General features: G+C 68.2%; 56 protein-coding genes and 3 tRNA genes (1 of these 59 only partly in view). 20 read left to right on the top strand and 39 right to left on the bottom strand.

What is annotated here, in order from left to right; all coding sequences use genetic code 11:
- The 3 genes in view from mmsB to ACIQCM_RS12980 are tightly spaced (at most 8 nt apart) and all read right to left on the bottom strand, a layout consistent with a single transcriptional unit that may run on beyond the window.
- On the bottom strand, window positions 1-671 hold the 5' portion of the coding sequence (gene mmsB, locus ACIQCM_RS12990) for a 3-hydroxyisobutyrate dehydrogenase (RefSeq protein WP_400606555.1). 331 nt of this gene lie to the left of the window's left edge; only the first 671 of its 1002 coding nucleotides appear in the window; it begins with the start codon at window positions 669-671; the stop codon falls past the left edge of the window.
- Entirely contained in the window at window positions 664-1728 is a 1065-nt protein-coding gene (locus tag ACIQCM_RS12985) for an enoyl-CoA hydratase/isomerase family protein (RefSeq protein ID WP_400606983.1), read from the bottom strand. The genes mmsB and ACIQCM_RS12985 overlap by 8 nt, the downstream gene beginning before the upstream one ends.
- Before the next feature lie 8 nt (window positions 1729-1736).
- Window positions 1737-3236 (bottom strand): CoA-acylating methylmalonate-semialdehyde dehydrogenase, encoded by a 1500-nt coding sequence (locus ACIQCM_RS12980; protein ID WP_400606553.1) that lies wholly within the window; start codon window positions 3234-3236, stop codon window positions 1737-1739.
- Window positions 3237-3399: 163 nt separating this feature from the next.
- Between ACIQCM_RS12980 and ACIQCM_RS12975 the strand changes: the two genes are divergently transcribed.
- Both ACIQCM_RS12975 and ACIQCM_RS12970 read left to right on the top strand, forming a co-directional pair.
- The gene (locus ACIQCM_RS12975) at window positions 3400-4206 is read left to right on the top strand and encodes an exodeoxyribonuclease III (protein ID WP_400606551.1); all 807 of its coding nucleotides are present in this window, start codon (window positions 3400-3402) and stop codon (window positions 4204-4206) included.
- 37 nt (window positions 4207-4243) lie between these two features.
- Window positions 4244-5128 carry a hypothetical protein gene (locus ACIQCM_RS12970; protein ID WP_400606549.1) on the top strand — a complete coding sequence of 295 codons (885 nt, stop codon included), beginning with the start codon at window positions 4244-4246 and terminating at the stop codon, window positions 5126-5128.
- A gap of 29 nt (window positions 5129-5157) precedes the next feature.
- Here the strand turns inward: ACIQCM_RS12970 and ACIQCM_RS12965 are convergent, their stop codons facing one another.
- The 5 genes from ACIQCM_RS12965 to ACIQCM_RS12945 form a co-directional block, all read right to left on the bottom strand.
- The gene (locus tag ACIQCM_RS12965) at window positions 5158-6210 is read right to left on the bottom strand and encodes a LacI family DNA-binding transcriptional regulator (protein WP_400606547.1); all 1053 of its coding nucleotides are present in this window, start codon (window positions 6208-6210) and stop codon (window positions 5158-5160) included.
- Between the two features lie 105 nt (window positions 6211-6315).
- Entirely contained in the window at window positions 6316-6567 is a 252-nt protein-coding gene (locus tag ACIQCM_RS12960) for a hypothetical protein (RefSeq protein WP_400606544.1), read from the bottom strand.
- The gene (locus tag ACIQCM_RS12955) at window positions 6564-7460 is read right to left on the bottom strand and encodes a carbohydrate ABC transporter permease (protein ID WP_400606542.1); all 897 of its coding nucleotides are present in this window, start codon (window positions 7458-7460) and stop codon (window positions 6564-6566) included. Before ACIQCM_RS12955 ends, ACIQCM_RS12960 begins: the two co-directional genes overlap by 4 nt.
- A complete protein-coding gene (locus ACIQCM_RS12950; RefSeq protein ID WP_400606540.1) occupies window positions 7457-8494 on the bottom strand; it encodes a carbohydrate ABC transporter permease in 1038 nt (345 codons plus the stop codon). The genes ACIQCM_RS12955 and ACIQCM_RS12950 overlap by 4 nt, the downstream gene beginning before the upstream one ends.
- Window positions 8495-8501: 7 nt before the next feature.
- Window positions 8502-9791, bottom strand: coding sequence for an ABC transporter substrate-binding protein (locus ACIQCM_RS12945; protein ID WP_400606538.1), 1290 nt, complete (start codon window positions 9789-9791; stop codon window positions 8502-8504).
- Window positions 9792-9930: 139 nt separating this feature from the next.
- Here ACIQCM_RS12945 and ACIQCM_RS12940 point away from each other — a divergent pair, with 139 nt between their 5' ends.
- Window positions 9931-11733 (top strand): glycoside hydrolase family 13 protein, encoded by a 1803-nt coding sequence (locus ACIQCM_RS12940; protein ID WP_400606535.1) that lies wholly within the window; start codon window positions 9931-9933, stop codon window positions 11731-11733.
- A gap of 34 nt (window positions 11734-11767) precedes the next feature.
- Here the strand turns inward: ACIQCM_RS12940 and ACIQCM_RS12935 are convergent, their stop codons facing one another.
- The 8 genes from ACIQCM_RS12935 to ACIQCM_RS12900 all read right to left on the bottom strand — a co-directional run bounded on the left by ACIQCM_RS12935 (window position 11768) and on the right by ACIQCM_RS12900 (window position 14501).
- Complete coding sequence (locus tag ACIQCM_RS12935; protein WP_400606532.1) at window positions 11768-12379, bottom strand: hypothetical protein; 612 nt, start codon at window positions 12377-12379, stop codon at window positions 11768-11770.
- Window positions 12376-12945, bottom strand: coding sequence for a DUF6286 domain-containing protein (locus ACIQCM_RS12930; RefSeq protein ID WP_400606980.1), 570 nt, complete (start codon window positions 12943-12945; stop codon window positions 12376-12378). Before ACIQCM_RS12930 ends, ACIQCM_RS12935 begins: the two co-directional genes overlap by 4 nt.
- 38 nt (window positions 12946-12983) lie before the next feature.
- The gene (locus tag ACIQCM_RS12925; protein WP_400606530.1) at window positions 12984-13364 is read right to left on the bottom strand and encodes a hypothetical protein; all 381 of its coding nucleotides are present in this window, start codon (window positions 13362-13364) and stop codon (window positions 12984-12986) included.
- Entirely contained in the window at window positions 13361-13552 is a 192-nt protein-coding gene (locus ACIQCM_RS12920; protein ID WP_400606528.1) for a hypothetical protein, read from the bottom strand. Before ACIQCM_RS12920 ends, ACIQCM_RS12925 begins: the two co-directional genes overlap by 4 nt.
- Complete coding sequence (locus ACIQCM_RS12915; protein WP_400606526.1) at window positions 13549-14013, bottom strand: Asp23/Gls24 family envelope stress response protein; 465 nt, start codon at window positions 14011-14013, stop codon at window positions 13549-13551. The genes ACIQCM_RS12920 and ACIQCM_RS12915 overlap by 4 nt, the downstream gene beginning before the upstream one ends.
- Before the next feature lie 127 nt (window positions 14014-14140).
- A tRNA-Phe gene (locus ACIQCM_RS12910) sits at window positions 14141-14216 on the bottom strand.
- A gap of 48 nt (window positions 14217-14264) precedes the next feature.
- Window positions 14265-14338, bottom strand: a tRNA-Asp gene (locus ACIQCM_RS12905).
- 90 nt (window positions 14339-14428) lie between these two features.
- Window positions 14429-14501: transfer RNA gene (locus tag ACIQCM_RS12900), tRNA-Glu, on the bottom strand.
- A 166-nt stretch (window positions 14502-14667) separates the two neighbouring features.
- On the opposite strand from ACIQCM_RS12900, the gene ACIQCM_RS12895 reads away from it, so the two are divergent.
- The 4 genes from ACIQCM_RS12895 to ACIQCM_RS12880 all read left to right on the top strand — a co-directional run bounded on the left by ACIQCM_RS12895 (window position 14668) and on the right by ACIQCM_RS12880 (window position 18145).
- Window positions 14668-15690 carry a PHP domain-containing protein gene (locus tag ACIQCM_RS12895; RefSeq protein ID WP_400606523.1) on the top strand — a complete coding sequence of 341 codons (1023 nt, stop codon included), beginning with the start codon at window positions 14668-14670 and terminating at the stop codon, window positions 15688-15690.
- Between the two features lie 109 nt (window positions 15691-15799).
- Complete coding sequence (locus tag ACIQCM_RS12890; protein ID WP_400606521.1) at window positions 15800-16759, top strand: DMT family transporter; 960 nt, start codon at window positions 15800-15802, stop codon at window positions 16757-16759.
- A 9-nt stretch (window positions 16760-16768) separates the two neighbouring features.
- Window positions 16769-17215 (top strand): metallopeptidase family protein, encoded by a 447-nt coding sequence (locus tag ACIQCM_RS12885; RefSeq protein ID WP_400606520.1) that lies wholly within the window; start codon window positions 16769-16771, stop codon window positions 17213-17215.
- A 9-nt stretch (window positions 17216-17224) separates the two neighbouring features.
- A complete protein-coding gene (locus tag ACIQCM_RS12880; protein WP_400606518.1) occupies window positions 17225-18145 on the top strand; it encodes a cation diffusion facilitator family transporter in 921 nt (306 codons plus the stop codon).
- Between the two features lie 2 nt (window positions 18146-18147).
- Here the strand turns inward: ACIQCM_RS12880 and ACIQCM_RS12875 are convergent, their stop codons facing one another.
- Entirely contained in the window at window positions 18148-19185 is a 1038-nt protein-coding gene (locus tag ACIQCM_RS12875) for a universal stress protein (protein ID WP_400606516.1), read from the bottom strand.
- A gap of 406 nt (window positions 19186-19591) precedes the next feature.
- Between ACIQCM_RS12875 and ACIQCM_RS12870 the strand changes: the two genes are divergently transcribed.
- Entirely contained in the window at window positions 19592-20221 is a 630-nt protein-coding gene (locus tag ACIQCM_RS12870) for an FAD-dependent monooxygenase (protein WP_400606513.1), read from the top strand.
- Between the two features lie 8 nt (window positions 20222-20229).
- Here the strand turns inward: ACIQCM_RS12870 and ACIQCM_RS12865 are convergent, their stop codons facing one another.
- Window positions 20230-20838: a copper resistance protein CopC gene (locus tag ACIQCM_RS12865; protein ID WP_400606511.1), complete on the bottom strand. Its 609-nt coding sequence runs from the start codon at window positions 20836-20838 to the stop codon at window positions 20230-20232.
- A 134-nt stretch (window positions 20839-20972) separates the two neighbouring features.
- Here ACIQCM_RS12865 and ACIQCM_RS12860 point away from each other — a divergent pair, with 134 nt between their 5' ends.
- Window positions 20973-22412, top strand: a complete 1440-nt coding sequence (locus tag ACIQCM_RS12860; protein ID WP_400606510.1) for an NCS2 family permease — start codon at window positions 20973-20975, stop codon at window positions 22410-22412.
- Window positions 22413-22424: 12 nt separating this feature from the next.
- On the opposite strand, the gene ACIQCM_RS12855 is transcribed toward ACIQCM_RS12860, so the two are convergent.
- Window positions 22425-23729, bottom strand: a complete 1305-nt coding sequence (locus ACIQCM_RS12855) for a cation:proton antiporter (protein WP_400606508.1) — start codon at window positions 23727-23729, stop codon at window positions 22425-22427.
- Between the two features lie 130 nt (window positions 23730-23859).
- Here ACIQCM_RS12855 and hutG point away from each other — a divergent pair, with 130 nt between their 5' ends.
- Window positions 23860-24819 carry a formimidoylglutamase gene (gene hutG, locus ACIQCM_RS12850; RefSeq protein ID WP_400606506.1) on the top strand — a complete coding sequence of 320 codons (960 nt, stop codon included), beginning with the start codon at window positions 23860-23862 and terminating at the stop codon, window positions 24817-24819.
- A gap of 49 nt (window positions 24820-24868) precedes the next feature.
- Here hutG and ACIQCM_RS12845 read toward each other — a convergent pair whose 3' ends face one another.
- A complete protein-coding gene (locus ACIQCM_RS12845; RefSeq protein WP_400606504.1) occupies window positions 24869-25555 on the bottom strand; it encodes a response regulator in 687 nt (228 codons plus the stop codon).
- Window positions 25552-27126: an ATP-binding protein gene (locus ACIQCM_RS12840; RefSeq protein WP_400606979.1), complete on the bottom strand. Its 1575-nt coding sequence runs from the start codon at window positions 27124-27126 to the stop codon at window positions 25552-25554. Before ACIQCM_RS12840 ends, ACIQCM_RS12845 begins: the two co-directional genes overlap by 4 nt.
- A gap of 243 nt (window positions 27127-27369) precedes the next feature.
- Between ACIQCM_RS12840 and ACIQCM_RS12835 the strand changes: the two genes are divergently transcribed.
- The 4 genes from ACIQCM_RS12835 to ACIQCM_RS12820 are packed head-to-tail and all read left to right on the top strand — an operon-like array spanning window position 27370 to window position 30832.
- A complete protein-coding gene (locus ACIQCM_RS12835) occupies window positions 27370-28374 on the top strand; it encodes a Bug family tripartite tricarboxylate transporter substrate binding protein (protein ID WP_400606502.1) in 1005 nt (334 codons plus the stop codon).
- Entirely contained in the window at window positions 28371-28874 is a 504-nt protein-coding gene (locus tag ACIQCM_RS12830) for a tripartite tricarboxylate transporter TctB family protein (RefSeq protein ID WP_400606500.1), read from the top strand. Before ACIQCM_RS12835 ends, ACIQCM_RS12830 begins: the two co-directional genes overlap by 4 nt.
- Window positions 28874-30412: a tripartite tricarboxylate transporter permease gene (locus ACIQCM_RS12825; RefSeq protein WP_400606498.1), complete on the top strand. Its 1539-nt coding sequence runs from the start codon at window positions 28874-28876 to the stop codon at window positions 30410-30412. Before ACIQCM_RS12830 ends, ACIQCM_RS12825 begins: the two co-directional genes overlap by 1 nt.
- 30 nt (window positions 30413-30442) lie before the next feature.
- Window positions 30443-30832 carry a universal stress protein gene (locus tag ACIQCM_RS12820; RefSeq protein ID WP_400606497.1) on the top strand — a complete coding sequence of 130 codons (390 nt, stop codon included), beginning with the start codon at window positions 30443-30445 and terminating at the stop codon, window positions 30830-30832.
- 90 nt (window positions 30833-30922) lie between these two features.
- On the opposite strand, the gene ACIQCM_RS12815 is transcribed toward ACIQCM_RS12820, so the two are convergent.
- The 5 genes from ACIQCM_RS12815 to ACIQCM_RS12795 all read right to left on the bottom strand — a co-directional run bounded on the left by ACIQCM_RS12815 (window position 30923) and on the right by ACIQCM_RS12795 (window position 36738).
- Window positions 30923-31159, bottom strand: coding sequence for a hypothetical protein (locus tag ACIQCM_RS12815; protein ID WP_377216796.1), 237 nt, complete (start codon window positions 31157-31159; stop codon window positions 30923-30925).
- 160 nt (window positions 31160-31319) lie between these two features.
- Entirely contained in the window at window positions 31320-32912 is a 1593-nt protein-coding gene (hutH, locus tag ACIQCM_RS12810; protein ID WP_400606495.1) for a histidine ammonia-lyase, read from the bottom strand.
- Between the two features lie 98 nt (window positions 32913-33010).
- Window positions 33011-34708: a urocanate hydratase gene (locus ACIQCM_RS12805; RefSeq protein ID WP_400606492.1), complete on the bottom strand. Its 1698-nt coding sequence runs from the start codon at window positions 34706-34708 to the stop codon at window positions 33011-33013.
- Window positions 34709-34866: 158 nt separating this feature from the next.
- A complete protein-coding gene (locus ACIQCM_RS12800) occupies window positions 34867-35700 on the bottom strand; it encodes an IclR family transcriptional regulator (protein ID WP_400606489.1) in 834 nt (277 codons plus the stop codon).
- A 174-nt stretch (window positions 35701-35874) separates the two neighbouring features.
- Window positions 35875-36738, bottom strand: coding sequence for an SDR family oxidoreductase (locus ACIQCM_RS12795; protein ID WP_400606487.1), 864 nt, complete (start codon window positions 36736-36738; stop codon window positions 35875-35877).
- Between the two features lie 122 nt (window positions 36739-36860).
- On the opposite strand from ACIQCM_RS12795, the gene ACIQCM_RS12790 reads away from it, so the two are divergent.
- The gene (locus ACIQCM_RS12790; protein ID WP_400606485.1) at window positions 36861-37238 is read left to right on the top strand and encodes a winged helix-turn-helix transcriptional regulator; all 378 of its coding nucleotides are present in this window, start codon (window positions 36861-36863) and stop codon (window positions 37236-37238) included.
- A 187-nt stretch (window positions 37239-37425) separates the two neighbouring features.
- Window positions 37426-37689 (top strand): hypothetical protein, encoded by a 264-nt coding sequence (locus ACIQCM_RS12785; protein WP_400606484.1) that lies wholly within the window; start codon window positions 37426-37428, stop codon window positions 37687-37689.
- Window positions 37690-37701: 12 nt separating this feature from the next.
- On the opposite strand, the gene ACIQCM_RS12780 is transcribed toward ACIQCM_RS12785, so the two are convergent.
- The gene (locus ACIQCM_RS12780) at window positions 37702-38451 is read right to left on the bottom strand and encodes a 3-hydroxybutyrate dehydrogenase (protein WP_400606482.1); all 750 of its coding nucleotides are present in this window, start codon (window positions 38449-38451) and stop codon (window positions 37702-37704) included.
- A 127-nt stretch (window positions 38452-38578) separates the two neighbouring features.
- Between ACIQCM_RS12780 and ACIQCM_RS12775 the strand changes: the two genes are divergently transcribed.
- Window positions 38579-39472, top strand: coding sequence for a LysR family transcriptional regulator (locus tag ACIQCM_RS12775; RefSeq protein ID WP_400606480.1), 894 nt, complete (start codon window positions 38579-38581; stop codon window positions 39470-39472).
- Between the two features lie 55 nt (window positions 39473-39527).
- On the opposite strand, the gene ACIQCM_RS12770 is transcribed toward ACIQCM_RS12775, so the two are convergent.
- From ACIQCM_RS12770 to ACIQCM_RS12720, 11 genes are all read right to left on the bottom strand, one after another.
- Window positions 39528-40511, bottom strand: coding sequence for a spermidine synthase (locus ACIQCM_RS12770; RefSeq protein WP_400606478.1), 984 nt, complete (start codon window positions 40509-40511; stop codon window positions 39528-39530).
- Window positions 40512-40543: 32 nt separating this feature from the next.
- On the bottom strand, window positions 40544-42064 hold the full coding sequence (gene rfaE2 / locus ACIQCM_RS12765; RefSeq protein WP_400606476.1) for a D-glycero-beta-D-manno-heptose 1-phosphate adenylyltransferase: 1521 nt from the start codon (window positions 42062-42064) through the stop codon (window positions 40544-40546).
- Window positions 42064-43476 carry an aldehyde dehydrogenase family protein gene (locus ACIQCM_RS12760; protein WP_400606473.1) on the bottom strand — a complete coding sequence of 471 codons (1413 nt, stop codon included), beginning with the start codon at window positions 43474-43476 and terminating at the stop codon, window positions 42064-42066. Before ACIQCM_RS12760 ends, rfaE2 begins: the two co-directional genes overlap by 1 nt.
- A gap of 40 nt (window positions 43477-43516) precedes the next feature.
- A complete protein-coding gene (locus tag ACIQCM_RS12755; protein ID WP_400606470.1) occupies window positions 43517-44230 on the bottom strand; it encodes an SDR family oxidoreductase in 714 nt (237 codons plus the stop codon).
- A gap of 59 nt (window positions 44231-44289) precedes the next feature.
- Entirely contained in the window at window positions 44290-45717 is a 1428-nt protein-coding gene (locus ACIQCM_RS12750) for a PfkB family carbohydrate kinase (RefSeq protein ID WP_400606467.1), read from the bottom strand.
- Window positions 45714-46433 (bottom strand): SIS domain-containing protein, encoded by a 720-nt coding sequence (locus ACIQCM_RS12745; protein ID WP_400606465.1) that lies wholly within the window; start codon window positions 46431-46433, stop codon window positions 45714-45716. The genes ACIQCM_RS12750 and ACIQCM_RS12745 overlap by 4 nt, the downstream gene beginning before the upstream one ends.
- A complete protein-coding gene (locus ACIQCM_RS12740) occupies window positions 46430-47683 on the bottom strand; it encodes a glycosyltransferase (RefSeq protein WP_400606463.1) in 1254 nt (417 codons plus the stop codon). The genes ACIQCM_RS12745 and ACIQCM_RS12740 overlap by 4 nt, the downstream gene beginning before the upstream one ends.
- Complete coding sequence (locus ACIQCM_RS12735; protein WP_400606460.1) at window positions 47680-48756, bottom strand: glycosyltransferase; 1077 nt, start codon at window positions 48754-48756, stop codon at window positions 47680-47682. The genes ACIQCM_RS12740 and ACIQCM_RS12735 overlap by 4 nt, the downstream gene beginning before the upstream one ends.
- Window positions 48753-49841: a glycosyltransferase family 9 protein gene (locus ACIQCM_RS12730; RefSeq protein ID WP_400606457.1), complete on the bottom strand. Its 1089-nt coding sequence runs from the start codon at window positions 49839-49841 to the stop codon at window positions 48753-48755. Before ACIQCM_RS12730 ends, ACIQCM_RS12735 begins: the two co-directional genes overlap by 4 nt.
- Window positions 49841-50413 (bottom strand): D-glycero-alpha-D-manno-heptose-1,7-bisphosphate 7-phosphatase, encoded by a 573-nt coding sequence (locus ACIQCM_RS12725; protein ID WP_400606454.1) that lies wholly within the window; start codon window positions 50411-50413, stop codon window positions 49841-49843. The genes ACIQCM_RS12730 and ACIQCM_RS12725 overlap by 1 nt, the downstream gene beginning before the upstream one ends.
- Window positions 50414-50525: 112 nt before the next feature.
- Complete coding sequence (locus tag ACIQCM_RS12720) at window positions 50526-51356, bottom strand: sigma-70 family RNA polymerase sigma factor (RefSeq protein ID WP_400606451.1); 831 nt, start codon at window positions 51354-51356, stop codon at window positions 50526-50528.
- A 181-nt stretch (window positions 51357-51537) separates the two neighbouring features.
- Here ACIQCM_RS12720 and ACIQCM_RS12715 point away from each other — a divergent pair, with 181 nt between their 5' ends.
- A complete protein-coding gene (locus ACIQCM_RS12715) occupies window positions 51538-52584 on the top strand; it encodes an NAD-dependent epimerase/dehydratase family protein (RefSeq protein WP_400606449.1) in 1047 nt (348 codons plus the stop codon).
- Here ACIQCM_RS12715 and ACIQCM_RS12710 read toward each other — a convergent pair.
- A complete protein-coding gene (locus ACIQCM_RS12710) occupies window positions 52581-53015 on the bottom strand; it encodes a hypothetical protein (protein WP_400606447.1) in 435 nt (144 codons plus the stop codon). The two genes, ACIQCM_RS12715 and ACIQCM_RS12710, sit on opposite strands and share 4 nt — an antisense overlap.
- Before the next feature lie 189 nt (window positions 53016-53204).
- Here ACIQCM_RS12710 and ACIQCM_RS12705 point away from each other — a divergent pair, with 189 nt between their 5' ends.
- A complete protein-coding gene (locus tag ACIQCM_RS12705; RefSeq protein ID WP_400606445.1) occupies window positions 53205-54143 on the top strand; it encodes a hypothetical protein in 939 nt (312 codons plus the stop codon).
- Window positions 54143-54333: phage holin family protein (locus tag ACIQCM_RS12700; protein ID WP_400633682.1), on the top strand; the 191-nt coding region annotated here is incomplete at its 3' end. The genes ACIQCM_RS12705 and ACIQCM_RS12700, both read left to right, overlap by 1 nt.

Here is a 54333-nt window from a genome sequence, read left to right as displayed (position 1 = left end):
GCGGACGCGACGTCGAACAGCGCCTGATGCGTCAGCCCCAGTTTCTCGCCCAGCACGAAGGCCTCGCTGACGGCGATCATGGAAACACCAAGGATCAGGTTGTTGCAGATTTTGGCAGCCTGTCCGGCACCGTGCCCGCCGCAGTGCACCACGCGCTTGCCCATCACTTCCAACAGTGGCCGCACGTACTCGAAGTCATCGGCCAGCGCACCCACCATGAAGGTCAGGGTGCCTGCCTCCGCACCCACCACGCCTCCGGATACGGGCGCGTCCACGGAACGGTGGCCAGCCGCAACGGCCAGCTCCGCCGCTTCCCGCGCCTCGTCCACGTTGATGGTGGAACAGTCCAGGAACAAGGTGCCGGCCGGGGCCGCTTCCAGCAGTCCGGGCCCGCCCCCGGTGCCGCGGTAGGCGTCCAGCACATGCCTGCCACTGGGCAGCATGGTCAACACGACGCCGGCATCCGCCACCGCTTCAGCAGCCGTTTCCGCCGTGGCAACGCCGTGCGCCCGGGCCGTTTCGAGGGCTTGCGGCACCACGTCGAACCCGGCCACGGTATGCCCGGCCCTAACCAGGTTGATGGCCATCGGCCCACCCATGTGGCCCAGGCCCAGGAATGCAATCGTCCCGACGGTCGCTGTTCCGCCGGCCTGCGCACGTGCCTCAGACATGGTCCTGCTCCTTTGCCAGTTTCAGTTCCCGCTCGCCCAGCGGGGCAAAGAATGCCGCAACATCCCCAGGGCCCACCTCCGCCAGGCTGGCGGGACGCCAGTGCGGGTTGCGGTCCTTGTCCACCACCTGGGCACGGATCCCCTCGCGGAAATCGTGTCCGGCCAGGAACCGCAGCCCTACGCGGTATTCCTGTTCCAGGGTTTCCTCCAGGCTGAGGTCCCGTGCGCGCCGCAGCGAAGCGAGCGTGACCTTCACCGCGGTGGGCGACTTGGTTTCGATGGTGCGTGCGGCGTCCCCGGCTTCACCGCCGGCCAGGTGCAGGCGGCCCACGATTTCCTCCGCATCGTCGCTGGAGTAGCAGGCGTCAATCCATTCCCTCCGGGCGGCCAGCACCGAGGGCGGCGCGGCGTCCGCAAAGCGTTCGACGGCGGTTCCCGGCTCCTCGGTTTCCAGCGCCGCGGCGAGGGCCGCCAGCCGGCCCGAGGGCACGAAGTGGTCAGCGAGCCCCAGGTACACCGCGTCCGCTCCGCTGAGGTGTTCGCCGGTGAGGGCGGCGTGGGTGCCCGTCTCCCCCGGCGACCGGGACAGCAGAAGGGTTCCGCCGACGTCGGGCGCGAATCCAATGGTGGTTTCCGGCATGCCGGTCCGTGTGCGCTCGGTGACCACACGGACGGATCCGTGCGCCGAGATTCCCACCCCGCCGCCCAGCACCAGCCCGTCCATGAACGCCACGTAGGGCTTGGGGTAGGACGCGATAAGGGCGTTAAGCCGGTATTCCACCGCCCAGAAATCCGCAGTGGCTCCGCCGCCGTCGGGAATATCGCGGAAGATGGCCACAATGTCTCCGCCTGCGCACAGGCCGCGGCCGCCGGCACCCTGCACCAGGACGGCGGCAACGCCGTCGTCATCCGCCCATGCGGCGAGCTGGTCCAGCATCGCCGCCGCCATGTTGGCCGTGAGCGCATTCACGGCGCGGGGCCGGTTGAGGGTGATGACACCCAGCCGCCCGCGCCGCTCGAAGAGTACTTCCGCAGGCTCCGGCTCCAAGGCCTCCATGCCCGCCATCAGCTGCCTTCCGGCATGGTGAAACTGGCCCCGGTGCGGATGCCGGAGGGCCACCGGGTGGTGACCGTCTTGGTCTTGGTGTAGAAGCGGAAGGCGTCAGCGCCGTGCTGGTTCAGGTCGCCAAAGCCGGATGCCTTCCACCCGCCGAAGGTGTAGTAGGCGATCGGAACCGGGATGGGGACGTTGATGCCCACCATTCCCACCTGGACGCGGCTGGCGAAGTCGCGGGCGGAGTCGCCGTCGCGCGTGAAGATGGCCACGCCGTTGCCGAACTCGTGCTCGCTGCACAGGCGCAGGGCTTCGTCGTAGTCTTCGGCGCGGAGCACGCTGAGCACCGGGCCGAAGATCTCTTCCTTATAGATATCCATGTCCTTGGTGACGTTGTCGAAGAGCGTGGGGCCCACCCAGAACCCGCCTTCGCAGCCGTCCACCGTGAGGCCCCGGCCGTCCGCCACCAAGGTGGCGCCGGCGTCCACGCCGGACTGGATATAGCCTTCGATCCGCTCCTTGGCGGATGCCGCCACCACCGGACCGAAATCCGAGTCCTTGTCCAGGCTGTGGCCCACCTTCAGCCCGGCGATGCGCTCCCGGAGCCTGGCAACCAGGGCGTCCCCGGTGGCTTTGCCCACCGGCACCGCTACGGAGATGGCCATGCAGCGCTCGCCGGCGGAACCGTAACCGGCACCGATGAGCGCGTCGGCCGCCATGTCCAGGTCTGCGTCCGGCATGATCACCATGTGGTTCTTGGCGCCGCCGAAGCACTGGGCCCGCTTGCCGTGGGCCGCCGCGGTGGCGTAGATGTACTGGGCGATGGGCGTGGAACCGACAAAGCCCACGGCCTGGACCCGCGGATCTTCCAGCAGGGCGTCCACAGCTTCCTTGTCGCCGTTGACCACATTGAACACGCCGTCCGGCAGTCCCGCCTCGGTGAAGAGCTCCGCAAGGCGCAGCGGCACGGAGGGGTCGCGCTCCGAGGGCTTGAGGATGAAGGAGTTTCCGGCGGCCAGCGCGGGGCCGGCCTTCCACAGCGGAATCATGGCCGGGAAGTTGAACGGCGTGATGCCGGCAACCACGCCCAGCGGTTGGCGCATTGAATGCACGTCGATCCCGGCGCCGGCGCTGTCCGAGAACTCACCCTTAAGAAGGTGCGGAGCTCCCGCGGCGAACTCCACCACTTCGATGCCCCGCTGGATGTCACCGCGGGCGTCCGGGAGGGTCTTGCCGTGCTCCGAGGACAACAGGGCCGCGAGTTCGTCCAGGTCCCGGTTGACCAGGTCGACGAACTTCAGCAGGATGCGGCCGCGGCGCTGTGGATTCATGGCCGCCCACTCCTCCTGGGCCTTTTCCGCGGTGGCCACCACGTTCCGGACCTCATCGGCCGAGGCCAGGGGGACGCGCGCCTGGACCTGGCCGGCGCACGGATCGTAGACGTCGGCGAACCGGCCGGACGTGCCCTCAACATGCTGCCCGCCAACGTAATGGGAAAGCTCCCGAACCATGATGGATTGCTCCTTTGCACCGGTGGGGTTGCGCGGCCGGATGGGCGGCATGTGACCCACATCATCTCTCCTTCCTGAATATACTCGGACTTCCTACTAAATTCCAGAGCGGCATTTTGGGCAGCCGGGCCCGGCCCCAAGGCAAGTTCGGTAAGTTAGGACTGTGAAGATAGCTACCTGGAATGTGAACTCGCTCCGTGCCCGTGCCGACCGCGTCGAGGCCTGGCTGCAGCGCAGCGACTGCGATGTCCTGGCCATCCAGGAAACCAAGTGCAAGGACGAGAACTTTCCGTGGGAACTGTTCGAACGGATGGGCTATGAGGTCGCGCACTTCGGCGTGAACCAGTGGAACGGCGTCGCGATCGCATCCCGGGTGGGCCTGGAAGACGTGGAGCGGACCTTCCTGGACCAGCCGTCCTTTGGTAAAGCCGGCAAGGATCCCGTGCAGGAAGCACGCGCCATGGCCGCGACCTGCGGCGGCGTCCGGGTGTGGAGCCTGTACATCCCCAACGGCCGCTCGCTCGATGACGAGCACATGCCCTATAAGCTCAAGTGGCTGGAGAGCCTCAAGACCCACGCCCAGGGCCTGGTCGAAGCGGACCCGCAGGCCCAGGTCGCGCTCATGGGCGACTGGAACATCGCCCCGTTCGACGAGGACGTGTGGGACATCGACCTCTTTGTTCGGAACCGCTACACGCACGTCAGCCCGCCGGAGCGCGCAGCCTTACACGCATTCGAATCGGCCGGCTTCACCGACGTAGTCCGTCCTTATACTCCCGGACCCGGCGTCTACACCTACTGGGACTACACGCAGCTCCGGTTCCCCAAGCGCCAGGGCATGCGCATTGACTTCGTCCTGGCCTCGCCCGCCCTCGCGGCACGGGTCACCGGCGCGTCGATCGACCGCGAGGAGCGCAAGGGCAAGGGCGCCTCGGACCACGCGCCGGTCCTGGTGGAACTGGCAGACTGATGGCAGCGCCCCGGACCCAACGAAGGAGGACGCCGCGATGACCGGAAACCTCTACCGGGGCCAGGCAGGCCTGCCGTTCTCCTCCGCCCTCCGGGTCTACGAGCCCTTGGAGGCCTTCCCCGAGGAGCAGCGGGAAGCCATCCGGGCGGCAGGCGAACGCGCCGCCTCGCGGGCCGCCGTCGAAAATGCCGAGCTGCTCGCCTCCCTGGGGCGCATCACCCGCTCCGGCGGGGATCCCTTCCCCACGGGGCGCACGGACCTGGTGCGCGTCACCTCGGTCCCGGCTCCGGGCAAGGACGCGGACGACGGCGGTGCTGCCGCCGGCGAAGTGCTGCTGTACTGTCCCAGCCAGCTGGTGCTGCGCGCCGGCCTGGCGGCCAACGCCCTGATGGAGGGCATCCACGGTCCCCTCGCCGAGCTCCTCATTCCGGAAGCGCAGCGCGACCGGCACCAGGAGCGGATCGATGCGGTCAAGGCCAGGGATGGATCCATCCGAGTCCACACCCGCGCCTCAACCTGGGGCATCCCCTTCAGCTGGTTTTCGCTTTTCATGGAATCGGACCACAAGGACGTGGTGGAAGCCGCCGGGCGGATCGTCACCGTCCGGGTGTGGGCACCCATTACCGATGCCCTGGAGCGCGCACGCTATGCGGTGGCCAACCTGGCACTGGCCGCACCGGACCTGGACATGCTGGATGACCTGGCGCAGTTGACCGAATGGCTGGAGCAGTTCCACGTCGAATCGATGGTGGAACTGGATTACGGCGCGGTGGCGGACAAGGTCTATCCGGACGAGTCGCCCATGGATATCCGGCTGGGGATCGAGTGCCTGGCCGAGGGCGACATGACCGGCGCCGCGGCGGCTTACCGCCGGCTGGCCTCCCGCTGGATTCCCATCAGGCAGCTTGCCCGCGCGTCCTGACGGCCGCAGCCGTGGACCATCGCTCCGCGTCAGGCCTGTGGCGGGGCCGTGGTGGTCCGGACTATGAGCTGGTGCGGAGCGACGGCGGAGCGGACGGAGCCTGCGGCCCCGTCCAGCTCATCCAGGAGCATCTTGGTGGCGAGCTCGGCCTGCTCGTCCGGCCGCTGGCCCACGGTGGTCAGGCCCATCGGTTCGGCGAAGTCGTGGTTGTCGATGCCCACCACGGAGAGCTGTTCCGGCACCTTGACGCCCATCCGCGCCGCCTCGAAGATCACGCCCATCGCCATTTCATCGGACGCGCAGAAGACGGCGGTGGGCTTGGCGCCGGGGAGTGCCCAGAGCCGGCGGAACGCTTCCTGGCCGCTCTTGACCGTGAAGTCGCCCCACTCATCCCATTCCGGCCGGGTGGGCAGGTTCGCCGCCGTCATGACGTCCTTGAACGCCAGGATTCGGACCCGGGGAACGTCGAAGTTCAGGTCCGTCTCATCGTCGCCGTGCAGCAGGGCGATGTCCCGATGGCCCAGGTCGATGAGGTGGCGGACCGCAGTGGATGCCGCGGCGTAGTCATCGATGCCGATGTACGCGCATTCCTCCACGTGGCCGCCCACCACCACCAGGGGGATGTCGATTTTCTGCAGGTGGTCCAGCTCTTCCGGAGTCAGCGCCATACACAGCACCAGCAGGGCATCGATCTGCTTGTAAACCATGGTCTTACTGAAGAGGCGTTCCCTGTTGCTGCCGTGGCCGCCCAGGTTGAACAGCGAGAGGTTGTATTGCCGGGCATGCAGCTCGCGGTCTGCGCCTTCGATGGCCTTGGAGAAGAACCAGCGGCTCACGAACGGTGCCAGCACGCCGATGGTGCGGGTCCGCCCCGTGGCGAGGCCGGATGCGGAGGAAGAAGCCACATAGCCGAGGTTTGCGGCGATTTCGAGGATCTTCTCGCGCGTCGCGGGCGAAACCCTGGGGAGCCCGCGGACTGCCCGGGACACCGTAGCGGTGGAAACCCCCGCGGCGGCGGCCACGTCCTCGATGCTGATCCCCGCGTGGCCACCTCGCTGCGACCGCTCTGACATTCGTGCCACGATTCCCCTCGATAACTCCCTGCAGGCGCGGGCAACCGCCCGACTGACCCCCCAACGCCAAAGATCCTGTCCCGCGAAGGCATCGCTGCCCCGCTGGAAACGCTGCTACCGGCGGGCAGGGAGCTTCCGCCGGAGCCGGAGCATTCCATACATGGCCAGGAGAATTGCCAGCAGGCCCAGGGCCCACCACAGCGCGGGCTGGCCGGTGATCTCCATCCACACGGTGACCACCAGCAGAATCAAAGCCCAGAAGCCCAGGAACCCGATAATTATGTCAAAATCTTCGCCCGACCGGACCAACCGGCTGCGGCCTCCCGCCCCGCCGGAAGGCCGGGAGCGGGAGGCGCCGTCCGTCACTTGACCGCACCGGCCGTCAGGCCGGCCACAATCTTGCGCTGGAACACCAGGACCAGGATCACCAAGGGAATGGTGACGATGGTGCCTGCGGCCATGATCGCCGTATAAGGAATCTGCTGGGGCTGGGCTCCGGCAAAGTTCGCAATAGCGACCGTCACGGGCTGGGTGGCCTCATTGGACAGCTGGCTGGCGATCAGGAATTCATTCCAGGAGGAGATGAACGCGAGGATCGCCGTGGTGAAGATCGCCGGAGCCGCCAACGGCATGATGACCCTCCGGAACGCCTGCCCCTGCGTGCAGCCGTCCACGCGGGCCGACTCCTCCAGCTCCCAGGGCATTTCCCGGAAGAAGGAGGTCAGGGTGTAGACGGTCAGCGGCAGCACGAACGAGATGTTCGGAATGATCAGCGCCTGGTAGGTGCCCATCCAGCCAATGTTGGTGAACAGCTGGAACAACGGGGTGATCAGGGCAACGCCGGGGAACATGGACGCTCCCAGGATGAAGCCCAGCACCAGGTACTTGAACCGGAAATTCAAGCGGGCCAGGGCGTAGGCAGCGAAGACACCGATCACCAGCGAGATCACGGTGACGGTGACACCGATGATGATGCTGTTGAGCAGCGCCTGGCCAAACCTGTTGCCGAACGAGGTGTCGAAGGCGGTGAGGAAGTTGTCCAGGGTGACGTGCGTGGGCCAGGGCGTGGTGTCGTAGGTGAATCCGACTTCCCGGAACGCGGTGACCACCATCCAGTAGGCCGGTGCCAGGCACCAGATAAGGATGACGGCGGCACTGATATAGGTCCGCGCCTGTGCCCACTTTTCGCGGTTCTGGGCGACCTTGCGGCCCTTGTCCTGCTCGGCCCGCAGCTCGGCGGAGGCAGTTGAGGTTGTCATTTCTTCCCCTTACCGGTGGCACCGCTTTGTTCCACGACGTTCGCACCCAGGAAGCGGACGAAAATGAACGCGACCAGGAAGATGATGAGGAACGTGATGGTGGACAGTGCAGCGGCCGAGTTGAACCCTTGCCTGATCTGGTTGATCACCAGGATGGACAGCGTTGTGGTGTTGTTCGCGCCGCCGGTGAGGATGTATGGAAGGTCGAACATGCGCAGGGCGTCCAGCGTCCTGAACAGGACGGCCACCATGAGTGCCGGCTTCACCAGGGGGAGCGTGATCAGCTTGAAGCGCTGCCAGGAGCTGGCGCCGTCAACCTTGGCGGCCTCGTAGACCTCTGCCGGAATCATCTGCAGTCCTGCCAGGATCAGCAGCGCCATGAAGGGCGTGGTCTTCCAGGTGTCTGCGATGATCACGGCCCACTTCGCGGGCCACTCGCTGCCTGTCCACAGGATGGAGGCGTTGAACAGTTTGTTGATGATGCCGTTGAAGTCGAACATGAACAGCCAGAGCTGGGCGGTCACGGCCGTGGGAATGGCCCACGGAACCAGGACGGCGGCCCGGACCAGGCTGCGGCCCTTGAACGTACGGGCCATGATCATGGCCATCCAAAAACCGAGCACCGTTTCCAGGGCTACCGTGACCACCGTGAAGAAGAACGTGGTGCCGGTGGCGGTCCAGAACTGCCCGCCCAGCGTACCGGGGGGGCAGGCGATGGTGCCGCCGCCGGGTGCGGCACACTGCTGGCCAAGCCAGTTCACATAGTTCTGTATGCCGGCGGGGCCGCCGGCGGTGAACAGGCCTGTGGCCGGATCCAGGCCCGCATCCTTCTGGAAGGACATGACGATGGCACTGATGATCGGGTAAACGATGACGATGGCCAGCGCGATGATGGTGGGGGCGAGGAGCCAGGAGGCCCACTTGCCCTGGCTGAGGATCTTATTATCCTCGCCTACACCCTTGGGGCCGTGATGGACGGGGGGCGCGCCCGACGCCGGCTTGGTCGCCGGCGTCGGGCCCAATTCGGTTGCCATCTTCAGGCTACGATCCTGCGGTGGCGGATTCGATGGACTTCTGCATGTCGGCCAGGGCCTGCTCAGCAGACTTCTCACCCTTCAGCGCGGCGTAGGAGTTCTCTTGGATCGCCTTGGTAACTGCAGGGTAGAACGGGGTCACGGGACGCGGAACTGCGTTCTCGATCGAGGTCTTCAGGACCGGCAGGAACGGGAGCTTGGAAACAAGTTCCTCATCCTCGTACAGCGAGCCCAGAACAGGAGCGAGCGAACCCTGGGTAGCGAAGAACTTCTGCTGCTCTTCTTCAACCAGGAACTTCACGAAGTCGAGGGCAGTTGCCTTGTGCTTGGAGTACACGCTGATGGCTGCGCTGTGGCCGCCCAGGCTGGAAGCGCCCGGACCGTCCTTGCCCGGAAGGGCCGTCATACCCAGCACATCCTTCACCTTCGAGGAACCCTCAGTGGTGGCCAGGTTGTAGACGTAGGGCCAGTTGCGCAGGAACAGCAGCTTGCCCTCCTGGAACGCACGGCGGCTTTCCTCTTCCTGGTACGTAATGGCCTCGGCCGGAATGTTGCCGTTCTTGAAGGCCTCAACCAGGTTCTCCATGCCTTCCTTGGCCTCAGGGGTGTTCAGGTTCGGCTTGCCTTCGTCATTCAGGACGGAACCGCCGGCGGAGTTGATCGCTTCGGAGGCGTTCACCGTCAGGCCTTCATACTGCTTGAACTGACCGGAGTAGCAGGCCATCTTGTTCTTCTCGGCGATGGAGCACATCTCCATCATTTCGTCCCAGGTCTTTGGAGCGTTGGGGACCAAGTCCTTGCGGTAATACAGGATGGCGCCATCGGAAGAGACCGGCGCCGCGTAGAGGGTGCCGTTGTAGGAACCCGCTTCAATCGTGGGCTCAAGCATGCCGTTGGTGTCGACGGCCATCTTATCCTTCAGCGGCTGCAACCAGCCCTTGGCCGCAAACTCCGCGGTCCATACAACGTCGACGCTGGCAACGTCGTAGTTGGGGTTCTTGGCCTGGTAGTTCTGCACGAGGTCGTCGTGCTGCTGGTCCGCCTCGTCAGTCTGTTCCTTGAAGGTGACCTTCTCGTCCGGGTGCGCCTTGTTCCACTTTTCGATCAGCGGGCGGACCACGTTGCTGTTGTCCTTGCCCTGCACGTACGTGATGGGACCGCGGCCGTCGAGGTTGGCTTCGGCGTCACCGCCTCCACCGCCCGTGGTTCCGCCGCCTCCACCGCCGCCACAGGCTGAAAGCGTGAGGGCCAGGATTCCGGCTGTAGCCGCCGGCAGTAGGAATTTAGGGGTTTTCATTGGCTTGAAGCTCCTCGCTGAGTGACAAGTAAGTCGACAGTGCGCTTGCTAGGCAGGTTGATGTGGTGACAGTCACACTAGTAAGGTTGCCGCAGGTTATGCAAGCGTTTACATCAAAAAGTTATCCGAGAGGAACGAAATGTCCAACCCTCCCGTCCACAGCTCCGGACCCACCCCCACGGAATGGTGGGCGGATGCGGTGGTCTATCAGATCTACCCCCGTTCCTTTGCCGACGGAAACGGTGACGGCATGGGGGACCTGCGTGGCGTCGTCGAACGTCTTCCGTATCTGGCGAAGCTCGGCGTGGACGCCATCTGGCTCTCGCCCTTCTACAAGTCGCCGCAGGCAGACGCCGGGTACGACGTGGCGGACTATCGGCAGGTGGACCCACTGTTCGGCACCCTTGAGGACTTCGATGCGATGCTGGCGGACGCCCACCAGCGTGGTCTGAAGGTCATCGTGGACCTGGTTCCCAACCACACCTCGGACGAGCACGTCTGGTTCCAGGAAGCGCTGGCGTCCCCGCCCGGATCCCGGCAAAGGAACCGCTACATGTTCCGGCCGGGCAAGGACGAGGTCGCGGGCTCCGGTGACGGAAACCGCGCACCGAACAACTGGAAATCGATTTTCGGCGGCCCCGCGTGGACGCGGATTACCGAGGCGGACGGATCGCCCGGAGAGTGGTACCTCCACCTCTTCGATACCAAGCAGCCCGACCTGAACTGGGAGAACCCCGAGGTCCAGGAGGAAATGCGGTCAGTGCTCCGCTTCTGGCTGGACCGCGGCGTGGACGGCTTCCGGGTGGATGTGGCCCACGGGATGGTCAAGGAGGCCGGCCTGCCGGACTGGGAGGGTGCTGCCGCGATGGTCGAGGGCACCGAGGTGCACCGCGAACCCATGCAGCCGGGGGATGCGCCCGGCGCGCACACCGACCAAGAAGAGCCCCACCGTGCCGTCTCCCCCACGTATCCGCCGTCACCGTTCTTCGACCAGGACGGCGTCCATGACATCTACCGGGACTGGCACCGCGTGCTGGAAGAGTACGGCAGCGACCGCATGATGGTGGCCGAGGCCTGGGTGGAACCCGCCGAACGGCTGGCCCGCTACGTCCGCCAGGACGAGATGCAGCAGGCATTCAATTTCGATTTCCTGCTGGCCGGCTGGGACGCAGAGCGGATGTCGGAATCCATCGATGCCTCCCTGGCGGCGGCCGCCTCCGTAGGTGCCCCCTGCACCTGGGTGCTCAGCAACCACGACACCGTCCGGCACTCCACCCGTTTCGGCCTCAAGGACCCCACCACGTTCCCCAAGGGCATCGCGGCCACCGACGAACAGCCTGACGCCGCGCTGGGCCTGGCCCGGGCGCGGGCGGCCACACTGATCTCGCTTGCACTTCCGGGTTCGGCCTACCTGTACCAGGGCGAAGAGCTTGGCCTGCCCGAACACACCACGCTCCCGGCCGAAGCACGGCAGGACCCGACCTTCTTCCGGACACGGGGCGCCGAAACCGGCCGGGACGGCTGCCGTGTTCCGCTGCCCTGGGCAGCGGAACAGCCCGGCTACGGATTCTCCGGGAGCCACTCCCTGACCGCGGCGGCGCCATGGCTTCCGCAGCCCGAGAGTTTCGGCCCGCACGCCGCGGACCAGCAGGACGGCGATCCCGGTTCCACGCTGGAGCTGTACCGAGCTGCCCTGGCGTTCCGCGCTGAACGGCGGCTCGGACGGGGGAGCTTCGCCTGGGCAGACAGCCACGCCCCCGAAAGCGGTGTCCTGGCCTTCCACAATGGGGACGTCATGGTCATCGGCAATACGGGATTCGCCTCCGCGCCCGTCCCGGAGGGCTACACGGTGGCGCTGTCCAGCGGACTCGAACCTGATTCCGAGTGGACCGGCATGCAGGAGGTCCCCGTGGACTGCACCGTATACCTCGTCAAGAGCTGAGGTACCTCGTTAAGAACTGAACCATCGTGCCGCGTCAGCGGACGCGTTCGGCCCGGCCGAACCGCGTCCGCGCGCCGGCGCCGATGTGGATGAGCACCGGCGTGCTGGTTCCCGCAACATCGTCCAGGGCGGCCACGAGTTCGGTCACCTCAGCAGCGAGCAGGTGCGGGGCCACCCCCTGACGCGGCAGGAGCCGGACCTTCAGCGCCGGAGAACCCTTGACGTCATACGCTGTCACCGCGGCACCGGCCAGGTCCGGCCGGCCTGCCAATGCGTGTTTGAGCGCCTGCTCCGCTACCCCGGCGCCGATCCGTACGTCGCCGGGAACCTCACCGGGATCGTATTCTTCCGCCAGCAGGTTGGCACGGCCCTTACCTTGCTGGGCGATCCATGCCACCATGAGCCCGATGGCCACCAGCAGGCCGGCCACCACGAGGATCCACAGCCAGCTTTCGCCCCCGCCCGGGAACCTGGTTGAGTCGAAGGCACTTTCCACTGCCGTCCGGACCCCGGCGGACCAGCCGTGCCACCAGGCGGCCACGCCGGGGACGTAGGCCAGCAGGATCAGCAGGACGCCGATCGCCAGCAGCTTCAGGCCAATGACGGACACCAGGATCCGGTTGAGGATGCTTGGCGTGCTGTTCATGCCCCGATCACCCCCGAGGCTGCCACATTGATGCGGGCTGCCGGCGCAGGTTCAAGCCCCATCTGGTCCAGCTCGTCCTGCACCGCGGCAAGCACCGCCTCCTGGTCGACCGGAACCCCTGAGGTGGGACGGACATTGACCAGCACCTGCCGCTGCGACACCACCACCATTACCTGGTCCGGGGTTACGTTGGCAGCCAACCGGGCCCGCCGCGCAAGGGCCGAGGCGATCACTTCGTCGTCAACCACGACGGCGGGCCCCGACCCGGCTCCGCGCAGGACATGCCGGGCCCGCCGGCCCGGGAGGATTCCGGTCAGGAAGAAAAGCAGTCCCAGCATGGCAAGGACAGCGCCAAGGGCAGCCAATAGCCCCACGGGAACGCCGGCCGGGAGCCGCACCAACCGGTCCCCCGCGACGCGTGGATCTACCAGCCATGCCGGCTGCCCGATGGCATGCACCCCGGCTTCCAGCAGCCCGTATCCGGCAACGACCAGCACCAGGAGGGCAGCGGCCGTTGCCGCCACTGCACGTGAAGAGCGGGTTTCCCGGTGGATTATCCTTCCCATGTCCGGGCCGGACGCCTTGCCGCGGGCTGCTTCGCCGTTCACTGCACCCGACCTCCTTCGCTGATCCTTGCCCCGCTGATCCTGATGTCCACCCTGCTCAGCTGCGCCCCGCTGAGCTCGGTGACGGTGGACATGATCTGCGCTTTTGCCGCCACGGCACGGTCCCGGATGGAGCCGCCGAAAGCCGCGACCCGCCCCGGGTCCCGGGCGACGGACCGCAAAGGCGGGACCCCGATAGGCGAGACGAGGGACAGCGCCAGCAGGCCGTCGTCGTCCGTCCATTGGACCCGGACGTCATGCGCGTCCACCCCCAGCGCCAGGGCGGCGGCCGTACGGGCAAGGCTTGTCAGCGCCTGCGTGCTGATCCGGTTGTGGCCGCTCAGCCGCTGCGCCGGCGCGAGGGGCGCAGGTGCCGTCATGACGATGAGCGGCGGCCGATGATTGCGTCCACGACGCCGCGGAGGTCCAGCTTCCCCTCGGCGGCGCGACCCAGCAGCGCACCGATGGCCATGAAGAGGAGCGACACCAGGAAGCCCCACAGCCCGAATTCCAACGACATGAACGCGACGAAGGCCCCGATGGCCGCGCCCGCAATGGTGAGGTTCACAGCAGCGCCTCCCGCTCTCCTGATGCCGCAGTGACCGGTTTGACCGGCGGCGGCACATAGACATCCGTAATTTCCACGTTCACCTCGATGACCTGAAGGCCCACCAGTTCCTCCACCGCCCGGTAGACGGCGGCCCGCACATGGTCCGCAAGCGAATGCAGTGGCGTGCCGTAACTGGCCACCAGCTCAATGTCCACGGCCACCTGTGTTTCGCCGACCTCGGCGTTGACGCCGGCCGCGTGGTCGGAACTGCCCACCGCATCCCGGATGGCGCCCAGCGCGCGGGAGGGGCCCGAGCCCAGTGAATGGACGCCCGGCACCGAGCGTGCGGCGATGCCCGCGACTTTTGCTACAGCGGCTTCAGAAATAACGGTCCGGCCCAGGCCGGGTATCTGCTGCGGCAGCGGCGCGGCAGCTTCACGGATGTCCCCGGTCGCGGGTTGTGGGTTCTGGTATTCCATCAGGCACTCCCCTTCTGTTGGTTCCACCCTATCCCTCCGCCACCGCCGGGGTCAGGCGAACCACGGGATTCGACATCCCGGCTTAAACGAAGAAAAGCACCAGTTCCGAAGAACTGGTGCTTCCCAGTGGTGGCTCCGACCGGCGTCGATCCGGTGACCTTTCGATTTTCAGTCGAACGCTCTACCAACTGAGCTACAGAGCCTAGGTGACTAGTCACCGTGATGGCCGGAATTGCTTCCAACAATCAGAGCGACCCTGACGGGACTTGAACCCGCGACCTCCGCCGTGACAGGGCGGCGCGCTAACCAACTGCGCTACAGGGCCTTGCGTTTCTTGCTTTGCGGTATCTCTACCGCGTTTTTCAAGGCTTCCAGCCTACCAGACTTTTTTAGCCTGCCTGACCAGTTCCTTGCGTACCCCCAACGGGATTCGAACCCGTGCCGCCGCCGTGAAAGGGCGGTGTCCTAGGCCGCTAGACGATGGGGGCCAGAACCTGTCCGGAACAAAGAAAAAGGCTTCCAGCCGGGGCTTTCCGTCTTTGTCCTTCGCGTTTCTCCGAACTGGACTCTAAAACTATAGGGCCTTGGCGCGCATTAACCAAAATCGGGAGCAAATGCCGTCCGCACGCGCCATTTGCGGGTGAAGATGGACTCATGGATGCCGTTGCTGCGCTCAACGAGATTGCTTTCTGGCTGGAGCGCGGACGCGCCGCCACCTTCAAGGTCCAGGCTTTCCGAAAGGCGGCCGCGGTGATCGGTACGCTGCCACAGGAAGAAGTCCGCGCGCGGGCGGTGTCCGGCCGGCTGAAATCCATGAAGGGGATCGGGGACCGGACTTTCCAGGTGATCCGGCAGGCCGTGGAGGGCGAAGTCCCGGAATACCTGGCGGACCTGCGGGAAAAGGGCGCAAAGCCCCTGGCCGGCGGGGGCACGGAGCTGGCCCGTCAGCTCCGGGGCGACCTGCACAGCCACAGTGAATGGTCCGACGGCGGCTCCCCGATCGAGCTCATGCTCGCCGCCGCCGGGGTGCTGGGACGGGAATACGTGGCGCTGACGGACCACTCGCCCAACCTGACCATCGCCAACGGACTGTCCGCCGAACGGCTCAAGGAACAGCTGGACGTGGTGGCGGAACTCAACCGTGGCGGCGGCGCCGGGCCAAGGCTGCTGAGCGGCATCGAGGTGGACATCCTGGAATCCGGTGAACTGGACCAGGACCCTGCGCTGCTGGACCGGCTGGACGTCGTGGTGGCCAGCGTCCATTCCAAGCTCCGGGCGGACAGCAGGACCATGACCCGGCGGATGCTGGGCGGCATTCGCGCCCCGCATACCAACGTGCTGGGCCACTGCACGGGCCGCCTCGTGGAAGGTTCCCGGGGCACCCGCCCGCCGTCGGACTTTGACGCCCGGGAGGTGTTCGCCGCCTGCGCCGAACACAACGTGGCGGTGGAGATCAATTCCCGGCCGGAACGCCAGGATCCGCCGGATCCGCTGATCCAGCTGGCCCTCGAGGCCGGTTGCCTGTTCTCGATCGACAGCGACGCCCACGCGCCCGGCCAGCTGGACTTCCTCCAGTACGGGGCGGAACGGGCCGAACGGAACGGTGTGCCGGCCGAACGGATCGTGACCGCGTGGCCGGTTGACCGCCTCCTGGAGTGGACCGCCACCAAGCGCTGAGGCCGCCCTGCGGCAGCAAACCGTCCGCAACGGCACTTTGGCAGGAACTTGCCGTGACATGGCCGATTTTCGCCAGACCGATGTCCCCGGCCATAGCTAGATTGGCTTCATGCCCCCGATCACGCATGCTGCCCGCCCCGCCGCTGCCTTTTCCCCGCCCGCCCGCGCCAAAGCCCTCGGCGTCGCCGCGATGGTGGTGACCGTGGTGCTTTGGGCCTCCGCTTTCGTGGGTATCCGTGCTGTGGGCCCGCACTTTTCCCCCGGCTCCCTCACGCTGGGCAGGCTCGCGATTGCCGCCGTCGTACTCGCTGTACTGGTGGTGCCCCAACTGCTCAAGAGCCGCCTGCTGCCGCAAGGGCGGGAGTGGCTGCCCATCCTGGCGTACGGCGTAATGTGGTTCGGCGGGTACAACGTGGCGCTGAACGCTGCCGAACACGTCCTGGACGCCGGCACCAGCGCCCTCCTGATCAACGTCAATCCCATCCTGGTAGCCATCATGGCGGGCATCTTCCTCAAGGAAGGCTTCCCCCGCTGGCTGCTGATCGGCAGCACCGTGGCGTTCGCGGGGGTCGCGCTGATCGCGCTGGGCTCAACGCGGCCGGCCGCTGACGGGGAAAGCGCGACGGCGGACGTGGCGGGTGTAGCGCTCTGCCTCCTTGCCGCCGTGCTCGCCGCCGTCAGCGTGATCGTCCAGAAACCGGTGCTGCGGAAGTTCCCGGCGGCGCAGGCCACGTGGTTTGGCATCCTGGTGGGCGCGCTGTGCTGCCTGCCGTTCGCCGGACAACTGGTGGCGGAGGTGGCGGCCGCTCCGCCGGCGGCCACCGGAGGGCTGGTGTACCTGGGCATCTTCCCCACCGCCATCGCGTTCACGACCTGGGCGTACGCCCTCTCCCTGGTGGACGCCGGCAAACTGGCCGCAACCACCTATCTGGTACCCGGAACCACCATTCTGATTTCGTGGCTCCTGCTGGCCGAAGTTCCAGGTGTGTGGGCGCTGGTGGGCGGCGCCGTGTGCCTGGTGGGGGTGGCCCTGACCCGCCGTCGGAGCGGAATTGCCGTACGGCGCTAGAGTCGGGGTATGCCAACAAGCCTGCCTCCCGGTCTGCCCAGCGTTCCCGGCGGTCCGCACGAACCGTGGGAGCCCGGCCGCAACGCCGGGTTCAGCATGTCGGCGGATGATTTCGAAGCGGCCGTCAGCGATGCCCTGGACTCCATTCCGCCCCGGCTTGCCCGCACGATGGACAACGTGGCCGTCTTTATCGAGGACCGCTACGTGCCGCACGCGGACGAGGACCCGGAGACCGTGCTGCTGGGGCTCTACGAGGGGGTTCCGCTGACCGAACGTGACTCCTGGTGGGGTGCAGGGTCGTTGCCGGACCGGATCACCATTTACCGGGAGGCCATCCTGGACATCTGCGACTCCCGGGAAGAAGTCATCCACGAGGTGGCCGTGACCGTGGTCCACGAAGTTGCCCACCACTTTGGCATCGACGACGAACGGCTGCACGAGCTGGGCTGGGGCTAGCCTGTAGGCATGGGACGCGACCACGGCCACACACCCGGATTGACCGCCACCGGCCGGCACCGGAAGCGGCTGTTGGCCGTCCTGGCGATCACGCTCGCGGTGGTCCTGGTCCAGGCAGTCGGCGCCGCCCTGTCCGGTTCCCTGTCCCTGCTGGCCGATGCAGGCCACATGCTCTCCGACGCCGCAGGTGTGACCATCGCGCTGTTCGCTGCGTGGATCGCGGGTCGGCCGGCCAGCGACCAGCGCACGTACGGCTACCAGCGCGCCGAAGTCCTGGCAGCGCTGGCCAACGCCCTGGTTCTGATCACGATTTCCGTGGTGATCTTCACCGAAGCCATCCGCCGCGTCGGTTCCGCGCCGGAAGTCCAGACGGACATCATGCTTTTCGCAGGCATCCTGGGCGCAGCCGCCAACATCGCCTCGCTGCTGATCCTGCGCGGGCCCCACCGGGAAAGCCTGAACGTCCGCGGAGCGTACCTGGAGGTGTTGGGCGACCTCCTGGGCTCGCTGGCGGTCGTCGCTGCTGCAGTGGTCATCATGCTCACCGGGTTCCATGCGGCAGACACGATCGCCTCCGTGCTGATCGCGGGGATGATCCTGCCCCGCGCCTGGCACCTGTTGCGCGACGTGGTGGATGTGCTGCTCGAAGCCAGCCCCAAGGGCGTGGAAGTGCAGATGATCCGCGAGCATATCCTCTCCGTGGACGGTGTCACGGACGTGCACGACATCCACATCTGGACCATCACCTCAGGCGTCCCGGTCTTCTCCGCGCACGTGGTGGTGGAGGACGGGGTGCTCAACGCCCGTGGCGCAGACCAATTGCTGGACAAGCTGGCCGTGTGCCTGGGCACCCACTTCGATACGGACCACTGCACGTTCCAGCTGGAGCCGGCCAGCCATTCCGAGCACGAATCAGACCAGCACGCCTGACGTCAGTCGTTGCCCAGCACGGGACCGAACCGCGTGCGGTCCGCCAGGCGCGGATCCTCCCGGTCCGGAACCACCATTACTGGGCCTTTTGCGTGGTGCAGGACGCCGTCCGACGTCGAACCCAGGAGCATCCCGGTGAAGCCGCCGCGCCCGCGGGTACCCAGCACCACCAGCTCGACATGCCTGCTGGCTTCGACCAGCACCTCCACGGGTGATCCGTCCCTCAGCTGCCCCTCAATGCGGAGGTTGGGGAAGTGGCTGCGCAGCCACGCCATCCCGGCGTCCAGTGTGACCTGAATGTCATCGAACAGGGCCTTGCGGTCCATGGGGGCAGGCACCCAGGCCAGCGACCCGCTGTACTGCGGAACGGCACAGACCACCCGCAGCGATGCGCCGAGCCGTTCAGCCTGCTCCGCGGCCTCAAGCAGGGCAACGCGCGCCTGCTCCGAACCGTCCACGCCCGCCACTACGACGTTCTCCACCAGCTGGTGGCCTGCCTTGGCCTGCTCGGCTCGGATGCGGCGGTCCTCGGTGGTTTCACCCAGCCGGTCCGAACAGATCAGCGGCACCGTGACCGTGGGGCACTTCGCGTGCGCCGGCAGGGCGCTGCTTACGGAGCCAAGAAGCCGACCCACGAACCCGCCACGGCCCCGTGTGCCGAAAACCAGCAGCTCCGCGGTTTCGGACATCTCCAGCAGGACCCCTGACGCGTCGCCGTTTTCCACGGACGACGTGACGTCGATGTCATAACCGGAGACTTTCTCCGCGGCCTGCCGGACGATGGCCTCGGCGCCTTCGCGGATCACCGAGTCGTCGACGGTGGCGTAGCCGCCGTCCAGGCCGGACGCGGCGAAGATGGGAACGGAATAGGCAGTGACGATGTGCAGCGGACGACGGCGGCGCCGGGCTTCGCGGGCGGCCCATACCAAGGCGCACTGGCCATGTTCGGAGCCGTCCACACCGACCACGACACCCCGCGGAGCTACGGGAACGGCGACGTCCTCCCACCGGGGGTCCGGCTGCATTTCTCCTGCGCCCATGGCCGCCTCCTTGCTGTGCCTGATGTTGCGGCTATTCTGCCAGAAACCGGCCCCTCTCCCGCGCACCGGACAACGCTCCCCGGCTGCTTGGGGCGGAACTGCTTCCACGTCCCACTATTCTCCGTCCCCGGGGGCATAGCAAGCCGCGGCGGAACGGGGCTGCCGCGGCCGTCAGCAGCACCGCGGCCACCCGCCGCCGAGGCATTCACCTGCGGAAAGATCTTTTCTGAGAGGGGACTATCCAGCATGCAAAATGTTCTGTAGTCTTCTGGACATTGTTGATCCGGGCGCCCGTCCACACCGTGTTTCCGGGCTTCCGGACAACGTGCTGCGGCCGGACTTTGGGGTGACGGAACGCGCGCCGGCAAGCCGGCACCTGCCGAATCGTCGAAGGAGCGAACCTGTAGTGTCAAGCACGCCTGCGGATGCCGGTACCGAACAGACCACCACCGTGATTGTTGGCGCGGGCCTCCCCGGCCTTGCCGTGGCGGCAGAACTCCGCCGCCGGGGCGTGGCCACCATCGTGGTGGACGGACTGGACCCGCACAGCGCGGCCCGGCACCCTGTCTCGGGCTCCCAGCAGCGTTGCGATGCGCCGGATTCGGGGAACCTTCGCGAGCGCAACGAGATCCTGCGGCACCTGCGCAACTACGCGTCCAGCCACCACGTGGATATCCGCAGCATCCGGGCCGTACAGCTTGCCCGGGCAGCGGCCGCGCCGGGCGCCGGAACTGCCGGATGGGAGGTGCACACCTCTGCGGGCATCCTGTTGACGCCGCATGTGGTGCTGACCCGCTGCGCTCAAAGCCAGCTCCGGCGGATGGTGAGCGAACTGGACATCAGCGCGGGGCCCAACCCGGCTGCCGCCATGAGGGCCCTGGGCATCCACCTGGTGGGAGTGGGCGAGCTCATCACTCCGTCACCGAAGGAGGTCCTCCGCCAGGCCAAGACGGTGGGGCAGGCCATCTCCGCCCTGGTCAACCCGGGCAGCGACGCTTATCCGGCAACGGCCAGCCTGGCCATGCTGCCCTGCTAGGGAAACGGCTATCCGTCCTCGCCGCCGGCTCCAAGGCGGCGCCTGGCCAGGAACGCGAGGGTGGCCAGGAGCCCTACGGCCACTGCGGCGAAGATGACGATGCTCCACTGGAACGGCTGCCCGTCGCCGGCAGGTTCAGGCTCTGAAGTGACCCCCGGCTGCGGTGTGCTGATGGCGGGGACCGAAGCGGCCGCCGTCGTACTTCCGGACGGTGCGGTACTTCCGGACGGTGCCGCGGCGGCAGCGGTGAAGCTGAACGTTCCCTCGATGGGATGCGAATCCGAACTGACCACCCGCCACGCCACGGTGTATTCACCGGCCGGCCCGCCATCCCTCAGCTTCTGCGTGGCCACGTTGTCCACGATCTCCACCGGACCGTCAGCCCATTCGGCGCCTGAGGCGTCCCTGACGGAGAAGGAGGCGCCGATGCCCAGCGGTTTTTGGCTGAACGTCACCGACACCCCGGCCGGCGGAGCTGCCACTGCGGCGCCCTGCGCGGGGCTGGTGGACTCGGCGGCGTCGTGCGCGGCCGCAGGCCCTGCCAGGCCCAGCGTTGCGGCGGCGAAGACGGCCAGGCCGAGCAGGAAGCCCGGCAGGCGGCGGCGGAAAGAACCCATAGGTGGCGTGTACCTTCTGTATCGGCGTTCCAACAGACTGTGTTGGCTTCCTAACAGACTAGGCGCATTTGCGGGGCGCCCGGCCGCTGCGCCCTTAGGATTCTGGTATCCCCACACAATTCCCCGGAGGACTAATGCTTAAGCAAGGCTCTGCCCTGGACCGGTATTTCATGATCACGGAACGCGGCTCCAACCTCTCCCGCGAGATCCGCGGCGGTTTCGCCACCTTCTTCGCCATGAGCTACATAGTGGTACTGAACCCGCTAATCCTGTCCGGCCCGGACTCTGCCGGAAACACGCTGGGCTTCACCGCCGTTGCCGCCGTCACCGCCTTCGTGGCGGGCATCCTGACCATCCTGATGGGGGCGTGGGCCAAACACCCGTTCGCGCTGGCCACAGGGCTGGGCGTCAACGCCTTTGTAGCCGTCACCGTGGCCACCAATCCCGGACTGACCTGGCCTGACATGATGGGCCTGGTGGTGCTCTCCGGCGTGACCATGCTGATCCTGGTCCTCACCGGGTTCCGGACCGCCGTATTCAAGGCCGTGCCGGACGGGCTCAAGACGGCGATCGTGGTGGGCATCGGCCTGTTCATCGCGCTGATCGGCCTGGTGAACGCCGGGTTCGTCCGCCGCATCCCCGACGTTGCCGGCACCACCGTCCCTGTCGGGCTGGGCTTTGACGGAAAGCTGCTGGGCTGGCCCACCGCTGTGTTCGTGTTCGGCCTGGTCCTCACCATCGCCCTGGTGGTGCGCAAGGTCAAGGGCGCCATCCTGATCGGCATCATCACCTCCACCGTGATCTCCGTGATCCTGGAACTAACGCTGAAGATCGGTCCCAGCTTCGACGGCAAGACCTACAACCCCGAGGGCTGGTCCCTGGTGGCCCCCGCGTTCAGCGGATGGGCCGCTCCGGACCTGTCGCTAATTGGCAAGGCCAACCCGTTCGGCGCGTTTGAGCACCTGGGCTTCGTGGCCGCCACCCTGCTGGCGTTCGTGATCCTGCTCAGCATCTTCTTCGACGCCATGGGCACCATGGTGGGCCTGGCCAACGAGGCCGGGACCGTGGACGAGCACGGCAACATCCCCAACGTGGACCGGGTGCTCCAGGTGGACGCCCTGGGTGCGATCGCCGGCGGCGGGGCCTCCATTTCCTCCAACCAGATTTACGTGGAAGCCGGCGCCGGCATTGGCGAAGGTGCCCGCACCGGCGTGGCCTCGATCGTCACCGGCGTGCTGTTCCTCGTGGCCATGTTCTTCACCCCGCTGATCAACCTGGTGCCGTTCGAGGCCGTAGCCCCGGCCTTGGTGGTGGTGGGCTTCATGATGGTGTCCCAGGTGGGCAAGATCGACTGGCAGGACTGGGGCATCGCCATCCCGGCGTTCCTGACGTTCACGCTGATGCCGTTCACCTACTCCATCGCCAATGGACTCGGCGCAGGCTTCATCGCCTACGTGCTGATCCGCACGGTGCAGGGCCGCGCCAAGGACATCCACCCGCTGATGTGGGCCGTTGCCGGCGCCTTCCTGCTGTTCTTTGCCGTGGGTCCCATCGAGGCCGCCCTGGGCATGTAGCCCGGCGGCCGGTTAGACCGGGGTGTTGGGCGCGAGACCCTCATCCCCGGCGACCGCGCGGGCCTTCTTGGCCCGCAGCCGGTCCAGCCGGTTCATCAGGGGCGAGGTGGTGGCGCCGTGGATCACGATCGACAGTGCCACCACCAGCCCCACGAATGACCACAGCCACTCCTCCTGGCCGCCGAACTCCCCTTTGCCCAACGCATAGGAGAGGTAGTAAAGCGAGCCGATGCCGCGGATGCCGAAGAAGGACAGCGCAATCCGTTCCCGCGGCCCTGTCTTGCCGCCGAGCAGTCCCAGCCAGCCGGCCAGCGGGCGCACCAGCAGCAGGAACGCCAAGGCCACCAGCAGTTCAGTCCAGCCAATCCCGGCCAGCATCCCGCGTGCGATAGCTCCGCCCAGCAGGACCAGGATCACTACCGTCATCAGCCGCTCCAGCTGCTCCACGTAGGAGTGCAGCACCCGGTGGTAGCCGTGCGTGTGCTCGGCGGCCCTGACGGTGACTGCACAGACGAACACCGCAATGAAGCCGTACCCCTCCACCATTTCAGCCAGCCCGTAGGCCAGGAACGTGGCCGCCAGCGCAACGAACCCTTCCGAATGGTTGGACAGCCGGAGGCTCTCCTTCCTGGCGGAGAAGAACATCCTTGCCAGCAGCCTTCCGGTGAGGAATCCCAGCAGCAGCCCGATGGCCAGCCGCCAAAGCACGTCCACACCAAACCACTGCGGGAACCATGCCGCCGGTGACGACCCCACGATGCTGATCGCAATGGCCAGGTAGACGAACGGGAAAGCCAGGCCGTCGTTCAGGCCGGCCTCGGAGGTCAGCCCGAACCGGACCTCGTCCTCCTTGTCCGAGCCTTCCTCCTCATCCGCCGGCTCCCCCACCTGGACTTCGGAAGCGAGGACGGGGTCTGTGGGGGCCAGGCTGGCGGCAACCAGCAGGGCGGCGCCCAGGCCCAGGCCCAGGAACCACAGGCCCATCAGGGTGAGGGCAATGATGCACAGCGGCATCGCCACACCCAACAGGCGCCATGTGGTGGCCCAGCGTTTCCGTCCCAAGGGCCGGTCCAGGGCCAGGCCGGCACCCATCAGGGAAATGATGACGCACACTTCGGAGAGGTGCACCACGAAGTCCTGGTGGGCCAGCGGATCGGGATCGGGCAGCGAAGGAATTAGGGCGAACGCCGCCATCCCGGCGCCCAGGAACACCATCGGCATGGAAAACGGCATGTTGCGCAGCAACTTGGGCAGTACTGCGGCGATAAACACGGCCAGGCCTGCTGCGGCAAAGACAATACTGGGGGCTTCAAACACGGGGGCGTCCTCCGGCGTCGGGTTGCTCCACCATAGCCCGTGCCATGGCAAGCCCTGAGGTTCTTGGATTCCGGACAGGCCGGCCGCGGCGCTGCTGGTTTTTGCCGGGCCCGTTTGATGAGCTTGGACCATGCCAGCCGTGAGCCCTGCCGTCGACACCCCGCCCCAGTCATGGACCGGAAGGAACGACGGCGACGCGGCCGCCCACCGCCGCTGGTGGCAGGCGGTGCAGCCATACTCCGGACCGGCGGAATCCGCTGCGGCACAGGCCAGCAGGCCGGCTGCCCTGCTGGGCTTCTCGAGCGATGAGGGCGTGCGGCGGAACAAGGGCCGGCAGGGTGCGGCAGCTGCGCCGGCCGCGATCCGAGCGGCATTGGGCCCCCTCGCCTTCCACCTGGGCAGGACCGTGTCCGACGCCGGCGACGTCGCCGTCACCGACGGGTCCCTGGAGGACGGCCAGGAGCGCGCGGGACGCGCCGTCGCCGCAATGCTCGACGCCGGCCACCTCACCGTGGTGCTCGGCGGCGGCCACGAAACCGCGTATGCCAGCTACCTCGGCGTCGCCGCCTCGGCCGATGTCAAGGGCGGCCGGCGGCTGGGCGTCCTGAACCTTGACGCGCACTTCGACCTGCGCGACGAACCGGTCGCAAGCTCCGGCACTCCGTTCCTCCAGATGGCCCGCGCGGAAGCCGCCGCCGGCCGCGATTTCCGGTACGCCGTCGTCGGGATCTCCGAACCCAACAACACCCGCGCACTCTTCGACACGGCAGGCGAACTCGGCGTGCAGTACCTCCTGGACGAGGACTGCACCGCGGAGCGCACCGAGGCCTTTGTGGCCGGCTTCCTGGCGGACATCGACGTGCTGTACCTGACCATCGACCTGGACGTACTGCCCGCGCCGGTGGCGCCCGGCGTCAGCGCACCAGCCGCCTACGGCGTGCCGCTGCCGGTGATCAGCGCGGTGTGCCGGCAGGTGGCTGCGAGCGGCAAGCTGCTGCACCTGGACGTGGCAGAGCTGAACCCGGAATTCGACATCGACGGCCGGACCGCCAGGGTGGCCGCGCGGCTGCTGAACACACTGCTGCGCTGACCGCGGGGGTGCTGATGACGGGTGCCCGGTCGCTGCCCCTTGACCCCGGTTAGCGTCCCTTGACCACGTAGCGGCGCTCCGGGCGGCCCACCCCATATTTCAGCCGCACCTCCAGCGCCCCCTCGTCATACAGGTATTCGAGGTAGCGGCGGGCGCTCACCCGGGACGTTCCCAGTTGCTCGGCGACCTCGGCCGCTGACAGGTCCCCGGCGGCGCCGGCCAGTGCCGACTCCACCAGCTTCAGGGTTTCCGCGCTGCAGCCCTTCGGCAGCGGCCGCTGCGGCCGGTCCAGCCCCAGGACGCGGTCCAGGCCGAAAACGCGGTTAACATCGGACTGCTCCGCGACATCCTTGGCCGAATCCAGGCCATGGTAGGCGCTGCGGTAATGCTCCAGCCGCTCCTGCAGGTCCGCCTGTGAGAACGGCTTGATCAGGTAATGGACGATGCCGCCGCGCAGGGCCTTCCGCACTGTCTCCACCTCACGGGCGGCGCTGATCACCAGCACGTCCAGCTCCGGGGCGACCTCCCGAAGCCGGTGCATGAGGTCCAGTCCGTTGATGTCCGGCAGGTGGATGTCCAGCAGCACCAGGTCCGGGCGCAGCCGTCCCGTCTCGGCTATGGCCTGGGCCCCGGTGTGCGCGGCTCCCACCACCGTGAACCCCGAGGTCCGCTGGATGAAGCCGGCGTGCACCTTGGCCACCATGAAATCGTCGTCAACGATCAGTACCTTGATCATCCTGCTGTCTTCCTGGTGAAACGGGCAGTGAATACCGCCCCGTTGTCGTTGGCCACGGTCAGGTCCCCGCCGGAACGCCGGCACACCACCCGGGACAGGGCCAGGCCAAAGCCGCGGCCGCCGTCGCGCCCGGAATCCTTGGTGGTGAACCCCTGCCGGAAGATGTCCTCCTCCGCTCCGGCCGGCACGCCCGGTCCGGTGTCCCGCACTGTCACGGTCACCTGCTTCCCGTTGTCCGCCACCAGCACCCTGACGGCAGCCTGCGGAAGTCCCGTGACGGCGTCGAACGCGTTGTCCACCAGGTTGCCCACCACTGTGGCGAGGTCCCGGGACAGCTCATCGCTGACCGGGCGCAGCAGGGAGTCCGGGAGGAGCTGCAGCTGGACCCCCCGCTCCGTGGCGAGGCTGGACTTGGCAATCAGCAGGGCGGCCAGGGCGGGATCCTGGATCCGGCTGGTGACCTCGTCATTGAGCCTGGTGCGGTCCACCGTGGCGCCGTTGACGAACTGGACCACCGACTCGTAGTCTCCGATCTGGATCAGCCCGGAGATCACGTGCAGCTGGTTGGCGAACTCATGCGCCTGGGCCCTGAGCGTGTCCGTCGCGGTGCGGGTGGCCCCGAGCTCCTGCTCCAGGGAGGACAGCTCCGTCCGGTCTCGCAGCGTGGTAACCGAGCCTATCTGCCGGCCGCGCGAACTGATCGGCACCCGGTTCAGCACCACCAGCCGCTCCCCCACCAGGACAAGCCGGTCCGGGTCCGGCTGGTCGCGGGTGAGGACCGTCTTCAGGGCCGGGTCCACCGGAAGCGAGCCCAGGTTCTTTCCCACGCAGTCCGCCGGCAGGCCGAGCAGGTCACGGGCGCTGTCGTTGGCCACCGTGATGCGTTCGTTCAGGTCCAGCGCCACCACGCCTTCCTTCAGGCCGCGAAGCATGGCTTCGCGGTTTTCCACCAGGCCCGTGATCTCGCTCGGTTCCATGCCCAGCGTCTGCCGCTTGACCCGCCGCGACAGCAGCAGCGAGCCCGCAACGCCGAGAACGCTGGCCACGCCCAGGTAGGTGAGGAGGTTGGGAACAGCCCCGCCCAGCCGCTCCAGGACGGTGGGAAAATTTCGGCTGATGGAGGCGATGCCGATCATCTCTCCGGCGTCGTTGAGCACAGGCACGTGCGCGGAAAGGATGTCGGTGCGGGTCCCGCCCACCACTCCGGTCCAGGCCCGGCCTTCCATGACGCGGCTGGGCCCAAGCTCCAGCTGCCGCCCCAGCAGGTTCGGATCGGAAGACGCGACGACGGTGCGGTCCACGCGTGCGAGCGTCACCTGCGCGGACCCGGAGACTGTCCGGACGGACTCCGCCACAGCCGGCAGCGCCGACCCGGTGCGCGGTTCGGCATCGGGCAACAGCGCACGGACCGTCGGGTTGTTGCCCAGCGCTTCCGCGGCGGAAAGCGCCCGGCGCCCCTCCACGCGTTCAAAGGTGGCGGCGGACTGGGCCAGGGAGATGGCCACCACGCCCACCAGCACGGCCAGGACGATCAGCAGCTGCAGCACCAGGTACTGTCCCGCCAGGGACATTCCTCTTCGTCGAGTCACTGGTGTTGGTTTCCTTAGGGTGGATCACAGGTTCCCCGGCCTCCGGCGCGGGTACCGGAACTATACCGCAGGGCCGCCGCGCGGCCCCCGCAGGCGCCGTCCTGCGTGAACGCAATGAACTTAAGTTTCTCTGCGTACACAAGAGTGACCGGCATCACGGCCGAACCTAGCATCGGACATACCCGTTCAGCAGTGCTGACCAGTTTTACGAGAAGAGGAAATACCATGCGCCAGATCCGCGCATTGCGAGTTGCCGCCGTCGCCGCCGGCATCGCCCTGATGGCTACCGGCTGCGGTGCCACCGGCAAGACCTCGGGTTCGGAAAGTACCGGCGCAGCCGGGCCGATCACCAAGCTTCAGATCATGGTTCCCAACACCCCCGGAGGCGGTTACGACACCACCGCCCGGGCAGCCGCGAAGGTCCTCGACGACGAGAAGATCGCAACCAACACCGAGGTCTTCAACCTCGCCGGCGCCGGCGGCACCGTTGGCCTGGCCCGTGTGGTCAACGAGAAGGGCAACGGCGACCTTGCCATGCTCATGGGCCTGGGCGTGGTGGGCGCAAGCTACACCAACAAGTCCGAATCCAAGCTGACCGAGACCACCCCGCTGGCCCGCCTCATCGAAGAGCCCGGCGCCATCATGGTCGGCAAGGATTCGCCGTTCAAGACCATCGATGACCTGGTGAAGGCCTGGAAGGCCGATCCCGGCTCCATCTCCGTTGGCGGCGGCTCCTCCCCCGGCGGCCCGGACCACCTGCTGCCCATGCAGCTGGCCGGCGCTGTGGGCATCGACGCCACCAAGGTCAACTTCGTGTCCTACGACGGCGGCGGAGACCTCCTGCCCGCAATCCTCGGCAACAAGCTCGGGTTCGCCGCTTCCGGCGCGGGCGAGTACCTGCAGCAGATCAAGTCCGGCGAAGTCCGCGTCCTTGCCACCAGCGGCGAAGAGCGGCTGGAAGGCGTTGACGCCCCCACGCTGAAGGAATCCAACATCGATCTGGTGTTCACCAACTGGCGTGGCGTCGTGGCCCCTCCGGGCATCAGCGAGGAGGACAAGGCGTCCCTGATCGCCGCCCTGGAGAAGATGCACGGCACGGAGGCATGGAAGGAAACCCTGAAGACCCACAGCTGGACTGATGCCTTCATCACCGGCGACGAGTTCGAGACCTTCCTCTCCGAGCAGGACCAGCGGGTGGAGGACGTCCTGACGAAACTGGGCCTGGCGTGAGCTCTTTGGCTGCCAGCCTTAAAGGCCGCGCCGAGCTGGGGGTAGCCCTCCTGCTCGGCGCTGCCGGCGTCCTGGTCTTCCTGGACGCAAACGGACTGGTCGCCCCGTACTCCCAGTCTGACCCGGTGGGGCCCAAGACCGTTCCCTTCATCGTGGCCGGCATGCTGGTCGCGTGCGCCGTCCTCCTGGCCATCAACGTCCTCCGCGGCGGCCAGGGCGAGGCTGAAGGCGGTGAGGACGTGGACCTTACCCACCCAGCGGACTGGAAGACCGTTCTGCCGCTGGCCGGCGCGTTCATCCTTAACATCCTGATGATCGACTGGGCCGGCTGGGTGATTTCCGGAACCGTGCTGTTCTGGGGCAGCGTGCTGGCCCTGGGGAGCCGCCGCTACGTCCGCGACGGGCTCATCTCCCTGGCACTGTCGCTCCTGACCTTCTACGGCTTCTACCTCGGCCTGGGCATCGCGCTCCCGGCCGGACTCCTGGAAGGAGTCCTCTAATGGACATCTGGTCCTCCCTGATGGACGGCTTCGCCACCGCCCTGACCCCGATGAACCTCCTGTATGCGATGATCGGCGTAATCCTCGGAACCGCCGTCGGCGTCCTTCCGGGGCTTGGCCCCGCCATGACCGTTGCGCTCCTGCTCCCGGTGACGTACGCACTGGAACCCACCAGCGCGTTCATCATGTTCGCCGGCATCTACTACGGCGGCATGTACGGCGGTTCCACCACCTCGATCCTGCTGAACACGCCGGGCGAATCATCCTCCGTCGTCACCGCCATTGAGGGCAACAAGATGGCCAAGGCAGGCCGTGCGGCACAGGCGCTGGCGACGGCGGCCATCGGCTCGTTCGTCGCCGGCACCATCGGCACGGCGCTTCTTGCCGTGTTCGCGCCCGTGGTGGTCAAGTTCGCCGTGAGCCTGGGCGCCCCCAGTTACTTCGCGATCATGATCCTGGCACTTCTCGCCGTCACCGCCGTGCTGGGAAACTCGCGGCTCCGCGGTTTCGCGTCCCTGTCGCTGGGCCTTGCCATCGGCCTGGTGGGGATGGACTCGGTCACCGGCCAGCGGCGCCTCACGTTCGGCCAGCCCCTGCTCGCCGACGGGCTGGACATCGTGGTGGTGGCCGTGGCCATCTTCGCGGTGGGCGAAGCCCTCTGGGTTGCGGCCCACCTGCGCCGCACGCCCCTCCATGTCATTCCCGTAGGCCGGCCCTGGATGGGCAGGAAGGACTGGGGCCGCTCCTGGAAGCCCTGGCTGCGCGGTACCGCCTTCGGCTTCCCCTTCGGCGCTCTTCCGGCCGGCGGCGCGGAGATTCCGACCTTCCTGTCCTACGTGACCGAGAAGCGCCTGAGCAAGCACCCCGAGGAGTTCGGCAAGGGCGCCATCGAAGGCGTGGCCGGCCCGGAAGCGGCCAACAACGCAGCGGCAGCGGGAACCCTGACGCCCATGCTTGCCCTGGGCCTGCCCACCAACGCGACGGCCGCCGTCATGCTGGCAGCGTTCACCACCTACGGCATCCAGCCGGGACCCCAGCTGTTCTCCAGCCAGGGGCCGCTGGTATGGGCGCTGATCGCCAGTCTCTTCATCGGCAACCTGCTGCTCCTGCTGATCAACCTTCCCATGGCACCGTTGTGGGCCAAGCTCCTGCAACTGCCCCGTCCCTACCTGTACGCCGGCATCCTGTTCTTCGCCACCCTTGGCGCCTACTCGGTGAACCTCCAGGCGTTCGACCTGGTGATCCTCCTGTTGCTCGGCGCGCTGGGCTTCATGATGCGGCGTTTCGGCCTGCCCGTCCTGCCGCTGGTCCTGGGCGTGATCCTTGGCCCGCGCATCGAAGGGCAGCTACGCAAGACCCTCCAGCTCAGCGCCGGAGACCCGGCAGGGCTGTTCAGCGAACCGATCGCCGTCGTGGTTTACGTCCTCGTGGGGCTCATCCTGCTCTGGCCGCTGCTCTTCCGGCTGGTTCGGCGGAAGCGGCCGGCGAAGGAATCCCTGGTGCCCGCCAATTCCGGCGCGGCCGACCACAGCGGCTAAGCAGCCTAACGCGACAACAAAGGAGACACCATGACCATCGTGGTGGGATACGTCCCGACCCCCGAAGGCGAAGCCGCCCTCACCCAGGCCATTGCAGAAGCCAAGAGGAACAGCGCCACCCTCCTGGTGGTCAATTCCTCCAAGGGTGACGCCCTGGTGGACAGCCGCTACGCGCAGGAGCCGGAGATCCAGTCCATCGAGGACCGGCTGGCCATCCATGGCGTGGAGCACGTCATCCGGCAGCCGGTGCGCGGCCACGATGCCGCCGCCGAGGTCCTGGATGCCGCGGAGGAACACGACGCGCAGCTCATCGTGATCGGGCTGCGGCGCCGCACCCCCGTGGGAAAGCTGATCCTGGGCAGCACCTCCCAGCGGATCCTCCTCGAGGCCGACTGCCCCGTCCTGGCCGTGAAGGCCTGACTGGCTGCCACCGGTCTGCGTCCCCGGCCGAACACAAAATCCCCGTCCGCTGCTGCAGCTGACGGGGATTTTGTGTTTCAAGGGGTTTTGCTAGCTGCGGCGCACCTGCACGCCGTCAGATTTAAGGAAGAGCTGCTTTTCAGCCGGACCGGCAGGGACGAGCCACAGCACGTTTCCGCTCTGCGAGACCTCCTCCACCTCCCCGGCTGCCACTACATGCGCATGCTTGATGATCTCGACGCGGTCCCCGGGCTGGAAGGTCTTCCAGTCGGATACCGTGGCGGAGTGGGCATGGCGCCTCGACAGGACTGCCCCACGTGCTTTCATTTGAACTTCTACCCCTTTGTATACGTCCGTGCCACAGCTTCTTTGATGTGACTTTCACTACACCTTCAGTTCTACTACAATTCCAGGCCGCCGAATGACCAACGCGGTGTTAATTCCGCCCTTTGGACAGGAGCCGTGGAGAACCGAAGATCCTTCGTTCTCAGGCGAGGCTTCCGACGGCGGATTCGGCCGCCCGGAGCACCTCGCCGGAGCCAACCAACAGGTCGGCCGCTTCCAGTTCCGGGGAAAGGAACCGGTCCGTGCCGGGTCCTTCCACCACGTTCCGCAGAGCCGCCACGACGGCGGCGCCCGCAGGACCCGGGGTGAGGACACCGCCGGAGAGCTGGGTGCGGATGTCCAGGGCGCGTGCGGACGTCACCAGTTCGATGGCCAGGACCCGGCGCAGGTTCTGCACCGCCTTCCGCAGCTTCCTGGCGGCGTGCCAGCCCATGGACACATGGTCCTCCTGCATGGCGGAGCTCGGAATGGAGTCCACCGATGCCGGCACGGCCAGCCGCTTGTTGTCCGAGACGAGCCCGGCCTGGGTGTACTGCGCAATCATCAGCCCCGAATCCACGCCCGGGTCCGATGCCAGGAAGGCCGGGAGTCCGTGGGAGCGCGCCGGATCCAGCATGCGGTCCGTACGCCGTTCGGCAATGGAGCTCAGGTCCGCCACGGCAATAGCCAGGAAGTCCAGCACGTACGCCACGGGTGCCCCGTGGAAGTTGCCGTTGGAGCTGACCCGGCCGTCCGGGAGCACCACCGGGTTATCGATGGCGGCGTCCAGCTCGCGGGAAGCCACGAGGGCTGCGTGGTCCAGGGTGTCCCTGACCGCACCGGCGACCTGCGGCGCGCAGCGGAGCGAGTAGGCGTCCTGGACCTTTGAGTCACCCACCCGGTGCGAGGCGACGATGGGCGATCCGGACAGCACGCGAAGCATGTTGTCCGCTGATGCGGCCTGGCCCGGGTGCGGGCGCAGGGCTGCGTGCAGCTCCGGCAGGAACACCTGGTCGGTGCCCAGCAGGGCCTCCACGCTGAGCGCCGCGGTGATGTCCGCCGTCGTCAGCAGTTTGCGCAGGTCAGCGATGGCCATCAGCAGCATGCCCAGCATGCCCTCGGTCCCGTTGACCAGCGCGAGACCTTCCTTCTCCGCGAGGATGACAGGCTCGATCCCGTGCGCTGCAAGCAGCTCAGCGACCGTCCGCTCTCCCCGCGCACCGTAGGTAACGCCGTCGGGCCCTTCCGCTTCGCCTTCGCCCATCAGCACCAGGGCGCAGTGCGAGAGCGGGGCGAGGTCACCGGAGCAGCCGAGCGACCCGAACTCCCGGACCACCGGGGTGATACCGGCGTTGAGCACGTCCACCATGGTCTGCAGGACCACGGGACGGACACCGGTACGGCCCGATGCGAGCGTCTTGGCCCGCAGGAACATGATGCCGCGCACCACCTCGCGTTCCACCGCCGGCCCCATCCCCGCGGCGTGGCTGCGGATCAGGCTCTTCTGCAGCTGGGTGCGCAGTTCGCTGGGGATGTGCCGGTTGGCGAGGGCGCCGAAGCCGGTGGAGATGCCGTAGGCGGGGGTGTCGCTGGCGGCGAGGCTGTCGATGTGCGCGCGGACTTTGGCGACGGCGTCGAGGGCCTCAGGGGCAATGGCCACCTTGGCGTTGTGGCGCGCGACGGCGAGCACATCCTCGGGCGTGACGCCGCTGGAGCCGAGCGTGACGGTCAGCGGTTCGTGGGTGGTGATGGTCATCGTGGTTCCTACTTACATCTCGTCGGTTGCTCCGTAAGTGCCCTTTTGGGAACTCATAACGGCACCTACGGAGCAACCGATGTGGAATTGGGGCTCGGTTAGCGGGTTTCCGACATTGGGATGCGGACGCCGCGTTCCCTGGCGACCTCGAGGGCGCGGTCGTAGCCGGCGTCTGCGTGCCGGATGACGCCCATGCCGGGGTCGTTGGTGAGGAGCCGTTCGAGCTTCCGGGCAGCGAGGTCGGTGCCGTCGGCCACGGAGACCTGTCCGGCGTGGATTGAGCGGCCGATGCCGACGCCGCCACCGTGGTGCAGGGACACCCAGGTGGCACCGGATGCGGTGTTCAGCAGCGCGTTCAGCAGTGGCCAGTCGGCGATCGCGTCGGAGCCGTCGGCCATGGCCTCGGTTTCACGGTACGGGGAGGCAACGGAGCCGGAATCGAGGTGGTCGCGGCCGATCACGATGGGGGCCTTGACCTTGCCTTCCTTGACCAGCTGGTTGAACAGCAGTCCTGCCTTGGCGCGCTCGCCGTAGCCCAGCCAGCAGATGCGGGCGGGGAGGCCTTCGAACTCAACGCGCTCTCCGGCGGCGTCAATCCAGCGGTGCAGGTGCTTGTTCTCGGGGAACAGCTCCTTGATGGCCTTGTCCGTGACGGCGATGTCCTCGGGATCACCGGACAGCGCCACCCAGCGGAACGGGCCCAGGCCCTCGCAGAACAGCGGACGGATGTACGCCGGGACGAAGCCGGGGAACTCGAAGGCGCGTTCATAGCCGCCCTTCCGGGCCTCGTCGCGGATCGAGTTGCCGTAGTCGAAGACCTCGGCGCCGGCATCCTGGAACTCCACCATGGCCTGGACGTGCCGGGCCATCGAGGCCTGGGCCTTCTTGGTAAAGCCTTCCGGATCCGCCTCGGCCTCGCGGTGCCACTCGGCCACGGAAATGCCCTCGGGCAGGTAGCTCAGCGGGTCGTGGGCGGAGGTCTGGTCGGTGACGATATCGACGGTCAGTTCGCCGGCCCGGTGGCGGCGGAGGATCTCGGGGAAGACCTCGGCGGCATTGCCCACATAGCCGACGGACCAGCCGCGGCGCTCTTCCTTGGCCTTGAGCACCTTGGCGATGGCGGCGTCGAGGTCGGTTTCCACTTCGTCGAGGTAGCGCTTGCCGGCGCGGCGGCGCAGCCGGGTCTCGTCGACGTCGACAATCAGGCACGCGCCTTCGTTCAGCGTGACGGCCAGCGGCTGGGCGCCGCCCATGCCGCCGCAGCCGCCGGTGAGGGTGAGGGTGCCGGCGAGGGTGCCGTTCTCGTCCCCGGTGAGCTTGCGGGCAATCGCGGCGAAGGTCTCGAAGGTTCCCTGCAGGATTCCCTGCGTGCCGATGTAGATCCAGGACCCGGCGGTCATCTGGCCGTACATCATCAGGCCCTCGGCTTCGAGCCTTCGGAATTCGGGCCAGTTGGCCCAGTCACCGACGAGGTTCGAGTTGGCCAGGAGCACGCGCGGGGCCCACTCGTTGGTGCGGAAGACGCCCACAGGCTTGCCGGACTGGACCAGTAGGGTTTCGTCCTGTTCCATGGTTTCCAGGGTCCGGGTGATGGCGTCGAACGCGGCCCAGGAACGGACAGCACGGCCGGTGCCGCCGTAGACCACCAGGTCATCCGGACGCTCGGCGACCTCCGGGTCCAGGTTGTTCATCAGCATGCGCAGCGGCGCTTCGGTCTGCCAGGACTTGGCGGTAAGCCCGGTGCCGCGGGCTGCTTTGACCGGGCGGGCACCGGTGGTGAAATCGGCGGGTGCCATGATGGCTCCTTTGTGGTTCGGGTAGATATTGACGCGTTGCTCGGCAGCGCCGCGTGGAAGAAGTTCTGTATCTACTAAAGCCCCAAAGTGCGGCCTGCAGCAGGGGTTTTCAGGTGGTACTGTCCGGAATTCCAGACGCGCGCGGGTTGCAGGCCGGACTAATGCGCGGGACGTCCGTGCAGGCGCAGGGAAAGCTCGTCCGCGGCCTTCTGGATCCGGGCTGCCAGGGCCGGCCATTCCGGCTGGGGCAGCTTGTCTTCCAGGAACGTCACGGCGATGGCGGCGGTGGGCCAGCCGGTGTGGTCAGTGACCGCCGCAGCGATGGAGCCGAAGCCGGGGGTGACCTCGCCATGTTCTGTGGCGTACCCGCGCTGGCGGACCTGGTCCAGGTGCGAGGACAGCGCGGAGTATTTCATGATGGCGCCCTCCACCTCGTGGCGGGCGGAGAAGGCCGCGGCATTGGGGTACAGGGCGCGGACCTGCGACTTGGGAAGCGCCGCAAGGATGGCCCTGCCGCTGGCGGTGAGGTGGCTGGGAAGCCGCACGCCGACGTCGGTCACCAGGGACGGCCGGTTCTTGGCGCGCTCCTCAACAATGTAGAGCACGTCCCGGCCGTGCAGGACCGCGAGGTGTGCGCTCTCCCCCAGCGCGTCCACCAGTGAGGCCAGGAGCGGCCGGCCCAGCCTGGAAAGCGGTTCCTGCCGGGAGTAGGCGGAACTGAGTTCGAACGCGCCGATCCCCAGGCCGTACCGCTGTTCCTCGTGCAGGTGCAGCACGAAGCCGTTGGCCTCCATGACGCCGAGCAGGTGGTAGACGCTGGAGCGGGGCAGCCCGAGAGTGGAGGCAATCTGCGACGCCGCCATGGGACCCCGGCGCGATGCCAGCAGCTTCAGGATCCGGAGGGTGTTTTCCGCGGCGGGGACCTTGGACGCGGTTTTGACCGCTGTCTGCGCGGCGGCGGCTTCGGTGCCCATGGTTTCTGCCCTCTTCATCCCTCGTGTCCGGTATCCCGTACTCCAGCATGCACTGCGGAGCGTGGAGATCCAGGCCGCTTGGGCGCAACAGCTGTCTGAAATACCAGACCCGCCTAAGCCCACCCCTACCGGGGAAAGTCCGGGGTGGGGGTGGGGCGGGTGACCGGCGCGCCGGCCGGTTGGGCCTGGCGCTTATGCGGAAGCTGCGGCGGACCTTATCGCGTCGGTGAGCGACGTCGTCGGGCGCCCAATGAGCCGGCGGAGATCGCCGCTGCTGACCACGAGGTCGCCCCGGGCGATGCCAAGGTCCGAATCTGCCAGGATCGCGGCGAAGGCCTCCGGCACGCCCGCTCCGGAGAGGAGTCCGGCATAATCCCCTGCCGGAAGGTTGGTGTAGGTGATGTCCTGACCGGTTGCTGCGCTGATTTCCGCGGCGAGCTCGGCCATGGTGAAGGGCTCATCGCCGCCCAGCTCATATACCTTGCCGGCCTGGCCCTCGGCGGTAAGGACCGCCGCGGCCGCCTGGGCATAGTCGGCCCGGGAGGCGGCACTGACCTTGCCGTCGCCCGCGCTGCCGGCAAGGGCACCCTGCGCGACGGCCCCTGCGAGCTGGTCTGTGTAATTTTCGAGGTACCACCCGTTCCGCAGCAGGGTGAAGGGCAGGCCGGACTCGCGAAGCATGGCCTCGGTGGCCTGGTGTTCGCCCGCGAGCTTCATGCCCGTGGTCTCCGCATTCGCGATGCTCGTGTAGGCCAGGAGCTGCACGCCCTCCGCCTTGGCCGCCTCAATCACGGTGCGGTGCTGTTCCACCCGCCGGCCCACCTCGCTGCCGGAAATGAGGAGGACCCGGGTGGCGCCCCGGAGCGCGCCGGCGACCGATCCGGCGTCGGAATAGTCCATGGACCGCACCTGGACGCCCCGGGCCGCAAAGGCCGCCAGCTTCTCCGTGGCACGGCCTGCGGCGACGATTTCCGCGGCCGGAACGTTGCGCTCCAGCAGGGCCTCGATTACGTGTTGGCCAAGCTGGCCGGTGGCGCCGGTGACGACGATGCTCATGGTGGTTCCTTTCAGGACGTACAGGATTGTCAAAAGGACACAACCGGCCGGGCGCCCGATTACTTCCCAAAAGAGAGTACGCACTTTCAGGTAAGGTACTAACCCGGCGGTAAGCTGGAGGCATGGAAGCACCCGCGCGCCCTTCTGCCCTCCCCGCGTCCTTTGCCGACGGCGTCTTCCCGGCCGGGTGCCCCAGCCGGACGCTGCTGGACCACATCACCAGCAAGTGGGGTGTGCTGATCCTGCTCTCCCTTTCCGAAGGTGAACAGCGGTGGAGCGAATTGCGGCGGCGGGCGGAGGGCATCAGCGAAAAGATGCTCGCCCAGACGCTCAGGACGCTCGAACGCGACGGCCTGGTGAGCAGGCATGCCCAGCCGGTCATTCCGCCACGCGTGGACTACAGCCTCACCGCCAAGGGCTACGACCTCACCGCACTGCTCGTTCCCCTGGTGGGCTGGGCCTTCGACAACGCCGAAGAAATCATCAACGGCGCCCGCTGACAGTGCGGAGCGGCCAGTAGCGGGCCGGCAAAAAACCGAGTACCTGTTACGGGTGTGACAAATGTGAACTGCGGCTAACGTTGGGGGTACGGTGCCGGCCGGGATAGGAGGGCCCTCCTCTGCTGGAGCGTTCCGGCCATCAGCACCGCGAGGACGCGGCTGCCCGCCGCCCCAGGAGTTGGTACGCATGGTCAAGGGCTATGTCGAGGACCCGTCCCCATTGGGCCGTCCCATCAGCCTCGCCACCGCGGTGGCCCGGGCATGGGGCAGGGTGCAAAAACATCCGGGCCCGCGGTCCCCCTACCGGATCGGCGACGCCGTGGTGGGGGACGACCCTTTCAACGGCAGGCGTGAGGGCGTGGTGGTTTCCCGCCAGGGCAGGGCGGTGGGGGTGAAAACTCCGCACGGCCTGTATTTCTACGACCACCGGCAGCTCAAAACGCTGGACTAGCGGCGGTGAACCTCAGCGGGCCGACCAGCCGCCGTCCATCGTGTAGCTGGCACCGGTGACCATCGCGGCCTGGTCCGAGGCGAGCCAGCCCACCAGCGAAGCAACCTCTTCCGGCTCCACCAGCCGCTTGATGGCCGCCTCGGTGAGCATCACCTTGGCCAGCACTTCGGACTCGGGGATGCCGTGCACCTCCGCCTGGTCGGCCAACTGCTTCTCCACGAGCGGCGTGCGGACGTAGCCGGGGTTGATGCAGTTGGAGGTCACGCCGTGGTCGCCGCCTTCCAGCGCGGTCACCTTGCTCAGCCCCTCCAGGCCGTGCTTGGCAGAAACGTAGGCGCTCTTGAAAGGAGAGGCGCGGATGCCGTGCACGGAGGAAATGTTGATGATCCGGCCGTACCCATTGGCGTACATGGCCGGCAGGGCCGCCCGGATGAGCAGGAACGGGGCCTCGAGCATCAGGGTGACGAGGCGGCGGAAATCGGCGGGGTCGAATTCCTCGATAGGGCTGATGCGCTGGATTCCGGCGTTGTTGACCAGGATGTCGCAGTCCAGGTTCAGGGTGGTCAGCGCATCCACATCCATCAGGTCCACGGCCCACGCGGTGCCGCCCACCTCGTCCGCGAGTGCCTCGGCTCCGGCGGCATCCATATCCGCCACCACCACTTTGGCTCCCCGGGCGGCGAGCTCCCGCACGCAGGCGGCACCGATTCCGCCGGCACCGCCGGTTACCAGCGCCTTGCGGCCGTTCAAAGTGTTTTCCATGCCCATCCGTTCCTTCCCAGCGCGCGGGCGTGTGACCTGCGCTACTGACCGCTTTCCCTGAGTATTGCTGCACAAGCACGGAGCTTCAATGGCCAAAGAGGCACGAGTTGTGTGCAGAATTGCAGATATGAACGTCAATCCGGATGATCTCCTGGTGCTGCTCGCGGTGGCCCGCTCGGCAAAATTTACGACGGCGGCGCAAACCTTGGGTTTGAACCACACCACGGTGTCACGCAGGATCGCCGCGCTTGAGAAAGCGCTCGGCGGGCGGGTCCTGGCGAAGGCGGCCGGCGGGTGGGAACTGACCGAGCTGGGCGCCCGGGCGGTCCGGGCCGCGGAGCAGGTGGAGACGGTGATGGGCACGCTGGGACCGGCGGGCAAGGCACCCGACCCGATTACGGGCGTCGTGCGCATGACCGCGACGGACGGCTTCAGCGCCTATATCGCGGCACCTGCAGTGGCCGCGCTGCGGCGCGAGCACCCCGGCCTGACCGTGGAAATCATCACCATGACGCGCAGGGCGCTGCAGCAGCGGTCGGGACTGGACATCGAGGTGGTGGTAGGCGAGCCGCAGGTGCACCGCGCCGAGGCCGTCCGGCTGGGCGACTACCGGCTGGGCATGTACGCCTCGCGCGCCTACCTTGCCGAACACGGAACGCCGGCCACCGTGGCCGAGCTCCAGGCGCATCCGCTGGTCTATTTCGTGGACTCGATGCTGCAGGTGGACGACCTCGACGCCCCGCGGCGCCTGGTCCCGGCGATGCGCGACGCCCTGACCTCCACCAACGTGTTCGTCCACGTGGAGGCGACCCGGGCAGGCGCGGGCGTGGGGTTCCTGCCGTGCTTCATGGGCGACCGGCACGGGGACCTGGTCCGCCTGCTGCCGGACCGGATCGGCGAGCTGCTGCCGTATTGGATGGTACTGCGGCGGGATTCGCTACGGCGCCCGGCCGTGGCCGCCGTGGTCCATGCCCTGCGGGAACAGATGGAGCTGGAACGCGGCGCGCTGCTGGGCCGCTGAAAACGATAGCTACGTCGGCCCACGCCCGCCGGGTTCCCTGGCCGAGCTTGCGAGGTTAGGGTGCGGGTGGCGTCGGCCCACGCCCGCCGGGTTCCCTGGCCGAGCTTGCGAGGTTAGGGTGCGGGTGGGGAGGGTCGTGGCGTATCGCGGCTCCCGCAGCGAAGGCCCGGACCTGGGAGTCGTCCCACAGGTGCGCGGGGACGGCTCCGCCGAGGAGCCGGCGTGCCAGCTTGGGGTCCTCCGCGAAGGGAGTGTCGCTGCCGGCAATGACCATGTTCCCGTAGCGGCGGCCCTTCAGCATGGCAGGATCGGCGATGATCACCGTGTTCTTGAATGCAGCTGCGATGGTGGCGGCGTCCTGCCGGGCGTTTTTGAGGTCCGGCGCGTCGCCGGAGTTCACTACGTAGAGCCCGCCCGGGGCCAGGACGCGCCTGATGTGCTGGTTGAACTCGGCGGTGGTCAGCGGCAGCGGGGTCACGGACCCGGCAAAGACGTCCCGGATGATGAAGTCGCGGGTGTTCTCGGTGAGGGTCTCCGTGACGGCGCGGGCCTCCCCCACCCGGATCCGCAACAGCGGCGCCTTGGGCAGGTCGAACCAGCCACGGACATAGGCGGCCAGCTTGCCGTCCAGCTCCACCACCACCTGGCGGGCGTCGGGGTAGACGGCGTGGAAATAGCGGGCCAGCGAGCACGCGCCCCCGCCCAGGTGCAGGCCGCGCAGCTTCACCGGGCCGGAGAAAACACCGCCGCCCGGCGGCCAGCGCGACTCTATCAGCGCGGCCATCCAGCGCATGTACTCAAAATCCAGGAACAGCGGGTCCGCGAGGTCGATGTGCGAGCTCATGACTCCGTTGATCTTCAGCAGCCAGCCGTTGGAGTTGTCCTGGTCTGCAACCAGTTCACAGTCGCCCGTGTCGATGTAGTAGACCCCCTCGGCAGGACCATCCGGCAAGGTTCCCTGCGGCACTTCGACGACTCCCGCCGTCGTCCGCCCGCCTGGTGTTCTGCCCCGGCCGCCGGGCTTGCCGCGTTTACCCATTCCCGCCCCGCGATCCAGTCATGCCTTCAACCCTAGTTGACCTGTGCCGCCCCTTCGCCGGCCCGGATCCTGTTGACCACGGCGGTGGTGGAGCGCTCGGCGACGTAGTCCAGGATGACCACGCGCCCCCCGTATTCCTCGACGTCCGGCGTCTCCGCCAGCATCTCCGGCGTGTAATCCCCGCCCTTGGCATACACCTCGGGCCGCAGCTGACGGACCAGCGGCCCGGCGGTGGGCGTATCGAACACGGTCACGTAGTCCACGCAACTCAGGGCGGCCACCACGGCCGCGCGGTCCGCCACCGCGTTGATGGGCCGGCCCGGCCCCTTGAGGCGGCGCACGGATTCGTCGCTGTTCAGCGCCACCACCAGGATGTCGCCCAGCTGCTTGGCCTGGTTGAGGTAGCGGGTGTGTCCGCTGTGCAGCACGTCGAAGCAGCCGTTGGTCAGCACGATCCGCTGGCCCTGTGCGCGGTGTGCTTCGAGCTGGCTTTCCAGCTCGTCCGCACCGAGCGCGGTATCGGCGAAAGCCTTCAGGTAACGGCTCAGCTGGGCCGTGCTGCACACGGACGTGCCGGGCTGGTGGACCACCACGTCCGCCGCCGCCTGCGCCAGGTCCAGGCTGGCCGTCAGGGGCAGCCCCGCCGAGCGTGCCAAGGTCAGGGCGGCGACGAAGGTGTCCCCCGCCCCGGACGCCTGCTTTTCAGCCGCGGGCCGCGCCCAGGTCCGGTGCGCCGCGCCTCCCGGCGTCAGCAGGACGGTGCCGTCCCGGTCCAGCGTCGCCACCACGGCGCGCGCCCCGGTGGCAGCGAGCAGCGCGTCCGCTTCAGCGCCCACTGCATCCGCCCGGTCCGGCCCGTCGGGGAGACGGCGCTCCAGCAGCCGGGCGGTCTCCTGCGCGTTCGGCGTTACCAGATCCGGCTGCAGCAACGCCCAGGGCCGCGGGTCGTGCGCGTCCACCACCACCAGCGGACGGCCGCTGTCCCCCTCGAGGGCCGCCACCATGCTGTTTCGAACCGGTTCTGCCAGCACCCCGGTTCCGTAGTCGCACACCAGCACCGCTGCTTTACGTACGACGGCGGCACGCACCGCCCCGGCCAGCGCCCCCAGCGCGGCGGCCGGGACGGTACGGGCCGAGTCATCGAGGCGGAGCATGACCTGCCCGCCGCTGCTGATCCGGATCTTGGTAGTGGTCACCATGTCCGGATGGGCGTAGAGGTGGCGGACGTCGATGCCGGCGGCCAGGAGCTGCCTCCGCAGCTCCGTGCCCGCGTCGTCGGTGCCGATGATCCCGGCCACCGCCACCCGCGCCCCGAGGGCAGCCAGGTTCATGGCCGTGTTGGCTGCCCCGCCGGGAACGGATTCGCGGGCCTGCAGGTCTACCACCGGCGCCGGCGCCTCCCGGCAGAGCCGTTCGATGCTGCCGCTCCACCAGCCGTCCAGGATCACGTCGCCAATCACCAGGATCTCCGGTTCCTCTGCGGCCAGCCGGCCGGGCAGCCAGTCGGAGAGCGCCCGCTGGTTCCGCAGGTCCACGGGCTGGGCCGAATCCATCAGCGTTCCTTTCCGGCGGGCGGGGCCGTGATGTGGACCACTTTGACCCGGCAGAATTCATCCAGCAGCTCGGGCCCGTAGCCAAAGCCGGCACCGCTGTCCCCGCGGGGCTGCGCCGAGCCGCCGGGAGCGCCGCCAAACACCTCGTTGACCTTGACGGTTCCCACCGGCAGGGCCGCCACCGCCTGCTGTACGTGGGCCAGGTCCCCGCTCAGGACTGTCGCCGCAAGGCCGTACCTGCCACTGCACGCAAGGCGGAGGCCGTCGTCGAACGTTTCCACCACCTGGACCGGGGCCACCGGGCCGAACGTCTCCTCGGCCATGACCTGCATCCGGTCCGTGCAGCCAAGCAGCACGGTGGCCGGGTAGAAGCTGCCCGGCCCATCCGGGAGTGCCCCGCCCGCCACAGCACGTGCACCCTGGCTGAGCGCTTCGGCCACCTGCGCGTGGACTTCGTCGCGCATCCGCCGGTCCACCAGCGGCGCCACCGATCCCTCGCTGTTGCGGCGGTCCGCCTCCGCCGCGAGCGCCTCGCAAAACTCCGCAGCGATGTCCTGGTGGACGTAGATCCGTTCCACCGCCGTGCAGATCTGGCCGCTGTTGCTGAAGGCACCCACCGCCGCCTGTTCCGCCGCCCAGGCAGGGTCGACGCCGGCATCCACCAGCAGCGGATCGTTGCCGCCGTTTTCACGTATCACGTGCGCGCCGGTGAGCGCGGCGGCGCGGGCGATCCGCACTCCCGAAGCACTGGACCCCACGTGGGCGATCACGTCCACCCCGGCCTGGGTCAGGAGCGCGCCGGTCCCGGATCCGCCGGAGACGGTGGTGAACACGCCGGGCGGGAACGCCGGGCCCAGCACCCTGCCGAGCGTTTCGCCCACGCGCGGGCAGCGTTCGCTCGGCTTATGGATCACCGTGTTTCCCGTTGCCAGTGCCGCGCCAATGAGGCCGCAGGCCACCGCTATGGGGTCGTTCCAAGGGGTCAGGAGGACTGCGACCCCGCGTGGCTCGGCCACCGTGTAGTCGGACGCGAGCCGGTTCCCGCGGAGGCTGTGGCCCCGGTGCAGCGGCCCCAGTTCGGCGTATTGTTCCAGAGTGGACACGGCCGCGCTGATGCCCGCAAGGGCTTCGTCAACCGGGCGTCCGGTTTCGCTCGCGTTGAGTCCGGCCAGCTCCTGGGCGGCCTCATCCAAGGCTTTGGCAGCGGCGCGGAGTGCGCTCCCGCGCTCGGCCGGTGCTCCCTGCGCCCAGGCCGCTGCCGCGTCACGGGCAGTCTGCACGGCCCGCCCCACCTCATCAGGACCGGCTTCCGCGACCGTCCAAAGGAACTCCCCCGTCCGGGGGTCGTGGATGGTGACGGAACCGGTCGCGGGGTCCAGTCCGGGGGCGGTTTCTGTGGCTGTTGTGGGCATGGTTTCCTCCCGTGGTTTGTGGTCGGCGGCGAGGGCAGGATCAGGGCCAGGAGCCTTCTTCCTCGTGGCAGATGAGCATTTCCCGGACCTCGCAGCCGGCAGGCTGGTTCAGCGCGAAGAGGATGGCCTGCGCCACGTTGCCGGGATCGTTGAGGCGCGAGTCGTCCTGGGGCTTGTACTGCTCGGAGCGGTCGTCGAAGAACCGGGTCTTCATGCCGCCCGGGATCATGGTGGTTACCCCGATCTGCCCGCCGGTCTCCGCTGCGAGCGCGTGGCTGAAGCCGACCACGCCGAATTTGGAGGCGCAGTATGCGGTGGCGTCCGCAACGGCGCGCTTGCCCAGGGTTGAGGCGACGGTCACCACCCGGCCGCGGGAGGACGTGAGGTACGGCAGCGCGGCGCGGACCACGGAAACGGTACCCATCAGGTTGACCCCGATGACCTTTTCCCACTCGTCCGCTGCCACGTCCGCCAGCCTTCCGCACCGGTCGATCCCGGCCGCGGTGACTACGGCGTCCAGGCCGCCCAGGGCCTCGGCGGCTTCACGGACGGCGGCCTCCACGGCGGGACGGTCCGCAACGTCCACTTCATAGGCCTTCACGGCGGACACGGCGCTGATGTCCCGGTCCAGCACCACCGGGGTGCCGCCCGCCTTCAGGACAGCGTCGACGACGGCGGCCCCCAGTCCGGAGGATCCCCCGGTTACGAGGACGCGGCCGGGCGAAGGGGCGGGTGCGTTGGGAGTTGTGGTCATGGTGTTCCTTTCGGTGAAAAACCTGGAATTTGAGCTAATCCTTGCGATGCAAGGGCGGGTCAGCCCACTTTTGCGAGCGCGGTGGCCAGCCCGGTGGTGGAGCGGGCGGGGTGGTAGGGGACGGTGAGGCAACGGCCGCCCCAGCGTTCCACCAGGTCCGCTTCCGGCAGCCGGGCGCCCTGGTAGTCGCCGCCCTTGACCCAAAGGTCCGGGCGGAGGCGGTCCAGTACTGCCTCGGGGGTGTCCTCGTCGAAGACCATCACGGCGTCCACACAGGACAGGGCCAACAGCAGTTCGGCCCGGTCATGCTCGCCGATGATGGGCCGCTCCGGGCCCTTGAGCCGCCGCACCGAGGCATCCGAGTTCAGGCACACCACCAGGCAGTCCCCCATGGCCCGGGCTGCGGCGAGCGCGCGGACGTGGCCGGCGTGAAGGAGGTCGAAGCAGCCGCCGGTCGCAACCACGGTTCCGCCCCGGTTCCGCACGGCGCGGGCCAGCAGCAGCGCGTCCCCGGGGTTGGGCTCCAGAAGAGCGGGTTCCAGGTGTCCGGGGGCGGCGGCATCGCGGACTGGAGGTTGGGACAGGGCCGAGACTCCGCCGGCGGCGAGGAAATCAGCGGCCTCGTGGACGGCCAGCCGTGCCGCCTCGAGGAGGTCGCGGCCGGCCAGCAGATGCACGGCAAGCCCCGCCGCCAGCCGGTCGCCGGCTCCGCACGGATCACCCGTTTCCACGCGGGGCGCGGGAACCTGCCGGGGTGCGTGTCCGTCGTCGCGGACCAGCACAGCTCCGTCCCCGCCCCGGGTGACCAGCACTGCCCGGCTGCCCCAACGCTCGCGGAGCACTCCCGCCAGGTGCCCGGCGTGGATGGCGGCTTCGGCGGGGCCGGGTGCTGTGCCGGCGGCGGGGGTGCCGGATGCGGCAGCCGCCCGTGTGGCCTCAGCGAGATTGGGCGTTACCACGGCCACGCCCGGCACCGGGTCCGGGCCAGCCGGATGCGGGTCCCAGATGACCGGGACCTCGCCGGCCAGCCGCGCCAGGAGCCCGCGCAGGTGCGGGTTGGCGGCCAGGCCGCGGCCATAGTCCGCCACCACCACCACTGCAGCGTGTTCCACGGCGGACAGCATGGCCGGGGTGACCTCCGGAACCGGCGGCCGGGCGCAGCCCTGGTCGAAGCGGACCACCGGATGCGTTCCAGCCCGGACCCGGGTCTTGACCGGGGACGGTACGCCGCTGGGCCCGGAGACGAGCCGGATTCCGGCGAGCTGGTCAACCAGGTGCCGTCCGGCGTCGTCATCCCCCAGTACCGTTACCAGCGTGACGGGCCAGCCCTCCTCCGCCAGCATGCGGGCCACCAGCCCGGCGCCGCCGGCGCGGCGCTTCTCCGCCGCGATGTCCACCACGGGTACCGGCGCGTCGGGGCTCAGCCTGGTGGCTTCACCGGCCAGGTCCACATCCAGCATCACGTCGCCCACCACCACGATCCTCATGGCCTGGCACCGCCCTTCGGGCCCGGGACCGCGGCCGGGCTTCGGCGCGCCACCTCCAGGTCGAAGGCCCGGCACAGGGCGTGCAGGGCGATCAGGTGGCCCTCCTGCGCGTTCGCGTTGAGGGCGTCGATCATGACGGCCTGCTCGCAGGCGTCCGCCAAAGGGTTGGGGCCGGAACCCGTCAGCGCCCACGTGGAGATGTTAAGCCTGGAAGCAGCCTCCGCCGCTCGCAGCAGGTTGGGGCTGCGGCCGCTGGTGGACAGCAGGATGAGGACGTCGCCGGAACGGCCGTGGGCGCGGACCTGCCGGGCGAAGACGTCGTCGTACCCGTAGTCGTTGGCGATGGCCGTCACCGCGGACGATTCAGCGTGCAGCGAGATCGCGGAAAACGGAACCCGGTCGCCGTCGAACCGGCCCACCAGCTCTGCCGTCAGGTGCTGGGCCTCGGCGGCCGAGCCGCCGTTTCCCGCAGCGAGGAGCCGCTGCCCCCGCATCAGGCGCTGGGCAAGCTCCATTCCCCAAGCGGCCAGCCGCCCGGACTGGCTGCGGAGCGATTCAAGCGCGGGCAGGACATTGTCCAGGTGCGTCCTGACGACGTCGGTGCCGGCCGCGTCCGGAAACCCCGGGCCCGAGGGGAAAGCGGGAAGAAGATCAGGCATCGCCGGGGTGGCCAGCGCCCGCAGGTCGGCCTCGCGCAGGAACCAGTCAGCACTCACAGCGCGGCTCCTTCCATGGAAACGGCGCCGGCGGGTGCGCCCGCCACCGCCAGCTGGTAGGCCTTCTCCGTCTCCGCGGCAACACGGTCCCAGGAGTACCTGGCGCGGGCCCGCTGCCCGCCCGCTGCACCGAGCCGGGAACGAAGGGCCGGGTCCGAGAGCAGCACGGCGAGCGCGGAAGCAATAGCGGCCGGGTCCCGCGGGGGAACGTGCAGTCCGGTGGCGTGGTCCACCACCGTGTCCTGCAGGCCGCCCACTGCCGCGGCCACCACGGGCACGCCGCACGCCATGGCCTCGAGGGGAACGATGCCGAACGGTTCATACCAGGGGGCGCACACCACGGCGTCGGCGCTGCGGAAAATCCCGGGCATCTCCGTCCTCGCGACCTGCCCCTGCAGGGTCACCGAATCAGCCACGCCCAGGCTGTCGGCAAGGCCCAGGAGCCGGCGGACCTCAGGGTCCGCGTGCAGCACACCGGAGTCACCCCCGCCACCGACGATGAGGAGCTCGACGTCGTCGAACCCTGCCTGGCGCAGGAGCGGCAGCGCCTGAATCACCAGGTCCACGCCCTTGCGCGGCACCAGCCGTCCCACGGACAGGATGCGGTGCCGGCTCGTCCTGGCGGCAGCGGGTCCTTCCGCGGAAAAGAACGACAGGTCCACCCCGCACGGCGCGATGGACACTTTGCCCGTGTCAATGCCCATGGCCTTGAGCTCGAACACCTCATCGGAGCAGGTGGCGATGATCCGGTCCGCGGACCTGCCCACCCCCGGTTCCAGCCAGCGGCGTTCCTCGGGGCTGGTGTCCTCCGCACCCTGGTGCCGGCGTTTGACGGCGCCCAGGGCATGGAAGGTCTGGATCACCGGGACCCGGTAGCCGCCATCCGGCCTCCGGGCGGCATCCAGTGCAGCCAGGCCGGACATCCAGAAGTGGCCATGCACCACGTCCGGCGGACGGTGCTCCCAGTCACGTGCCACGCCTTCCGCCAGCTCGCCCATGTAGGGCAGCAGTTCGTCCTTGGGCACGTGCCGGGCGGGCCCCGCGTCCACGTGGACCACCTCGAACCGCGGGCCGGCCTGGACCCGGGCGGGGAGCTCCGTTGCGTCCCTTCGGGTGTAGACCGTGACGTGGTGCCCACGGCGGGCCAAGGCCTCGGACAGGGCGGCCACGTGCACGTTCTGGCCGCCCGCGTCCACGCCGCCAAGAGCCGCGAGGGGGCTCGCGTGTTCCGAAATCATGGAGATTTTCATGGCATCTTCCTCTCTCGGGCCGGAACGAGGATCTGCTCGCCCGGATGTTCATCTGCCGGGCCGCCGGGCCGGTGCACGGGGACCTGGCGCCCCCCGCTTTGATGCACCGGATTCGGCACCAGGTCGGCGAGGATACCGTCCCAGCGGTCGTGGAACTTCCCCAGTCCGTAGCGCTCCAGCACCGCCCCGCGGGCGGCAAGGCCCCGCCGTCGTGCTTCCTCCGGGTCCGCGACAAGCCTGCGCGCGGTGCGCAGCAGCTCGTCAACGTCCGCCGACACTGCCCCGGCCTCCGGCGGCACCGCCCGGGATGCTTCCGTCGCCGCCACCACCAGGACAGGCAGACCCAGGTGCATCGCTTCCAGCAGCGACAGGCCCAGCGAGGTCCAGCGCATCGGATGCACGTAGGCGCGGCAGCGGGCCAGTTCCCGGTGCAGGACCGCTGTCCGGAGGTCACCGCGGGGCGTCACGCGCGCCGGATCCATCCCCGTCGCCGCGGCGAGCCCCTCCGTCTTCATCCCGAACACCTGCAGCGGCGCCACGGAAGCGAAGGCGGGAAGCAGGTCTGTCCCGGTCACCCGGCCCCGGCGCACCGGTTCGTTGACCACAACTCCCAGATCCGGCAGCTCGCCCGTATAGAGGTAGCCGGGGTCCGGAATGCCATGCTCCACCACCAGCACCGGGGCCGAGCCGCAGTCCCACGCCAGCCTGTTGAAGTGCGTCACGTGAACCACGGGGATCCGGTCCTGCTCCGCCAGCGGATGCCGGGTGAACGGGAAATCGCCCTTGGGAGTGTTGTGCTCCACGTACACTGCCGGAAGGTCGCGCCCGGGGCTACGGCCCAGCAGCCGGGCCACCTCGGTGATTTCCTCCGGGCGTTGGAGGACGACGGCGTCCACCGCCTCCGCGTCCAGCCGTGCCGCATCCACCTCCCGCACCGAGCCGGGCCAGCCGCGGCCGGCGCGGCCCAGGCCCCAAGGGCCGCCTTCCGGAAGGACGGGCAGCAGGTACTCGTGCCGGCCGCGGACAAACGCGTCCGTCCACGAACCGTGGACATGCCAAAGCAGGATCCTCATCTGTTGCGGGCCTTTCTACGGGTGCTGACATGGGTGCTGAAGGAGCTGACGCCGCCAATCAGCCGTTCCACCGCCGCCACCACGTCCTCGGGAGAGACGGAATCCAGGCAGGGGTGGCCGGGAACAGGGCAGATGCGCGCCCGCGTCATCCGGCAGGGGGCGTTCTGGTCGCCCAGAAGCTCCAGCGGGACACCGTAGGGCGCCCACCGGACGGCCGGCACCACGGGCGAGAACAGGCAGGCCACGGGGGTGCCGACGGCGGCGGCGAGGTGGGCCGGGCCGGTGTTCCCGGTGACCACAGCTTCGGCGCCGGCCATGACACCGGCCAGGAGGTGCAGGTCGGTGCGGCCGCCCAGGTCCAGGGCGGAAGGCCCGGCCACCGTGGCGGTGAGGGACGTTTCCCCCGGGCCGCCGGTGACCACCACGCGGTGGCCGGAGCCTTCGAGGAGTTCGACGGCGGCGGCATGGTGAAGGGGCGGCCAGGCGCGGGCCGGGACGGCGGCTCCCGGGTGGACCACCACGTAGGGCTCCTCCCCGACCAGGTCCGTGACGTCAGGAACCGCTTTCACGTGCAGCTTGCCGTCATCCCCCGCCGGCAGGCCAAAGCCGGCCGCTTCCGCGATGCCCAGGGCCCGCTCCGCCTCGGGCTGGTCCTCCGGGAAGTCCTCGCCGGGCTTCAGCCGGACATCCAGGAGTGAGCCTGCGTAGTCCGTGGAGGCGCCCGTGATGCGTTCCACGCCGGCCAGGCGCAGGAGCAGCGCCAGGGGCAGCGGCGACTGGTGGAATGAGGTCAGGATGACGGCCTCGGTGATCCTCGAATGCCGGACATACTCCATCAGCCGTTCAGCATGCGGGCCGGTCATTTTGGGTGCCGGGTTCATGATCCACGGACTGTCCCAGGTGTAGGTTTCGGCCGCGCCCGGCAGCAGCCCGGCTGCGGCCTCACCCTGGCGTCCGCACAGCATGACCACGTGGTTGGGTGCGCTGCCGTCGGGCCTCCTGCCGTGGGCCACAGCCCGGACGGCGGGGCCTGCCAGCAGGACGTCGCCCATGCTGTCCAGCCGGGCCACCAGCACCCGGCCCATCAGGAGTCTTCCCCGGGGAGGGCTGTTGCGTCGATCATGCCTTCCTCCGCGAGGAGTGCGACGGCGGCGGCCAGGTCTTCTGCCACGAACCGGGCGCTTTCCACTTCCTCGGCCCGGGTCACCGGGGTAGGCACCATGACCCCTACAGCGCCGGCTGCCTCTGCGGCACCGACGTCGGCTCCGATGTCGCCGATCAGCGCTGCCTGTGATTCCTGGATGCCCAGCTTGCGGCAGGCGCTGTGCACCATGCCGGGGGCGGGTTTGCGGCAACTGCACCGGTCCTCCCGGGCATGGGGGCAGACCTCCCACACATCGAACGGTCCCAGGAGTTCCTCCACCCGGGCGTTGACCTCGTCCACCTGGGCTTGGGTGAGCAGGCCCCGGGCAATGCCGGACTGGTTGCTGACCACGCCCGTGGCCAGGCCGCGGGCCCGGAGCGAGGCCAGGACATTCCGGGCGCCGGGCATGGGAAGTACCAGTCCGGGGTCGCCGTTGTACGGCACGTCGGCCACCAGGGTGCCGTCCCGGTCGAAGAGGACTGCGCGGAGCTTTGGCGTTGGAGAGCTTCCCATAAACCACCCTGTTCCCCGCTGTCCGCGGTCCTAAACAGCCGCCCAAGGAGGCTTTCGTGTTTTCCGGAATCGGCAGAACCCGGTCTGCAACAGCCCAGGCCGTTGGCAGCCGTCAGCTGCCCGCCATCCGTGCCGCGCCGTGGCGGGCCGCGTCCGGGCCAGGGTCCATCGCGCGCTGGAGCTGTACCAGGAGCTTCGCCAGGCGGCGGGACACCTGCATCTGCGACATCCCCAGCCGGCGGCCCAGCTGCACCTGGGTTTCCTCGCAGAAGTACCGCCGGTAAAGCAGTTCCCGGTCCGCGGGGGTCAGGGCCTGCATGGCCCCACGAAGGCAGGCCAGCTCTTCCAGGCGTTCCAGCGGCGCCTCCGGGCAGGGGAGGGTCTCGCCGACCGACGGGGCATCCGAGTGGGGGTTTGCGGCATCCAGCGAGTCGGGATGCATGCTGGTGGCCGCGGACATCGCTTCGCGCACCACAGCGTCATCCGTGCCCAGTTCCCCCGCCAGTTCGGCCGCGGTGGGGTGGCGCCCCAGGGCCTGCGTCAGTCCCGGCTCGGCTTTGAAGATCCGGGTGCGAAGGTCCTGGATGTTCCTGGGCGGACGCACCACCCAAGTCCGGTCCCGGAGGTACCGCTTCAGTTCCCCGGTGATGGTGGGCGCGGCATAGGCCGGAAAACTTTCCCCCTTTCCCCGGTCAAAACCCCGGGCGGCCTTGACCAGGCCCAGATAAGCCACCTGGTTCAGGTCCGCACGCTCACGCCCCCTGGCCTCGAAGCGCGCGGCCAGGGCCTCGGCCAGGTCCAGGTACTCCAGGACCAGGTCATTTTCGAAGGTTTCGCGCAGTTGTCCGCCCCTCGCGTGGGGGCGGCGCTGCTGCTGGCAGGGTGTGTTTCGCGGGCCGGCCGACGTAGTGTGCACAGCGGGCGCGCCAAGATATTCGGGCATGTCGTTGGTTCCCTCGGTCTGGTTCCGAAAGCCTGCGGCAAGACTTAGAAGCAGGAAATCATAAGGCTGCTTATTAAGCAATCCATAAGGATGCTTATGAACCTGGCCTGCCACGGGTAGGCTCAGGACGGGTGGCCGTTCGCGGGGCACCCGCCCCGCAGCCTTTGCCGAGGAGCTTCAGATGCACATTGCCATTACCGGAGCCAGCGGAAATGCCGGAACCGCGCTGCTGCGTAACCTGCACGGCCAGCTGGCGAAGAAACCCGGCAGCCTTCATCTGACGGGGATCAGCCGCCGGCGGCCGGACACCGACCGCATGCCCTACACCGGGGTCGACTGGTACCCGCTGGATGTGGGGCTGGAACGCGACAGGCCCCGGCTGGAAGCGGCACTTCAGGGCATTGACACGGTGGTGCACCTGGCATGGCAGATCCAGCCCAACCGGGACCTGGACCAGCTGTACCGGACCAACGTGACCGGCACGCGCAATGTGCTGGAGGCGGCCAGGAAGGCGGGCGTCAAGCAGGTGGTATGCGCGTCATCGGTGGGCGCCTACAGCCGCGCCCCCAAAGACCAGCGGACTGCGGAGTCATGGCCGGCGCGCGGCATCCCAAGTTCGCACTACAGCCGGCACAAGGCGGAGCAGGAAGCGCTCCTGGACAGCTTCGCCGCTTCCGAACCGGCCATCGCCGTGGCGCGGTTGCGGCCGGGCCTGATCTTCCAGCGGGAGGCCGGGAGCGAGATCGGCCGCTACTTCCTGGGGCCGCTGATTCCACGCCTGCTGCCCACCCGGCTCCGCGTGCCCATCCTGCCGGTTCCGGATGGATTGGTGTTCCAGGCGGTCCACGCGGACGATGTGGCCGAGGCATACTGGCGCGTGATCGACGACCGCGCTTCCGGCGCCTTCAACATTGCGGCAGAGCCGGTCCTCACCCCGCAGGAGCTGGGACGCCTGCTCGGCGCACGGCGGATACTGCCCATCCCCATGGGGCTGCTCCGTAGCATCGTGGACGTGGCATGGCGGCTGCATCTCCAACCCACTGACGCCGGATGGGTGGACATGGCGGCCGCAGCGCCGGTGATGGATACCCGCCGCGCCCGCCGGATCCTCGGCTGGGAGGCGGCAACGTCCTCGGTGGATGCCGTGAGAGAAGTCCTGGCGGGCATGGAGAGGGGGGAGGGCATCCCGCCCTCCCCCGTCCTGGCTCCCCGTGGAGCTAAACGCTAAATTCCGCTGCGCGGATGCCCGGGGCCGGGGTCGGCCGGGCGGTCCGAGGCACGACCGTCCGCTGCATGGTCAATGCGGTCAGCCGCAGGCCCGCCGGGGTCCACCTGATCGGCGTGCCTGGTGCGGCGGGAGACGTCCTCGCGCAATTCCTCGGCCTCATGCGCGCGGCGTTCCGCTTCCTGCCGGAGCCGCTCCGCCTTCACCTGGGCCTGCTCTGCGTCCGCACGGGCGCGCGCTGCCCGGGCGTCCCGCTCCCTCGCATCGAGTTCCACGGCCTGCGCTTCGCGGCGTATTTCGGCCGCCTCCCTGCGGTGCACCTCATCGCGCCGCTGCTGCTCAACCTTCCTGCGCTTGCCCGTCAGGAGCAGCAGCACGACCAGCGCCACCACCACCAGTGCAACCACAATCCAGACCCATACGGATGCGTCCATGCTGTCCACCACTTTCCTCTCGATATGACCGGAACCGGCGGCCGCCGGCTCCGGCTAATGCTTTCGGAAATCGTTACAACCCATCTAGCAAGGGTACTTACCTTTTATTAGTAATCATGCTTATTATTTTATGGCCAGTATTGCTGGTTCTTGATCAACAACCGGCCTTCTTGGAAAGAGAGAGCGAAGATGACAGAGAACCAATGGCCCGAGGACCGCGCTTACACGACACCTCCGGCCGGTACAGGAATTTCGGGAGAGCGGCCCGCTGCCAGCTTCCCCTCCGCTGCAGCCGCCCCGGGAGAGGGCACCTCCCGCAAGGATGCTGCGAAGGAGGAGGCCTCCCAGGTGGCCGGCCAGGCGAAGTCCGCGGCGCAGGATGTGGCATCCACGGCCAAGGAGGAAGCGGCGAACGTCGCCGCCGAGGCCAAGGCCAGCGCCCAGGACCTGCTGGAGCAGGCCCGGACCGGGCTGAGCAGCCAGGCCGGAGCGCAGCAGCAGAAGGCCGCCGAAGGGATCCGGAACATCTCCAGCGAGCTGCACCGCATGGCCGCCGCGCCGGACCAGCCGGGCGTCGCCTCGGACCTGGTCCGCGAAGCCGCGCAGCGTACCTCCTCGCTGGCAACCTGGCTTGAGAACCGGGACCCGGGATCACTCCTGACCGAGGTGCAGTCCTTCGCCCGGAACCGCCCCGGGACCTTCCTCCTGCTCGCCGCCGGAGCCGGCGTCCTGGCAGGACGCCTCACCCGCGGCCTCGCCGCCGGAGCCCCCGAAACCCAGGCCACGGGAAGGGCGGGCCTCGCAGGCCAGTACTCAGGCACGGCTTACGGCGATGCCTACGGCGAGTCCTATGTTCCTGCGGGCGGCAGCGTACCGCCTCCCCCGGTCCAGCTTCCCGGCCCCGCCACCACCACGGCAGGGTTCGACGGCGGTGCACCCGGAAGCAGCTACCCGGACTACGCGCGCCCCGCCAGCCCGCTTGACAGCCCGCAGCTGGTCGAGGAGCCATGGTCCGGCAACCGCATGGCCGATGATCCGCTGGCCGGCCGGGACCTTGCCGACAATCCCATGGCCGGTGATCCGCTGACCCGCGACCGTTCCTCGGACGGCGAGTCTGGCAGGTTGTGATGAGCAGCCAGTATTCGGAGTTTCCTGCCGGGACGGAGCAGGGCAGTGCGGCGCACCAGAAAGCTGAGAGCTCCTCGCTCGGGGACCTGCTCGGTGAAGTGACCCGTGACCTGTCCACCCTGATGCGCCAGGAAGTGGAACTGGCCAAGGCCGAAGCCAAACAGTCCGCGACCCGCGCCGGGAAAGGCGG

Origin of the sequence: Pseudarthrobacter sp. NPDC092439 (genome assembly GCF_044754945.1) — a bacterium.
Taxonomy (GTDB): domain Bacteria; phylum Actinomycetota; class Actinomycetes; order Actinomycetales; family Micrococcaceae; genus Arthrobacter.
Note: the sequence above shows the minus strand (reverse complement) of the source record. Positions and strands in the feature narration are given on the sequence as shown.

Excerpts from the sequence above, each read along its gene's own strand:
- ACIQCM_RS12790 (WP_400606485.1), top strand. The coding sequence starts at position 36,861 with ATGGAAGCACCCGCGCGCCCTTCTGCCCTCCCCGCGTCCTTTGCCGAC.
- ACIQCM_RS12815 (WP_377216796.1), bottom strand. The coding sequence starts at position 31,159 with ATGAAAGCACGTGGGGCAGTCCTGTCGAGGCGCCATGCCCACTCCGCC.
- hutH (WP_400606495.1), bottom strand. The coding sequence starts at position 32,912 with ATGACCATCACCACCCACGAACCGCTGACCGTCACGCTCGGCTCCAGC.
- ACIQCM_RS12800 (WP_400606489.1), bottom strand. The coding sequence starts at position 35,700 with ATGAAGAGGGCAGAAACCATGGGCACCGAAGCCGCCGCCGCGCAGACA.
- ACIQCM_RS12705 (WP_400606445.1), top strand. The coding sequence starts at position 53,205 with ATGACAGAGAACCAATGGCCCGAGGACCGCGCTTACACGACACCTCCG.
- ACIQCM_RS12875 (WP_400606516.1), bottom strand. The coding sequence starts at position 19,185 with ATGGGCGCAGGAGAAATGCAGCCGGACCCCCGGTGGGAGGACGTCGCC.
- ACIQCM_RS12760 (WP_400606473.1), bottom strand. The coding sequence starts at position 43,476 with ATGCCCACAACAGCCACAGAAACCGCCCCCGGACTGGACCCCGCGACC.
- ACIQCM_RS12885 (WP_400606520.1), top strand. The coding sequence starts at position 16,769 with ATGCCAACAAGCCTGCCTCCCGGTCTGCCCAGCGTTCCCGGCGGTCCG.
- ACIQCM_RS12775 (WP_400606480.1), top strand. The coding sequence starts at position 38,579 with ATGAACGTCAATCCGGATGATCTCCTGGTGCTGCTCGCGGTGGCCCGC.
- ACIQCM_RS12985 (WP_400606983.1), bottom strand. The coding sequence starts at position 1,728 with ATGGAGGCCTTGGAGCCGGAGCCTGCGGAAGTACTCTTCGAGCGGCGC.
- ACIQCM_RS12945 (WP_400606538.1), bottom strand. The coding sequence starts at position 9,791 with ATGAAAACCCCTAAATTCCTACTGCCGGCGGCTACAGCCGGAATCCTG.
- ACIQCM_RS12785 (WP_400606484.1), top strand. The coding sequence starts at position 37,426 with ATGGTCAAGGGCTATGTCGAGGACCCGTCCCCATTGGGCCGTCCCATC.
- ACIQCM_RS12895 (WP_400606523.1), top strand. The coding sequence starts at position 14,668 with ATGGATGCCGTTGCTGCGCTCAACGAGATTGCTTTCTGGCTGGAGCGC.
- ACIQCM_RS12860 (WP_400606510.1), top strand. The coding sequence starts at position 20,973 with ATGCTTAAGCAAGGCTCTGCCCTGGACCGGTATTTCATGATCACGGAA.
- ACIQCM_RS12845 (WP_400606504.1), bottom strand. The coding sequence starts at position 25,555 with ATGATCAAGGTACTGATCGTTGACGACGATTTCATGGTGGCCAAGGTG.
- ACIQCM_RS12825 (WP_400606498.1), top strand. The coding sequence starts at position 28,874 with ATGGACATCTGGTCCTCCCTGATGGACGGCTTCGCCACCGCCCTGACC.
- ACIQCM_RS12805 (WP_400606492.1), bottom strand. The coding sequence starts at position 34,708 with ATGGCACCCGCCGATTTCACCACCGGTGCCCGCCCGGTCAAAGCAGCC.
- ACIQCM_RS12770 (WP_400606478.1), bottom strand. The coding sequence starts at position 40,511 with ATGGGTAAACGCGGCAAGCCCGGCGGCCGGGGCAGAACACCAGGCGGG.
- ACIQCM_RS12865 (WP_400606511.1), bottom strand. The coding sequence starts at position 20,838 with ATGGGTTCTTTCCGCCGCCGCCTGCCGGGCTTCCTGCTCGGCCTGGCC.
- ACIQCM_RS12930 (WP_400606980.1), bottom strand. The coding sequence starts at position 12,945 with ATGGGAAGGATAATCCACCGGGAAACCCGCTCTTCACGTGCAGTGGCG.
- ACIQCM_RS12755 (WP_400606470.1), bottom strand. The coding sequence starts at position 44,230 with ATGACCACAACTCCCAACGCACCCGCCCCTTCGCCCGGCCGCGTCCTC.
- ACIQCM_RS12710 (WP_400606447.1), bottom strand. The coding sequence starts at position 53,015 with ATGGACGCATCCGTATGGGTCTGGATTGTGGTTGCACTGGTGGTGGTG.
- ACIQCM_RS12925 (WP_400606530.1), bottom strand. The coding sequence starts at position 13,364 with ATGACGGCACCTGCGCCCCTCGCGCCGGCGCAGCGGCTGAGCGGCCAC.
- ACIQCM_RS12740 (WP_400606463.1), bottom strand. The coding sequence starts at position 47,683 with ATGAAAATCTCCATGATTTCGGAACACGCGAGCCCCCTCGCGGCTCTT.
- ACIQCM_RS12840 (WP_400606979.1), bottom strand. The coding sequence starts at position 27,126 with ATGTCCCTGGCGGGACAGTACCTGGTGCTGCAGCTGCTGATCGTCCTG.
- ACIQCM_RS12720 (WP_400606451.1), bottom strand. The coding sequence starts at position 51,356 with ATGCCCGAATATCTTGGCGCGCCCGCTGTGCACACTACGTCGGCCGGC.
- ACIQCM_RS12715 (WP_400606449.1), top strand. The coding sequence starts at position 51,538 with ATGCACATTGCCATTACCGGAGCCAGCGGAAATGCCGGAACCGCGCTG.
- ACIQCM_RS12970 (WP_400606549.1), top strand. The coding sequence starts at position 4,244 with ATGACCGGAAACCTCTACCGGGGCCAGGCAGGCCTGCCGTTCTCCTCC.
- rfaE2 (WP_400606476.1), bottom strand. The coding sequence starts at position 42,064 with ATGGATTCGGCCCAGCCCGTGGACCTGCGGAACCAGCGGGCGCTCTCC.
- ACIQCM_RS12890 (WP_400606521.1), top strand. The coding sequence starts at position 15,800 with ATGCCCCCGATCACGCATGCTGCCCGCCCCGCCGCTGCCTTTTCCCCG.
- ACIQCM_RS12940 (WP_400606535.1), top strand. The coding sequence starts at position 9,931 with ATGTCCAACCCTCCCGTCCACAGCTCCGGACCCACCCCCACGGAATGG.
- hutG (WP_400606506.1), top strand. The coding sequence starts at position 23,860 with ATGCCAGCCGTGAGCCCTGCCGTCGACACCCCGCCCCAGTCATGGACC.
- ACIQCM_RS12955 (WP_400606542.1), bottom strand. The coding sequence starts at position 7,460 with ATGACAACCTCAACTGCCTCCGCCGAGCTGCGGGCCGAGCAGGACAAG.
- ACIQCM_RS12835 (WP_400606502.1), top strand. The coding sequence starts at position 27,370 with ATGCGCCAGATCCGCGCATTGCGAGTTGCCGCCGTCGCCGCCGGCATC.
- ACIQCM_RS12880 (WP_400606518.1), top strand. The coding sequence starts at position 17,225 with ATGGGACGCGACCACGGCCACACACCCGGATTGACCGCCACCGGCCGG.
- ACIQCM_RS12935 (WP_400606532.1), bottom strand. The coding sequence starts at position 12,379 with ATGAACAGCACGCCAAGCATCCTCAACCGGATCCTGGTGTCCGTCATT.
- ACIQCM_RS12820 (WP_400606497.1), top strand. The coding sequence starts at position 30,443 with ATGACCATCGTGGTGGGATACGTCCCGACCCCCGAAGGCGAAGCCGCC.
- ACIQCM_RS12730 (WP_400606457.1), bottom strand. The coding sequence starts at position 49,841 with ATGGGCCGGGTGCTGGTGGCCCGGCTGGACAGCATGGGCGACGTCCTG.
- ACIQCM_RS12750 (WP_400606467.1), bottom strand. The coding sequence starts at position 45,717 with ATGAGGATCGTGGTGGTGGGCGACGTGATGCTGGATGTGGACCTGGCC.
- ACIQCM_RS12980 (WP_400606553.1), bottom strand. The coding sequence starts at position 3,236 with ATGGTTCGGGAGCTTTCCCATTACGTTGGCGGGCAGCATGTTGAGGGC.
- ACIQCM_RS12780 (WP_400606482.1), bottom strand. The coding sequence starts at position 38,451 with ATGGAAAACACTTTGAACGGCCGCAAGGCGCTGGTAACCGGCGGTGCC.
- ACIQCM_RS12915 (WP_400606526.1), bottom strand. The coding sequence starts at position 14,013 with ATGGAATACCAGAACCCACAACCCGCGACCGGGGACATCCGTGAAGCT.
- ACIQCM_RS12725 (WP_400606454.1), bottom strand. The coding sequence starts at position 50,413 with ATGGGAAGCTCTCCAACGCCAAAGCTCCGCGCAGTCCTCTTCGACCGG.
- ACIQCM_RS12735 (WP_400606460.1), bottom strand. The coding sequence starts at position 48,756 with ATGAGGATCCTGCTTTGGCATGTCCACGGTTCGTGGACGGACGCGTTT.
- ACIQCM_RS12795 (WP_400606487.1), bottom strand. The coding sequence starts at position 36,738 with ATGAGCATCGTCGTCACCGGCGCCACCGGCCAGCTTGGCCAACACGTA.
- ACIQCM_RS12950 (WP_400606540.1), bottom strand. The coding sequence starts at position 8,494 with ATGGCAACCGAATTGGGCCCGACGCCGGCGACCAAGCCGGCGTCGGGC.